Below are 55738 nucleotides of genomic sequence, written 5' to 3'. Positions count from 1 at the left end.
TCGGCACGCAGGGAGATCTGGTTGTAGTGGACCTCTTCGGCGTGTGCCGCAAGGCTGAGCAGGCCGGTGGCGCTGATGACCAGGGCACTGGCAAGACGGGACAATGGCTGCATGACGTTTCCTTGTGCGTGATGGGGACACAGAGTGTGCGGGGTGTTGCTAAGGGTAGACGTAGCGATTCGACGGTTCGGGTTAACGCCGGTTGATTGTCCGGCCTGGGCAGTCGCGTTGCGTTGCTGTGGGGCGGGGCGTTTGCCTTGGTTATGGTGTTTGCTGGGCTGAAATGGATCGCCGTCCGCCCGCCCTTGTAGCTGACTGCTGCCATGGCTGCGGCCAGTTGCCGCAGCTGACTAGGCGGAGCCTTGGTTATACTCGCCCAGCTCGGCAAACGAGACCTTTTTGGAGAGCCCATGCTCGCACCCGTACAGTTGCTGTCGGCCAGTCGGCAAAATCTCTGGCGCCTGACGCTGATTCGTATCCTGGTGTTGGCCGCCCAGGCGGGCTCGGTGGGCCTGGCCTACAACTCCGGATTGCTGCCGTTGCCCTGGCAGGAGCTGAGCATCACCCTGGGGGTCTCGCTGGTGTTGTGCCTGCTGACCGCCTTGCGCCTGCGCGGACCCTGGCCGGTCACCGAACTGGAGTACGCGGTGCAGCTGGGCTGCGACCTGGTCATCCACAGCGTGCTGCTGTATTACTCGGGTGGCTCGACCAACCCCTTTGTCTCCTATTTCCTGGTGCCATTGACCATCGCCGCGGCGACCTTGCCCTGGATGTTCACCATCACCTTGTCGGGCCTGGCACTGGCCGGCTACACGCTGCTGCTGGTGTGGTCGCACCCGCTGAACTTGCCGCCAGGCCCGCGCGAAAGCCTGTTGATCTACGGCATGTGGCTGAGTTTCGCCCTGGCCGCGGGGCTGATTACCTTCTTCGTCGCCAAGATGGCCGAGGAGCTGCGCGATCAGGAGGAACTGCGCGCCGAGCGCCGTGAGGAAGGCTTGCGCGACCAGCAGTTGCTGGCGGTTGCCACCCAGGCCGCCGGCGCCGCCCATGAGCTGGGCACGCCGTTGGCGACCATGAGCGTATTGATCAAGGAGCTGCGCCGCGAGCATCAGGATCCGCTGTTGCAGGAAGATCTGGCGGTGCTGCAGGAGCAGGTCAAGCTGTGCAAGGAAACCCTGCAGCACTTGGTGCGCGCCGCCGAGGCTGACCGGCGTCAGGCGGTGATCGAGCAGTCCGCGGTGGAGTGGCTGGAAACCGCCCTCAAACGCTGGCACCTGATGCGCCCGGAGGCCAGCTACCGCTATCAGTGCCTGGGGCTGGGTGCGCCGCCCCACCTGATGCCGCCGGCGGATCTGACCCAGGCGCTGCTCAACCTGTTGAACAACGCTGCCGATGCCTGTCCGGACAAGCTGGATATTCGCCTCGACTGGGATCACCAGTGGCTGCGCCTGAATATTCGCGACTTCGGTACCGGGGTGCCGCTGGCGATTGCCGAGCAGATTGGCCGGCCGTTTTTCACCACCAAGGGCAAGGGTTTCGGCCTGGGTCTGTTTCTCAGTCAGGCCAGCGTCACCCGTGCCGGCGGCACGGTAAAGCTGTATAACCACGAAGAGGGCGGCACGCTCACCGAGCTCAAGTTGCCGCGCGCCTATGGCCGAGCCTGAGGAAGTATTGAGTATGAGTGACGAAGTCTTATTCGAAGGCGAAGAGCAGCCCCATCTGCTGCTGGTCGACGATGACCCGACGTTTACCCGGGTGATGGCGCGGGCCATGAGCCGTCGCGGCTTGCGTGTGTCGACCGCCGGTTCCGCCGAAGAAGGCCTGGCTCTGGCCGAGCAGGACGTGCCGGAATACGCGGTGCTCGATTTGAAGATGGAAGGCGATTCCGGGCTGGTGCTGTTGCCCAAGTTGCTGGAGCTGGATGCCGAGATGCGCGTGGTGATTCTCACCGGCTATTCGAGCATCGCCACCGCGGTGGAGGCGATCAAACGCGGCGCCTGTAACTACCTGTGCAAGCCGGCCGATGCCGACGATGTGTTGGCCGCACTGCTGACCCAACACGCCGACCTGGACACCCTGGTGCCGGAAAACCCGATGTCGGTGGACCGCCTGCAGTGGGAGCATATCCAGCGCGTGCTCAGCGAGCACGAAGGCAATATCTCCGCCACCGCCCGCGCGCTCGGCATGCACCGGCGCACCTTGCAACGCAAATTGCAGAAGCGCCCGGTCAAGCGCTGAGAAAGGCGGCGCGACCGCACGTCCCCCTGGAGCGCATCCGGGGGACGTGCAGATAGTGTCGGGTTATCGTACCTCTTCTGTTGCTATGATTAGCCCCCTAAGTAAATCGTCTTCCAGGGGCTGCCATGCTCGCCGTCGTTCAGCAAACCCTCGCCATCACCGCGCCGGTCTTCTCGATGCTGTTTCTCGGAGTGGGGCTCAAGCGCCTGGGCTGGATCGACGACGCCTTTATCAATACCGCCTCGTCGCTGGTGTTTCGCGGCACCCTGCCGGCTCTGCTGTTTCTCGGTATCGTCAAGGCGGACCTGAGCGCGGCCCTGCAGCCGGCGCTGCTCGGCTACTTCGTGCTGGCGACCCTGGTGTGTTTCCTGATCGCCTGGGGCTGGGCGATCTGGCGCTGGCCGCAGGTGGATCGCGGGATCTACACCCAGGGCGCGTTTCGCGGCAACAACGGCATCGTCGGCCTGGCGCTGGCCACCAGCCTGTACGGTGATTACGGCCTGTCGGTCGGGGCGGTGTTGGGCGGGGTGGTGATCCTTTGTTACAACACCCTGTCGTCCATCGTCCTGGCGATCTACAGCCCGCACGTCAAGTCCGGTCCTTGGGCCATCGGCAAGAGCATCCTCAGTAATCCGCTGATCATCGGCGTGCTGGCGGCGATGCCGATCGCCTACTGGCAGCTGCCGCTACCGGATTGGCTGATGATCTCGACCCAGTACTTCGCGCAGATGACCCTGCCGCTGGCATTGATCTGCATCGGTGGCACCCTGACGCTGGCCTCGTTGCGCAACAGCAGCGGCATTGCCATCAGTGCAAGCCTGATGAAGATGGTCTGGCTGCCGTTGCTGGCCACCCTGGGCGCCTGGCTGTGGGGCTTCCGTGACGCGGATCTGGCGATCCTGTTCCTCTACTTCGCCAGCCCCACGGCCGCCGCCAGCTTCGTCATGGCGCGGGCGGTGAATGGCAATCATCAACTGGCGGCGGCGATCATCGTGATCACCACCCTGGCCGCGGTGGTGACCATCAATATCGGTTTGTTGCTGTTGCAGTGGGCCGGTTGGATCTAGGGGACTGCTGGGCAAGGCCAGGCGTTCATCCCGAGCGCAGCGATAGCCAGCGGCGGCCCGCGGAGCACCGCTCAATCGGCGACCTAGGCCACTGCTAAGCGTCAGCGCAATCCAGGAGCCCCGCCCTGCGAGGCTTGCTCATTGAGGGCGAGGAGGGCCTATCTGGTCTAACAGGCCTGGCGCTGCTTTTGCCAGGCGCGTCCGGCGATCACCGCCAGGGTCACCGCAGTCAGCGGCAGCACATAGCCGAGCATGGCGTCGCCGAAGGTCTGGGCGAACGGTCGGCCGGTGGCGAACAGCGCCAGGTAGAGGGTGTAGGCCAGGTAGTAGGCGAGGAACAGCAGACCCTCCCAGCGGTTGATGCGGTAGCCGGCAAAGAAGATCGGCAGGCAGGCCACGGCCACGGCGATCATCACCGGGAAGTCGAAGGCCAGGGCGTTCGGCGAGATCGAGATCGGCAGCGGCGAGACCAGCGAGGCCAGACCCAGTACGCAGAGCAGGTTGAAGATATTACTGCCGACGATATTGCCCACGGCGATATCCCGTTCGCCGCGGATGGCGGCGAGGATCGAGGTCGCCAGCTCCGGCAGCGACGTGCCGATGGCCACCACGGTCAGGCCGATGATCAACTCGGACAAGCCCAGGGCGCGGGCCAGGCTGACGGCGCCTTCGACCAGAAAGTGGGAGCCGCTCACCAGCAGGATCAGGCCGACCACGATCAGTGCCAGGTTGATCAACCAGGCGTAGGGTTTGGGCGCTGCGTGCAGGCTGAATTCCTTGGCGAACTCATCGTCCTCGCTCGTGCTCTTGTCGCGCAGGCTGCTGATGATCAGAAAGCCGGTGTAGGCCACTACGCCGCTGAACAGCAAGGCGCCGTCGAGCGTACTCAGGCTGCCGTCCCAGGCCAGGGCGTAAACCACCAGGCTGGCGCCGATCATGATCGGCACATCCAGGCGGATCAGCTGGCGGGAGACGATCAGCGGTGCGACCAGGGCCGTCATGCCGAGGATCAGCAGGACGTTGGCGATATTGCTGCCGATCACGTTGCCGATGGCCAGGTCGCCGCTGCCGTTCAATGCGGCTTGTACGCTGACGGCGGTTTCCGGCGCACTGGTGCCGAAGGCCACCACGGTCAGGCCGATTACCAGCGGCGGGATACCGAATTGCGCCGCCAGCTTGCCGGCGCCGCGGACCAGCACCTCGGCGCCGGCCACCAGCAATACCAGGCCGGCAATCAGGTAGACGAAGGTAATCGGGTCATTGCACGGGGCTCCAGAAAAGTGCCGCTAGTTTAATCATCGGCGTGCAGTACGCCAGAGGGCGATCAGGGCAATCGATTCTTCTTTGTAAACAGCTATGTTCATTCGGCCAGTTGCTGCACGCGCACCGGCACCACGCCGGCGCGCAGCATATCCAGCTGTTCGGCGGCTTTTTTCGAGAGATCGATGATGCGTTTCTTGGCATAGGGGCCGCGGTCGTTGATGCGCACCACCACGCTCTTGTCGTTGCGCAGGTTGGTGACCAGTACCTTGCTGCCGAAGGGCAGGCTGCGATGCGCGGCGGTCAGGGCGTGCTGGTCGAAGCGCTCACCACTGGCGGTTTTCTTGCCATGGTGGCGCGCGCCGTAATAGGACGCCTGACCTTCGGCGCGGTAACCGTGCGGGTCTAGCGGGCCCTGGCTGGCACACGCGCTGAGTAGCAGGCTGATGGTCATGATCAAGAACAGGCGCATGGCGACTCCTTGTCTGGATGGATAGCGCTTCGGGCATCCACCGGATTGTGGAGGAAAACCCTGCGCGGTTTTCCACCCTACGGATAAAGCAACGCCGGCGGGCCCGGCGTTGTGTGTAGCGAGACATCCGTATCCTGTTAGGAGGATCGGCCCGGCCATTCATGGCCGGTCGTTCGCTGGGCCAACGCAAGCGTTGGCGTATTCTTCAGAAATTTAAAGCAGGCTCAACCTTCGAGCTTGTTCTTCAGCAGTTGGTTCACCTGGCCGGGGTTGGCCTTGCCTTTGGAGGCTTTCATGGCCTGGCCGACGAAGAAGCCGAACATCTTGCCGCGCTTGGCTTCGTCGCTGGCACGGTACTGTTCGACCTGCTCGGCATTGGCCGCCAGCACTTCATCCAGCATGCTTTCGATGGCGCCCGAGTCGGTGACCTGCTTGAGGCCATGCAGCTCAATGATGCGATCAGCACTATTGAGATCATCACCTTGGATCTGGTCATCGCCACGAGCGATGAACTTGAAAACATCTTTGGCGAGTTTGCCGGAGATGGTGTTGTCCTGAATGCGCCGAATCATGCCGCCCAGCTGTGCGGCGGAAACGGTCGACTGCTCAATCTCAATGCCTAGTTCGTTGAGCAGGCTGGACAGCTCGCCCATCACCCAGTTGGCGGCCAGCTTGGCATCGCCACACACGGCATTGACCGCCTCGAAGTAGTCGGCCTGTTCGCGAGTGGCGGCCAGTACGTCGGCATCGTAGGCGGACAGGCCGAACTGCGCCTCGAAGCGCGCGCGTTTCTCCACCGGCAGCTCTGGCAGGCTGGCGCGAATTTCATCGAGGAAGCTCTGTTCGATCACCACTGGCAACAGGTCGGGGCAGGGGAAGTAACGGTAGTCGTTGGCTTCCTCCTTGCTGCGCATCGAGCGCGTTTCGTCCTTGTTCGGATCGTACAGGCGGGTTTCCTGGACGATCTTGCCGCCGTCTTCGATCCGCTCGATCTGCCGCTGTACTTCATGATTAATGGCTTTTTCGATGAAGCGGAAGGAGTTGACGTTCTTGATTTCGGCGCGGGTGCCGTATTCGGCCTGGCCGACCGGACGTACCGAGACGTTGCAGTCGCAGCGCAGAGAACCCTCGGCCATGTTGCCGTCGCAGATCCCCAGGTAACGCACCAGGGCGTGGATCGCCTTGACATAGGCCACCGCTTCCTTGGCCGAACGAATGTCCGGCTCGGAGACGATCTCCAGCAGCGGCGTACCGGCACGGTTGAGGTCGATGCCGCTCATGCCGTGGAAGTCTTCGTGCAGGCTCTTGCCGGCGTCTTCTTCCAGGTGTGCGCGGGTGATGCCGATGCGCTTGCTGCTGCCGTCTTCCAGGGTGATGTCGAGGAAGCCCTTGCCGACGATGGGGTGATCCATCTGGCTGGTCTGGTAGCCCTTGGGCAGGTCCGGGTAGAAGTAGTTCTTACGGGCGAACACGTTCTGCGGCGCGATGTGCGCGTCGATCGCCAGGCCGAACTTGCAGGCCATGCGCACCGCTTCGGCGTTGAGCACCGGCAGGGTGCCGGGCATGCCGAGGTCAACCAGGCTGGCCTGGGTGTTGGGTTCGGCACCGAAGGCGATGGCGCTGGCGGAGAAAATCTTCGATTGGGTGCTGAGCTGTGCGTGGATTTCCAGCCCGATCACGGTTTCCCATTGCATGTGAGTCGTCCTCAAAATCCGCTTGGCGCGCGAGTGTGCCAATCAGTGACTTGTTGATATTGGTGCGCCACGTTGAGTAGGCGTCCTTCCTGGAAGTACGGCGCGAGCAGTTGCACGCCGACCGGCAAACCGTCGACGAAGCCGGCGGGCATCGACAGGCCGGGAATACCGGCGAGGTTGGCGGTGATGGTGTAGATGTCTTCCAGATAGGCTGCGACCGGGTCGTTGTTCTTCTCGCCGAGCTTCCAGGCCAGGTTCGGCGTGGTCGGGCCGAGAATCACGTCCACCTCGTTGAAGGCACCGACGAAGTCGTTCTTGATCAATCGGCGAATCTTCTGCGCTTTCAGGTAATAGGCATCGTAGTAACCGGCCGACAGGGCATAGGTGCCGATCATGATCCGGCGCTTCACCTCGGTACCGAAGCCTTCGCCGCGCGAGCGCTTGTACAGGTCTTCGAGGTTGACCGGGTTTTCGCAGCGGTAGCCGAAGCGTACGCCATCGAAACGCGACAGGTTGGAGCTGGCTTCGGCCGGAGCGATCACGTAATAGGCCGGAATCGCATGCTGCATGGCCGGCAGGCTGATGTCCTTGACCGTGGCGCCGAGCTTTTTCAGCTCCTCGACCACGCTCAGCACCGCCTCGGCAATACGGCTGTCGAGGCCGGCACCGAAGTACTCCTTGGGCAAGCCGATGCGCAGGCCATTCAGCGGTTTGGCCAATGCCGCGAGGTAGTCATCGACCGGCTGGTCGACGCTGGTGGAATCTTTCGGGTCGAAACCGGCCATGGCCTGCAGCATCAGTGCGCAGTCTTCGGCGCTACGGGCCAGTGGGCCGCCCTGGTCGAGGCTGGAGGCGTAGGCGATCATGCCCCAGCGCGAGACGCGGCCGTAGGTCGGCTTGATCCCGGTGAGGTTGGTCAGCGCCGCCGGCTGGCGGATCGAGCCGCCGGTGTCGGTGCCGGTGGCGGCCGGCAACAGGCGTGCGGCCACCGCTGCGGCCGAGCCACCGGAGGAGCCGCCCGGTACGCGGGTCAGATCCCAAGGGTTTTTCACCGCGCCGTAGTGGCTGGATTCGTTGGCCGAGCCCATGGCGAACTCGTCCATGTTCAGCTTGCCCAGGGTCACGGTGCCGGCGGCGGCGAGTTTCTCCACCGCGGTGGCGTTATAGGGCGCCTTGAAACCTTGGAGGATTTTCGAGCCGCAGCTGGTCAGCACATCTTTGGTGCAGAACAGGTCCTTGTGGCCGATTGGCGCGCCGAGCAGGGCGCCGGTTTCACCCGCGGCGCGGCGGGCATCGGCGGCCTTGGCCTGGCCCAGAGCCAGCTCTTCGGTGACGCTGATGAAGCTGTTGAGCTGCGGGTCGAGTTGTGCAATGCGTTGCAGCAGGCCGCGGGTCAGTTCCTCGGCGGAAAATTGTTTGGCAGCCAGGGCGCGGGCGATTTCAGCCAGGGTCAGTCGATGCATCACTCAATCACCTTGGGAACCAGATACAGGCCGTTCTCGACGGCCGGGGCGATCGCCTGGTAGGCGTCGCGGTGGTTTTCTTCGGCCACTGCGTCGGCGCGCAGGCGCTGGGTCGCTTCCAGGGGGTGAGCCAGTGGCTCGATACCCGTGGTGTCGACCGCCTGCATCTGATCGATCAGGCCGAGAATGTTGTTGAGGGTCTCGGTGGTACGTGGAATTTCGCTTTCATTCAGGCCAAGTCGGGCCAGATGGGCGATTTTTTCCACCTCGGAGCGTTCAAGCGCCATTGAGGTTCTCCAGTAGAGGGCAGCCAATTGAAGTGTGCGTGGGTCGCCATGCCTAACAGGGTGTTTACAAATTACTGCGCTCGGCTAAGCGGCGTTGAAATCAGCCCGGGGCTCGGCGTCTCAAAATACTCATGTACTACTCGTACACGGCGCTTCTGACTCACTTCGCCTGCCCGGCGGGCTAGCCTACGGTTGTTACTGTGCTCCGTAGCGGCTGAATGCGCCTGGCTACGCGGCCCGGCTTAGCCGTCGCGCGTTATATTTTTCAATGGCCTACGGGGCTGGGCAGGGAACGGATTCAGTGATTGGGTGGTCAAAGGCCGCGATGATGAGCGGTAAAGCTCCGAAAACAGGCAATCTAACATATTGCCGCCTTGCTCAAAATCCCTGTCGTTGTTAGAGTTTGCCGCACTTTTTACCTGCGCGTTACTCGCGCGTGCTTCATGCACACAAATTACCTGCGCGTTACCCGCGCGTTGCTTTTACCCACGCGTTGCCTAGGGTCCCTCTCCCATGTTCAAAAAACTGCGTGGCATGTTTTCCAGCGATCTGTCGATCGATCTGGGCACTGCCAATACCCTGATTTATGTGCGCGAGCGCGGTATCGTCCTGAACGAGCCTTCGGTCGTAGCCATCCGTACCCACGGCAACCAGAAGAGCGTCGTTGCTGTCGGTACCGAAGCCAAGCGCATGCTCGGTCGCACCCCTGGCAACATCGCAGCTATCCGGCCGATGAAGGATGGCGTGATCGCCGACTTCAGCGTGTGCGAGAAAATGTTGCAGTACTTCATCAACAAGGTTCACGAGAACAGCTTTCTCCAGCCTTCGCCGCGCGTGCTGATCTGCGTGCCGTGCAAATCCACCCAGGTGGAGCGCCGCGCCATCCGTGAATCGGCCCTGGGTGCCGGTGCCCGCGAAGTATTCCTGATCGAAGAACCGATGGCCGCCGCTATCGGTGCCGGCTTGCCGGTGGAAGAGGCGCGTGGCTCGATGGTCGTCGATATCGGCGGCGGCACCACGGAAATCGCCCTGATTTCGCTGAATGGCGTGGTTTACGCCGAATCCGTTCGGGTCGGTGGCGACCGTTTCGACGAAGCCATCATCACCTACGTGCGGCGCAACTACGGTTCGCTGATCGGTGAATCCACCGCCGAGCGGATCAAGCAGGAAATCGGCACCGCCTACCCGGGCGGTGAAGTGCGCGAAGTCGACGTGCGTGGCCGCAACCTGGCTGAAGGCGTGCCGCGCGCCTTTACCCTCAACTCCAATGAAGTTCTGGAAGCCCTGCAGGAATCCCTGGCCACCATCGTGCAGGCGGTCAAGAGTGCGTTGGAGCAGTCGCCGCCGGAGCTGGCTTCGGATATCGCCGAGCGTGGCCTGGTGTTGACCGGTGGCGGTGCCTTGTTGCGTGATCTGGACAAGTTGCTGGCCCAGGAAACCGGTCTGCCGGTGATCGTTGCCGAAGACCCGCTGACCTGCGTCGCCCGTGGCGGCGGCAAGGCCCTGGATATGATGGATCGCCACACCATGGACCTGCTGTCCACGGAGTGAGCCGTCTGCGCCAAGTCTCGAGCTGCAAGCCGGGTTTCCACTCGCTTGCAGCTTTTTGTTTGCTGCTTGACGCTTGAGAGGAACTCGCCATAAAACCGCTATTTGCCAAAGGTCCTTCGCTCGGTGTACGCCTGCTGGTGTTCACAGTGCTATCGGCTGCGCTGATGGTGGTGGATGCGCGACTTACCGTGTTGCAGCCGTTGCGCAGCCAGTTGGGGCTTATTGTCGAGCCGGTCTACTGGTTTGGCCGTTTGCCGGTGACCCTGTGGGACAGCGCCACTCAGGAGCTCAGTTCGCGCAGCGACCTGGCGGCCGAGAATGAAAAACTCAAGGCCGAAAGCCTGATGATGCAGCGGCGGCTGCAGAAGCTGGCGGCCTTGACCGAGCAAAATGTGCGCTTGCGCGAGCTGCTCAACTCTTCGGCGCTGGTCGATGATGATGTGCTGGCCACCGAGCTGATCGGTATCGATCCCAACCCCTTCACCCACCGCATCCTGATCGACAAGGGCGCCAAAGACGGCGTGCTGCTCGGTCAGCCGGTACTCGATGCACGCGGCCTGATGGGCCAGGTGGTCGAGGTGATGCCCTACACCTCGCGGGTGCTGCTGCTCACCGACATCACCCATAGCATCCCGGTACAGGTCAACCGCAATGGCCTGCGCGCGATCGCCACTGGCACCGGCAATCCGGAGCGCCTGGAGTTGCGGCATGTGGCCGATACCGCGGATATCAAGGAAGGCGATCTGCTGCTCAGCTCCGGGCTGGGCCAGCGTTTTCCGGCCGGCTATCCGGTGGCGGTGGTCACCGAGGTGATTCACGACTCCGGTCAGCCGTTCGCGATTGTCCGCGCTATGCCGACCGCCAACCTCAATCGCAGCCGCTACATGCTGCTGGTGTTTACCGATCCGCGCACGCCGGAGCAGCGCGCCAGCGATTCGGCCGAGGCCCAGGAGGCGGTGGATCGGCAGGCCCTTGAGTCTCCGGCGAACGCGCCCTCGCAACCGTCTGACCCGCAAGGGACCGCGAGCGCTGCGCCAGCTACCTCATCCATCACTGCAGCGGAGCCTGGCCAATGATCGCTTTGCGTGCGCGCAATACCTGGGTGATCTGGCTCAGTCTGGCCCTGGCCCTGTTGCTCAGTGTGTCCAGCTTACCCAAGTTCATGGAGGTCGGCCGGCCGCTGTGGCTGGCGTTGTTCCTGACCTACTGGGTGCTGGCCTTGCCCCATCGGGTGGGCATGACCACGGCCTGGTGCACCGGCCTGTTGGCCGATGTGCTGAACGGTACGCTGCTGGGGCAGAATGCCCTGATTCTGACCCTGGTGATCTTCTTGGTATTGAACCTGCAGCAGCGCTTGCGCATGTTCCCCATGTGGCAGCAGAGCATGGTGCTGCTGGTGGTGTTCGGTCTAGCCCAACTGGTCCAGCTGTGGCTCAATGCCTTGACCGGCAACCGTCCGCCGACCCTGGCGTTCGTCTTGCCGGCACTGGTCAGCGCACTATTGTGGCCATGGGTCTGTGTCATCCTGCGCGGTGTGCACAAACGCCTCAGCGTCAATTGAGTGCGGCTGGCCCTGCACGAATTCGACAGGGAGAAGTCCGCATGACTACGCTTTACTTGGCGTCCGGGTCGCCGCGACGTAGCGAATTATTGGCCCAGATCGGTGTGCCCTTCATCACGCAAATCGTCCCCGTCGATGAAAATTCATTGCCAAACGAGTCACCCAGCGCCTATGTAGAGCGTCTGGCCCGCGCCAAAGCGCAGGCCGGACTGGCCGCCTTGGTTGATCCGGGTGATGCTGTAGTCCTCGGTGCCGATACCGCGGTGGTCCTCGATGGGCAGATTCTCGGCAAGCCACAGGATCGCGACGAAGCCGTGGCGACCCTGAGCGCGCTGTCCGGTCGCGAGCATCAGGTGCTGACGGCGGTGGCCCTGGCGTCGACTGCCAAGGTGGCTGCGCGGGTGGTCAGCAGTCGGGTGAGCTTTCGGCAGTTGAGCCGTGCAGAGATCGAGGCGTATTGGGCCACCGGCGAGCCCCGGGACAAGGCTGGCAGTTATGGTATTCAAGGGCTGGCGGCAGTGTTCGTCAGCCAGTTGCAGGGCAGTTACTCGGCCGTGGTGGGCTTGCCCCTGTGCGAAACCGCCGAGTTGCTCGCAGAATTCAGCATTCCGTGCTGGCAGACGCTGCCAGTCCATAGTCAAGAGAGCGCCGGCCGCGGGTGAGTGAATCCTTGCGCTGAAGGCTTGGGTTCCCCCGGTTTGCCGCTGCGCCGGAACAGAGATAGAGCCATGAGTGAAGAGATCCTGATCAATATCACGCCGATGGAGTCGCGCGTAGCGGTAGTGGAAAACGGTGTGCTGCAAGAGGTGCATGTCGAGCGCACGCAGAAGCGCGGTATCGTCGGCAACATTTACAAGGGCAAGGTGGTGCGGGTGTTGCCGGGCATGCAGGCGGCGTTCGTCGACATCGGCCTGGATCGCGCTGCCTTTATCCATGCCGCGGAAATTTCCAGCCGCGAAGGCAGTGCGGTGGAAAGCATCAGCGCCCTGGTGCATGAAGGCCAGGCCTTGGTAGTGCAGGTCACCAAGGATCCGATCGGCAGCAAGGGCGCACGGCTGACCACGCAGTTGTCGATCCCCTCGCGCTATCTGGTGTACATGCCGCGGACCAGTCATGTCGGCATCTCGCTGAGGATCGAGGACGAAGCCGAGCGCGAACGCCTCAAGCAAGTGGTGGCGGACTGCGTGGCGGCTGAAGGCATCGCCGAGGCTGGCGGCTTTATCCTGCGCACCGCCGCCGATGGTGTGGGCGCCGACGAAATTCTGGTCGATATCCGCTACCTGCGCCGCCTGTGGGATCAGATTGCGGCGCAGAAGCAGAGCGCACCGGCTCCTTCGGTGATCTACGAAGATCTCAGCCTGGCCTTGCGCACCCTGCGCGACCTGGTCGGCCTGCGCACCGAGAAGATCCGCATCGACTCGCGGGAAACCTTTCAGAAGATCAGCCTGTTCGTCGCCGAGCTGATGCCGGAAATCGCCGATCGTCTGGAGCACTACCCGGGCGAACGGCCGATTTTTGATTTGTACGGCGTCGAAGACGAGATCCAGCGGGCGCTGGAGCGCAAGGTATCGCTGAAATCCGGTGGTTACCTGATCATCGACCCGGCCGAGGCGATGAGCACCATCGACGTCAATACCGGTGCCTTCGTCGGTCACCGCACCCTCGAAGAGACTATCTTCAAGACCAATCTCGAAGCGGCCACTGCCATCGCTCGGCAACTGCGCCTGCGCAACCTCGGCGGCATCATCATCATCGACTTCATCGATATGGAAGATGAAGAGCACCAGCGCCAGGTGTTGCGGACCCTGGAAAAACAGCTGGAGCGCGATCACGCCAAGACCAACATCATCGGACTCACCGAGTTGGGCCTGGTGCAGATGACCCGCAAGCGCACGCGCGAGAGCCTCGAGCAGATACTCTGCGAGCCCTGCGGCTGCTGCCAGGGACGCGGCAAGATGAAAACCCCGGAAACCACCTGCTACGAGATCTTCCGCGAGATCCTGCGTGAGGCACGGGCCTACCAGGCCGAGGGCTATCGCGTGCTGGCCAACCAGAAAGTGGTGGATCGCCTGCTCGACGAAGAGTCGGGCAATGTTGCCGATCTCGAAGCCTTTATCGGCCGGACCATCAAATTTCAGGTCGAGACGATTTACTCCCAGGAGCAATACGATGTGGTGCTGCTGTGAATCCGTCGGCCGTGTTCAAGGAATGAACTGAATGGCGCTTCTGGCCCGTTTGTTGGTGCTGGCGTTGCGCTGGGGGCTGGGCTTGTGCGCACTGGGCCTGGTGCTGGCGGCGCTGTATGTCAGCCTCGGTCGCGAGTTGGTGCCGTGGGTCGCCGAATATCGCTTGGAGGCCGAGGACCAGGCCTCCGCGGCGCTCGGCATGCCGCTGCGTATCGGCCGGCTGGAGGGGCGCTGGCAGGGCTTCGTGCCGCTGCTGATCGCCCATGACGTGCAGCTGGGCGAAGGTGTCAGCGCGCTGCGTCTGGATCAGGTACGCCTGACGCTGGACCCGTTCGCCAGCCTGTTTGCGCGCGAGCCGCGGCTGGCCAATCTTGAATTGGATGGCTTGCAGTTCAGTCTGCACCAGGACGAGCAGGGCGCTTGGACGTTGAAGGGACTGCCACAGCGCAGTGAGCCCGCAGCCCTGGATGTCGCGCAGGTATTGCAGCAGTTGCAAGCGGTGAACCGGGTGTCGCTGCTGAACAGCCAGGTGACCCTGGAAGCCCATGAGCGGCCGGCCGTTACCCTGACGTACGTCAACCTGACCCTGCGCAATGGCGCGAGTCGCCAGCGTCTGGATGCGCGCCTACTGCTCCCCGATGGCCAGCCGGTTGCCGTGCAACTGCGCACGCGCATGCAAGTCGAGCGCTGGCGCGAGGCGCAGGCCGACCTGTACCTGAGTCTGCCGCAAAGCGATTGGGCGCGCTGGTTGCCGCCGAGCGTGACGCGCGAGTGGCGCCTTGAGCAGTTGCAGGCCGGCGGTGAAGTCTGGCTGGACTGGGCCGATGGTGCCTTGCAGCGTGCCGTCAGTCGCCTGCATGCGCCGCAAGTGGTCGCTGCCTATCGCGAGCGTGAGGCGGCGCAGGTGCAGAACCTCGCCCTCAACGCCTATTTCGAGCGTACCGAACAGGGCTTCGAGCTGCTGCTGGACGACCTGGCGCTGAGCCAGGGCGAGACCCGCTGGGGCGAGGTGCAGCTGGGTATCAGTCATCTTCAGGGCAGTACTGAAGCCGAAGAACAGTGGTCGCTTGGCGCCGATCGCCTCGACTTGGCGCCGCTGCTACCGCTGGTCAAGGCCCTGGCGCCCTTGCCGGACAAGAGTCTGGCGCTGCTCGAAAGCCTGCAGCCGCAGGGGGCCTTGCGCAACATCCAGGTGGACTACCGGCCGCAGGCCGAAGGCGACAAGCGGCTGCAGTTCGCCGCCAATCTCGAGCGCATCGGCTTTGCCGCCTATCTGGCTTCGCCCGCGGCAGAAAACATCAGCGGCAGTCTGGCCGGTGACCTGGGGCAGGGCGAGCTGCGCCTGGCAGCAGAGAATTTCTCCCTGCACCTGGACACGTTGTTCCCCACGCCCTGGCTGTATAGCCAGGCCAATGCCCGGCTGACCTGGCAACTGGATGAGCAGGCCTTCACCCTGCGCAGCCCCTATTTGCAAGTGGTCGGCGAGGAGGGGCCGGTTGCCGGTGACTTCCTGATCCGTCTGATGTTCGATCCCGAAGCCGAGGACTACATGGACCTGCGTGTGGGTCTGCGTAACGGCGACGCGCGTTATACCGAGAAATACCTGCCGACCCGTGCACCTGACTTTAGTCCGCAACTGGCAGACTGGTTGAAAACTGCGATTCGCGGCGGCAAGGTCAATGAAGGCTATTTTCAATTTCAGGGTTCGCTGAACAAGGGCGCCGCCGACGCTGCGCGCAGTCTCAGCCTGTTCTTCGCCGTGGAAGATGCCGAACTGGCCTTCCAGCCGGGGTGGCCGGCACTGCGCGAGGCGCGTGGCGATGTGTTCATCGAAGACAGCGGCGTGCGGGTACGGGTGGCCGAGGGGCGCATACTCGATAGCCGGGTGCGCAACGCCGCGGCTGACATCCCCCACGCAGCGCCGGGGCAGGCACTGCGGCTGCTGTTGACTAGCGAGCTGGAAAGCAGCGTCGCCGATGCCCTGAAGATTCTCCAGGATGCGCCCATGGGCACTGCCGAGACGTTCGCCGGCTGGCAGGGCGAGGGGCCGTTATCGGGCAGACTGAAACTCGATCTGCCGCTGCACAAGGGGCAAGCAGCGGACGCAGACGTGATAGTCGACTTCGCCACCGAAGGTGCGCGGCTGCAGTTGCGCAATCCCGAGTTGGAGCTCAGCCAGCTCAAGGGGGCTTTTCGCTATGACACGACCAGTGGCTTGAGTGCCCCGGACATTCGCGCGCAAGTCCTCGGCCATGCCGTGCGGGGCAAGGCAATCGCGGAGGGTACCCGCGGCCAGGCGCGCACCCAGATCGAGGCCGGCGGCCAGGTGCCGCTGAGCAACCTGACGGCTTGGCTGGGCGTGACCGCACCGCTGCCTCTGAGCGGTACCTTGCCCTATCGCCTGCGCCTGACTCTGGATGGGGTCGACAGCCAGCTGCGCGTGGATTCCAATCTCCAGGGGGTGGCCGTTGCGCTACCAGCGCCCTTCGGCAAAAGCGCCAGCGAGGAAGGTTATGCCGATTGGCGCATGACTTTGAATGGCGCCGAGCGGCGCTATTGGCTGGATTATGCCGATCTGGCGAGTCTGGCCTTTGCGGCACCGCCCGGCCAGTTAGCCGAGGGCCGCGGCGAACTGCGCCTGGGTGACGGCCCGGCGCTGTTGCCGGCGGCGAAGGGTGTGCGCTTGCGTGGGCAAGTCCGCGAACTGGATTGGCCGGCCTGGCAGGCGGCGCTCAAGCCGTATGTCGGTGTGGCGCGCGAGGATGCGCAGCAGGTGTTCAAGGATGCACAACTGCAGATCGGTCGATTCAGCGGCTTTGGCAGCACTGTCGACAACCTCGGGGTACAGCTCAAGCGTGCGCCTGCAGCTTGGTTGCTTCACCTGGATAGCCAGCTATTGAAAGGTCGGGTCGACTTGCCGGACGCCGACGCGACGCCTATCGCGGTCAACCTGGAGTACCTGCGTTTGCCGGCGGCCGCCGCCAAGGATGCCGCGGTCGAGGACAAGCCGGACCCGCTGCTTGGCGTCGACCCGCGGCAGATTCCGCTTCTCGATCTGCACATCGATCAGGTGCTGCAAGGTACCGAGGCGCTGGGCGCGTGGTCGCTGAAAGCGCGACCGAGCGCTAGGGGGGTGCAGTTCAACGATCTGGATCTGAATCTGAAAGGCTTGCAGCTGACCGGTCGCGCCGGTTGGCAGGGTACGGCAGACGCTAGCAGCAGTTGGTACAAGGGGCGCCTGCAGGGCAAGGACCTGGCCGATGTGCTGCTGGCCTGGGACTTTGCGCCGACGGCGAGCAGTGAAAGCTTTCATCTGGATGTCGATGGGCGTTGGCCGGGTTCGCCGGCGTGGATCAGTCTGAAGCGCTTTTCCGGCAGCCTGGATGCAACCTTGCGCAAGGGCCAGTTCACTGAAGTGCAAGGCCCTGCATCGGCGCTGCGGGTATTTGGCCTGCTCAATTTCAACTCTATTGGCCGCCGTCTGCGCCTGGACTTTTCCGACCTGCTCGGCAAGGGCTTGAGCTATGACCGGGTCAAAGGGCTACTGGTCGCCAGCGACGGGGTGTACGTCACTCGCAAACCCATTACCCTGACCGGGCCATCGAGCAATCTGGAGCTGGACGGTACCCTGAACCTGGCCGATGACCTGGTCGATGCCAAGCTGCTGGTGACCTTGCCGGTGACTAATAACTTGCCGCTGGCTGCGTTGATCGTCGGCGCACCGGCGATTGGCGGGGCGTTATTTCTGGTGGACAAGCTGCTGGGCGATCGCGTGGCACGTTTTGCCAGTGTGCAATACAGCGTCAAAGGCCGTTGGCAGGATCCGCAGATCACGTTCGACAAGCCTTTCGAGAAGTCGCGCTGACAGGTTGTTGAAAAAACCGCTGCGCCAGGCGATGCAGCCGATGGCCATGGCTTGTAAGCTGAAGACTCACCACTCACCGACCTGGAGCGCGCATGACCCTCGCGGTGATTCAAATGGTCAGCCGGGACGATGTACCGGCCAATCTGCTCCAGGCCCGGCGTCTGCTCGAGCAGGCCGCAGCGGGCGGAGCGCGCCTGGCGGTATTGCCGGAGAATTTCGCCGCCATGGGTCGCCGCGACCTGGCCGCGCTGGGCCGCAGCGAAGCGCGCGGTGAAGGGCCGATCCTGCCCTGGTTGAAACAGGCCGCCCGCGACCTCAAATTATGGATAGTGGCCGGTACCTTGCCCTTGCCGCCAGCGGGTCAGCCCGAGGCAAAGGCGCGGGCCTGTTGCCTGTTGCTCGACGAGCATGGCGAGCAGGTCGCGCGCTACGACAAGCTGCACCTGTTCGATGTGGAGGTCGGCGACAGCCAGGGCCGTTACCGCGAGTCCGATGATTTTGCCCACGGCAGCCAGGTCGTGGTGGCCGATACCCCCGTTGGGCGCCTGGGCTTGACGGTTTGCTACGACCTGCGTTTCCCTGAACTGTATGGCGCCCTGCGTGACGCCGGGGCTGAGTTGATCAGCGTGCCCGCGGCCTTCACTGCGCTGACCGGTGCGGCGCATTGGCAGATACTGGTGCGGGCCCGGGCCATCGAGACCCAGTGCTACCTGCTGGCCGCCGGCCAGGGCGGCACTCATCCCGGCGGGCGCGAGACCTTCGGCCATTCGGCCATCGTCGATCCCTGGGGTCGAGTGTTGGCCGAGCAGGCGCAAGGCGAGGCGGTCTTGCTGGCTAGCCGCGATGCCGTCGAGCAGGCGGCGATTCGCCAACGGATGCCGGTAAGCCGGCATAAACGATTTTTTGCAGCGGCCGAACCACGGCTGCCTGGTTTGGAGCAAACATGAACGAGATGAAACAGTTATGAGCGAGATGTTGTTATCCGTCAGTGAGCACCTGTTGGGCCCGGGCGGCTTGACCCTCGACCATCTGCCAGGGGTGCTGGGCGAGTTGTCCGGCCCCGGTATCGATGCTGCCGATCTGTATTTCCAGAGCCAGGTGTCCGAGACCTGGGTGCTGGAGGACGGCATCGTCAAGGAAGGCAGTTTCAACCTGGATCAGGGCGTCGGTGTGCGTGCCCAGTCTGGCGAGAAAACCGGGTTTGCCTACAGTAATGCCATCACCGCCGAGGCACTGACCCAGGCCGCCCGTGCGGCTCGCTCGATTGCCCGCGCCGGGCAGAACGCGCGGGTGCAGGCCTTCAGCAGCCCGCAGGTCACCGCCTTGTATGCAGCGGAAAATCCGCTGGACGTGATCGGTCGGGCGCAGAAGGTCGAGTTGCTCAAGCAGATCGATGTGGCCACGCGTGCTCTCGATGCGCGGATCAAGCAGGTCACGGTCAGCCTCGCCGGGGTCTGGGATCGCATTCTGGTGGCGGCGCAGGACGGCAGCCTGGCCGTCGATATTCGTCCGCTGGTGCGTTTCAATGTCAGCGTGATCGTCGAGCAGAACGGTCGCCGCGAGCGTGGCAGCCATGGTGGTGGTGGGCGCAGCGACTACCGCTACTTCATGAGCGAAGATCGCGCCATGGGCTATGCCCGCGAAGCGCTGCGCCAGGCCCTGGTCAATCTCGAGGCGATTCCCGCGCCAGCCGGCACCCTGCCGGTGGTGATGGGCGCCGGCTGGTCCGGCGTGCTGCTGCACGAGGCGGTCGGCCATGGCCTGGAAGGCGATTTCAATCGCAAGGGCAGTTCCGCCTACAGCGGGCGCATGGGTGAGAAGGTCGCCTCCAGCCTGTGCACCATCGTCGACGACGGCACCCTGGTCGGGCGTCGTGGCTCGCTCAGCGTGGATGACGAAGGCACGCCGACCCAGTGCACCACGTTGATCGAGAACGGCGTGCTCAAGGGCTATATGCAGGACAAGCTGAACGCCCGCCTGATGGGGCTGGCACGCACCGGCAACGGTCGCCGCGAATCCTACGCGCACCTGCCGATGCCGCGGATGACCAATACCTACATGCTGGCTGGGGAAAGCGACCCGGAAGAAATCATCCGCTCGGTGAAGAAAGGCATTTACTGCGCCAACCTCGGCGGCGGCCAGGTCGACATCACCAGCGGCAAGTTCGTCTTCTCCACCAGCGAGGCCTACCTGATCGAAGACGGCAAGATCACCGCGCCGGTCAAGGGCGCCACCCTGATTGGCAACGGCCCCGAGGCCATGAGCCGGGTATCGATGGTCGGCAACGACCTGGCCCTGGACAGCGGCGTCGGTACCTGCGGCAAGGACGGTCAGTCGGTGCCGGTCGGCGTCGGCCAGCCGACCCTGAAGATCGATGCGATTACCGTCGGCGGCACAGGCTCCTAGGACGTGGGTTAGCCGAGGGCGTCACCCACCTTTACGGCAGGATCAACGCAATCCGCGTTGGGCTTCGTCCAGTTCGCGGATGTACTTGAAGATTTTGCGCGAGGTCGCTGGCGCTTTGTTCTGCGCCAGTTCGTGCTGGGCCTGGCGAATCAACTGACGCAGGTGTTGCCGATCTGCTTCAGGATAGTCGCCAACAAAGGCTTCCAGGGTGTCGTCGGTACCGTTGATAAGACGGTCACGCCAGCGCTCCAGGCCATGAAAGCGTTCGTTGTACTGGCGAGTTGAAGCGTCCAGTTGGTCGAGCAGGGTAAGAATCGCTTCGATGTCCTGATCGCGCATCAGCCGGCCGATAAACTGCATATGGCGCTTTTTCGCGGAATTGGCCGTGTGCTTGGGCGCCTCTTCGAGGGCGCGGCGCATTTCGTCGGTCAACGGCAGTTTGTTGAGCAGGTCGGGCTTCAGGGTGGTCAGGCGTTGACCTAGGTCTTGCAAGGCGTGCAGCTCGCGCTTGACCTGGGTTTTACTCTTCTCGCCGGAGAAGTCATCAAGATATTCAGGCATGGGGGGGGTCCAATGGAAAACGCCGCCATGATAGCAAGTATCCAACTGCAAGCGTTCAGCCCGCAGCATCACGCGCGAAGCTCGCAGTAGATCCGGAACAGATTCTTAGGAGTGGTTATGAGTGCAGTAGATATAGTCGGCCCCGAAGCCGTGCCGCAGTTGCAGGCCCAGGTCGAGCAGATTATCGCCGAGGCGAAGAAGCAGGGCGCCAGTGGCTGTGAGGTGGCCGTGTCGGTGGAACAAGGCTTGTCCACTTCGGTTCGCCAGGGCGAAGTCGAAACGGTCGAATTCAATCGTGACCAGGGTTTCGGTATCACCCTGTATGTCGGCCAGCGCAAGGGCTCGGCCAGCACCTCGGCAAGTGGCGATGCCGCTATCCGGGAAACCGTCGCGGCGGCTCTGGCGATCGCCAAGCATGCGTCGGAAGATGAGGCGGCAGGCTTGGCCGATGCCGAGCTGATGGCGCGCGAGTTTCCGCAACTGGATTTGTATCACGCCTGGGCGGTCAGCCCGGAGCAGGCCATCGAGCAGGCGCTGCGCTGTGAAGCTGCAGCCTTTGCCGCGGACCCGCGGATCAAGAACGCCGACGGCACCACCCTCAATACCCACCAGGGCTGCAGGGTCTATGGCAATAGTCATGGTTTCATCGCGGGCTATGCCAGCACGCGGCACAGCTTGAGCTGTGTGATGATCGCCGAAGATGGCGGGCAGATGCAGCGCGATTACTGGTATGACGTCAATCGTCAGGGCGAGCTGCTGGCCGATGCCGCAGGGATTGGTCAGCGTGCCGCGCAGCGTGCGGTCAGTCGTCTGGGCGCGCGGCCGGTACCGACCTGCGAAGTGCCGGTGCTGTTTTCCGCCGAACTGGCGACGGGGCTGTTCGGGCATTTCCTCGCGGCTATTTCCGGCGGCAACCTGTACCGCAAGTCATCCTTTCTCGAAGGTGCCCTGGGCCAGCAGTTGTTCCCCGACTGGCTGACTCTCGACGAGCGTCCGCATATTCCGCGTGCCCTGGGCAGTGCGGCCTTCGACGGCGATGGGCTGGCGACCTATGCCAAGCCCTTTGTCGCGGGCGGCGAGCTGGTCTCCTACGTGCTGGGCACTTACTCGGGGCGCAAGCTGGGCATGCCGAGTACGGCCAACTCTGGAGGCGTGCATAATCTGTTCGTCAGCCATGGCGCGGAAGACCAGAACGCGTTGCTCAAGCGCATGGGCCGTGGCCTGTTGGTCACCGAGTTGATGGGCCAGGGCCTGAATATGGTCACCGGCGACTATTCGCGAGGGGCTGGTGGTTTTTGGGTGGAGAACGGCGAGATCCAGTTCCCGGTGCAGGAGGTGACCATCGCCGGCAACCTGCGCGACATGTTCAAACAGATAGTCGCGGTGGGTAACGATCTCGAGCTGCGCAGTAATATCCGCACCGGCTCGGTGTTGATCGAGAAGATGACGGTGGCGGGTAGCTGACGCCAGCCCTAAGCGGCAAGCTAGAAGTAAAAAACCAAGGGCGCCCATTGGCGCCCTTTCGTTTGGCTGTTGCTCAAGGTTCACTGTCCCTGGCAATCTAAAGCTGCAAGAAAAACAGGAGGTAAACTGAGTGAATTCGAGGGCACACTGCTTGGCGCTTGCGCGCTTGCGCGCTTATTCGCCTTCGTCGAAGTAGTTGTTGATCAGTTCGACCAGGGAGTTGAGTGCGTCATCGTCCTGCTCACCTTCGGTGTGCAGGTGAATCGGCGTGCCTTTGCCAGCCGCGAGCATCATTACCGCCATGATGCTTTTGCCGTCCACCAGGCTCTCCGGTGCGCGGCCGACCCTGACCTGGCAGGGGAAGCGCCCGGCGACACCGACGAACTTGGCGGCTGCGCGTGCATGCAGGCCCAGTTTGTTGATGATGGTGACTTGGCAGGAAGGCATCGCGGCAGGATCCTTAGCTAAGGTCGCGGTGGCGAACCTGGACGTTTTTCAGAATGGGTTTCAGGGCCTCGCCCAGGCGATTGGCCAGGTACACCGAGCGGTGATGACCGCCAGTGCAGCCTATTGCCACCGTGACGTAGGCACGGTTGCTGGCGGCGAAGCGGGGCAGCCATTTCTTCAAGTAGGCGAGGACGTCCTGGAACATTTCCTCGACATCGGCCTGGGCCGCCAGATAATCGGCCACCGGCTGGTCGAGCCCGGAGAAATCGCGCAGGTCCGGCTTCCAGTAGGGGTTGGGCAGGCAGCGCACATCGAACACCAGATCGGCATCCACCGGCATGCCGCGCTTGAAGCCGAACGACTCGACCAGAAAGGCCGTGCCTGGCTCCGGTTGATTGAGCAGGCGCAGCTTCAGGCTGTCGCGCAACTGGTAGAGGTTGAGGTGGGTGGTGTCGATTTGCAGGTCAGCGAGGTCGGTGATTGGCCCGAGCAGCAGACTTTCATCGGCAATGGCCTCGGCCAGCGAGCGGTTCGCGTTGGTCAGCGGATGGCGCCGGCGGGTCTCGGAAAAGCGCTTGAGCAGGGTTTCCTCATCGGCATCCAGGTAGACCACGTCGCACTTGATATGCCGCGCACGTACCTCCTCGAGGATTTCCGGGAAACGCTTGAGCTGGCTGGGCAGGTTGCGCGCGTCGATCGACACGGCGACTTGCGGGTGGAGCAGTTCGGTGTCCTGCAGGGTGCGCTCCGCCAGTTCGGGGAGCAGGCCGGCCGGCAGGTTGTCGATGCAGTAGAAGCCGTTGTCCTCAAGGACGTCGAGGGCGGTGCTTTTGCCGGAGCCGGAGCGACCGCTGACGATGATCAAGCGCATGGTCAGGCCCGGTTGAGTTGGCTTTGTATGTCCACAACGACCTGATACAGCGCGTCGCTGTTCTGGGCTTGGCGCAAACGCTCACGCACATCGCTGCGGTCGAGCATGCTGGCAATCTGGCGCAGCAGTTCCAGGTGTTCGTCGGTGGCCGCTTCCGGTACCAGCAGGACGAACAGCAGGTCGACCGGGGCGCCGTCGATGGCGTCGAAGTCCACCGCTGCATCCAGGCGCAGCAGCGCACTGATCGGTGCGTTGCAGCCCGGCAGGCGACAGTGCGGAATGGCAATGCCATTACCGAAACCGGTCGAGCCGAGTTTTTCGCGGGCGATCAGGCTTTCGAAGATGTCTTGGCCATCCAGGTCGGGCAGTTCGCGTGCCACCAGGTTGGCTATCTGTTCGAGTACGCGTTTCTTACTGCCTCCCGGCACGTTCACCAGGGAACGGCCGGGGGTCAGGATATTTTCGAGTCGGATCATAGGAGGGAGGCGATCTCAGCGGGCCATAGCGCCCTGCTGGCGGTCGATCTGCTTTTCCTTGTGCTTGATGAGTTGGCGGTCGAGTTTGTCGGTCAGTAGGTCGATGGCTGCGTACATGTCGTCGTGCTCGGCATTGGCGACCACTTCGCCGCCGGCAATATGCAGGGTCGCTTCGATTTTCTGCTTGAGCTTCTCGACCTCCATGGTGACTTGCACGTTGGTGATCTTGTCGAAGTGGCGCTCCAATCGGCCGAGCTTTTCGTCGATATAGTCGCGCAGGGCGTCGGTCACATCCAGCTGATGTCCACTGATGTTGACTTGCATACCGTTTCTCCTTGTTGCCGCGGATGAGAGGCAGGCTACCGGGCCTGCCGCCGGAATACTTTGGCGTGAAAGACGCTGGCATGTCACACCTGGCACTGTCGCTCGGGTCTTGGCAGTGTGGCTGCTATCGCGAGAGCGAGGCCGGGTATGACGTATGCCTTGTTTGTGGGTCTTTCGTCGAGTGCCACCTTACATCAATCGCTTGCGCTCGCTAGAAGGCGCTATACCAAGCGATTCACGGTATTTTGCGACTGTGCGGCGGGCTACTTGTATGCCCTGTGCCTCCAGTAAACCAGCGATCTTGCTGTCACTCAACGGCTTTTTTGCATTTTCCGCGGCGACCAGTTTTTTGATGATGGCGCGGATCGCCGTCGACGAGCATTCGCCGCCTTCGGAGGTGCTGACGTGGCTGGAGAAGAAATATTTCAGCTCATAAATGCCACGCGGGGTGTGCATGAATTTTTGCGTGGTGACCCGCGAAATGGTCGATTCATGCATGCCCACCGCCTCGGCGATATCGTGCAGGACCAGTGGCTTCATCGCCTCGTCGCCGTAGTCGAGAAAGCCACGCTGGTGTTCGACGATCTGGGTGGCGACCTTCATCAGGGTTTCGTTGCGACTCTGCAGGCTCTTAATGAACCAGCGGGCTTCCTGCAGTTGGTTGCGCATGAAGGTGTTGTCGGCACTGGAGTCGGCGCGTTTGACGAAACCGGCGTATTGCGCATTGACCCGCAGGCGCGGCATGGCTTCCTGGTTCAGCTCCACCAGCCAGCGTTCGTTGTGCTTGCGCACGATGACGTCAGGCACCACGTATTCTGGCTCGCTCGACTCGATCTGCGAGCCGGGGCGTGGATTGAGGCTCTGGATCAGTTCGATGACTTGGCGCAGCTCGTCTTCCTTGAGCTTCATGCGGCGCATCAGCTGGCTGTAGTCACGACTGCCGAGCAGGTCGAGGTAGTCGTTGGCCAGGCGTAGAGTCTCGCTCAGCCAGGGTGTCTTGGCTGGAAGCTGGCGCAGTTGCAGGAGCAGGCACTCGCGCAGGTCACGGGCGGCAATGCCAGCTGGCTCGAACTGCTGGATGCGGTGCAGTACGGCTTCCACTTCGTCGAGTTCGATGTCCAGGTCCGGGTCGAAGGCTGCGACGACTTCCTCGAGGCTTTCTTCCAGGTACCCCTGATAGTTGATGCAGTCGATCAGGGTGACCCCGATCAGCCGATCCTTGTCGGACATCGGCGCCAGATTGAGCTGCCAGAGCAGGTGACTCTGCAGGCTTTCGCCAGCCGAAGTGCGAGTAGTGAAGTCCCACTCGTCATCGTCGTTGCTCGGCAGGCTGCTGGCGCTGGTCTGATAGACGTCTTCCCACGCGGTGTCGACCGGCAGCTCGTTGGGGATCCGTTCGTTCCATTCGCCCTCTTCCAGGTTGTCCACGGTCTGTGGGGTTTCCTGGTGGCTGTTGTCCTGGTAGGACTCTTCCTGCTGGGGGGCGGGCGCCGGGTTTTCGGCGCCGTCGGCCAAGGGGTTCGCGTTGTCGAAGTCGTCACCGTCTTCTTCGCGCTCGAGCATCGGGTTGGACTCCAGGGCCTCCTGGATCTCTTGCTGCAGATCCAGGGTAGACAATTGGAGTAGGCGAATAGCCTGTTGCAGCTGCGGGGTCATCGTCAGCTGCTGGCCCATTCTCAGGACTAGCGATGGTTTCATTGCAGACCTTATTTGCCGGCGTCTGTGCGCAATCCACTACAGGGCGCCGTAGCGCCACAAGGAAGCAAATTATATGCCTGATCTGCAGTGGTTTGCCTAGCTCTGGCTGCTGTTCGGTTGAGGAAAACCGCTGTTACAGGCGGAACTCGTGCCCCAGGTAAACGTCTTTGACCAGCTGGTTGGCCAGAATAGCATCGGCATCGCCTTCGGCAATCAGTTGGCCGTCGCTGACGATGTAGGCTGTTTCACAGATATCCAGGGTCTCGCGGACATTGTGGTCGGTGATCAGTACGCCGATTCCCTTGGCCTTGAGGTGGTGGATAATCTGCTTGATGTCGCCGACCGAGATCGGATCGACTCCGGCGAAGGGTTCGTCGAGCAGGATGAATTTTGGTGCGCTGGCCAGGGCGCGGGCGATTTCCACGCGACGGCGTTCGCCGCCGGACAGACTCATGCCGAGGTTGTCGCGGATGTGGCTGATATGGAATTCCTGCAGCAGACTTTCCAATTCTTTGCGGCGACTGGCCCGATCCAGCTCCTTGCGGGTCTCGAGGATGGCCATGATGTTGTCGGCCACGCTGAGCTTGCGAAAAATCGAGGCTTCTTGCGGCAAGTAACCGATACCGGCGCGGGCGCGGCCGTGCATCGGCAGGTGGCTGACGTCGAGGTCGTCGATCAGTATGCGGCCCTGATCGGCCTGCACCAGGCCGACGACCATGTAGAAACAGGTGGTCTTGCCCGCGCCGTTGGGGCCGAGCAGGCCGACGATCTGCCCGCTGTCGATGCTCAGGCTGACGTCGCGCACGACTTGGCGGCCTTTGTAGCTCTTGGCCAGGTGCTGGGCTGTCAAAGTGGCCATTGCTACTGTGCCTGCTGTTCGGCTGGTGGGTTCTTCGGCTGGATCACCATGTCGATGCGTGGGCGCGGCGTAGTGATGTTGGTGCCGGTGGCACGCCCGGCATTGACGATCTGGCGGCGGGTGTCATAGATGATTTTCTCGCCCTCGAAGGTATTGCCTTCCTGGATCACCTTGGCCTGGTCGATCAGCACGATGCGTTCATTGGCGGCGAAATACTGGATGGTCAGGCCGTAGGCTTTGACGATCTGCTTGTCCGCAGATGGTTTCTGCTCGTAATAGGCGGGTTTGCCGACCGAGGTGAAAATTTCGATGTCGCCCTGGGCGTTCTGGGTGATGGTCACGGTGTCGCCCGTAATCTTCAGGGTGCCCTGGGTGATGATCACGTCGCCGCGATAGACCGCGATGCCTTGTCGGTCATCGAGTTCGGCGCTGTCGGCCTGTACGCGGATCGGCTGCTCACGGTCAGTGGGCAGCGCCCAAGCGCACGCGCTTCCGAGCGCGACGCTCAAGCTGAGCAAAAAGGGGAAGGTTTTAACGAACCTCATGCTGGCCTCTTACGTTGGACAGCAGGAGCATCCTGCCGTCATTCAAATACGCTTTCATTCCTTGTGCCGTGGTCACTCCATTGGCCGCGACGATTCTAACGGCTTGCTGGGTCTGCGCATATTCCTTATCCGGAAATACGGTCAGGCGGCTGGTGGTCAGGATGGTCGGGCGACCCTTGGCATCGGTGCGTTCGACGCGGACTTTGTCGATCAATTCCACTTCCTTGCCTTGCGGCGCCACTTCGGCGCGCTCGCTACTCACCTTCCAGGGTAGTTCGGTGCCGCGATACAGGTGCAGGAAGGGGTTGGTCAGCAGGGTAATGTCGCTGCTCTTGATGTGCTCCAGCTTGTCGCTGGTCATCTGGTAATGCAGCTTGCCGTCGGCCTGGTATTGCACGGTAGTGGCATTGACCACATAGAAATCGATGGCGTTTTCGTCGCGGGCTCGTACCGGTTGCTCGGAGAAACTGTCGGGGTTGATGTTCCAGTAGCCTACGGCGGCAAGCAGTGCGGCCGCGAAAGTGTAAAGGACGGGTGTCAGCAATTTGCGCAGCATAGTGGGCTCTACAGGTAGGCGGCTTGGGCGGCGTCGAGGCTGCCTTGGGCGCGCATGATCAGCTCGCAGAATTCGCGGGCTGCGCCTTCGCCGCCGCGGGCCTGGGTCACGCCCTGGGCATGCTCGCGCACAAACGCGTCTGCGCTGGCGACCGCCATGCCCAGGCCAACCCGACGGATCACCGGCAGGTCCGGCAGGTCGTCACCCAAATAGGCGACTTGCTCATAGCTTAGGCCGAGTTCGCCAAGAAGCTCGTCGAGTACCACAAGCTTGTCTTCGCGGCCCTGGTACAGGTGCTGGATGCCCAGATTTTTTGCCCGGCGTTCGACTACCGGAGTCGTGCGTCCGCTGATTATGGCGGTGCGCACGCCCGAAGCGATCAGCATCTTGATGCCGTGGCCGTCGAGGGTGTTGAACGTCTTGAACTCGCTACCGTCGACCAGGAAGTAGAGCTTGCCGTCGGTGAGCACGCCGTCGACATCGAAAATCGCCAGTTTGACTGCCTGGGCGCGTTGTTGCAGGTCAGGGTTGATCACATCAGGGGGCATCACATTACTCCGGCGCGTAGCAGGTCGTGCATATTCAGGGCGCCGACCGGGCGGTCGTCGCTGTCGACCACTACCAGTCCGCTGATCTTGTGGTCTTCCATGATTTTCAGTGCTTCGGCGGCGAGCATCTCCGCGCGGGCGGTTTTGCCGTGCACGGTCATCACGTCATCGATCCTCGACTGGCGCACATCGATGCCGCGATCCAGGGTGCGGCGCAGATCGCCATCGGTGAAGACGCCGGCCAGGCGTCCGTCGCCCTCGACTACTACGGTCATGCCCAGGCCTTTCTGCGTCATCTCCAGCAGGGCGTCACGCAGCGAGGTGCCACGCTGCACGCTAGGCAGGCTGGAACCGGCATGCATGACGTTCTCCACTTTCAGCAGCAGGCGTCGGCCAAGGGCGCCGCCGGGGTGGGAGAAGGCAAAATCTTCGGCGGTAAAGCCGCGGGCTTCCAGTAGGGCAATGGCCAGGGCGTCGCCGAGGACCAGGGAGGCGGTGGTGGAGGAGGTCGGCGCCAGGTTGAGTGGGCAGGCTTCCTGGGATACGCGGGCGTCCAGGTTGACTTCGGCGGCCTTGGCCAGCGGCGAGTCCGGGTTGCCGGTCATGCTGATCAGGGTGATGCCGAGGCGCTTGATCAGCGGCAGCAGGGTGATGATTTCCGCCGTCGAGCCCGAGTTGGACAGGGCCAGCACTACGTCGTCGCGGGTGATCATGCCCATGTCGCCATGGCTGGCTTCGGCCGGATGCACGAAAAATGCGGTGGTGCCGGTGCTGGCCAGGGTGGCGGCAATCTTGTGGCCGATATGCCCTGACTTGCCCATACCGACCACCACCACGCGGCCCTTGCTGGCCAGAATGAGTTCGCAGGCGCGAATAAAATTGCTGTCGATACGTGGCAGCAGTTCTTCAATCGCCTCGAGTTCCAGGCGAATGGTGCGTTGTGCGGACTTGATCAGCTCGTTGGACTGGCTCATGGCGTCTTTATAGGCATATCGAGTAAAAGGCGGCGATTATAGCGGGAAAGTTTCGCGCACTCACCTTTGAATCGTTCGGTGGCCGGGCTTGAGCGCTTTTCGCGGTCGCGTGCAGGCACGTGTTCGATCATGTGCTCGGCGGTTTGTAAACAAATGTTCGATCTTGGGCAGGCTAATTCGGCAATGTTATAGTGCCCGGCCATTTTCGGCCGGTCCGGCAACTGCAGTGTCTTCGCAGCGCTGGCGGGCGTCTGTCAGGGAGGCTGCATCCAAGGAGTCGAGATGAGTGCCGAGCAGCAATATGCGGTCGAGCTGAAAAACCTCAGTTTTCAGCGGGGCGACCGGGACATTTTCAAAGATATAGACATTCGCATCCCGCGTGGCAAGGTCACCGGCATCATGGGGCCTTCCGGCTGTGGCAAGACCACGCTGTTGCGCCTGATCGGTGCGCAGCTCAGGCCGAGCAAGGGGGAGGTGTGGGTCAATGGGCTGAACTTGCCGAACCTCTCGCGCAGCGAGCTGTTCGACATGCGCAAGCAGATGGGCGTGCTGTTCCAGAGCGGCGCGCTATTCACTGACCTGGATGTGTTCGAGAACGTCGCCTTTCCGCTGCGTGTGCACACCCAGCTGCCTGACGAAATGATCCGTGACATTGTCCTGATGAAGCTGCAGGCCGTGGGTCTGCGCGGTGCGCTGGAATTGATGCCGGATGAGCTGTCCGGTGGCATGAAGCGCCGCGTAGCGCTGGCGCGGGCGATTGCCCTCGATCCCCAGATACTGATGTACGACGAGCCTTTCGTTGGCCAGGATCCGATTGCCATGGGTGTGCTGGTGCGCTTGATTCGTTTGCTCAGCGATGCCTTGGGTATTACCAGCATCGTGGTGTCCCACGACCTGGCGGAAACCGCCAGCATTGCCGATTACATCTACCTGGTGGGCGACACCAGGGTGCTCGGTCAGGGCACGCCGGATGAGTTGATGAACTCGGATGACCCTCGCGTTCGCCAGTTCATGCAAGGCATTCCAGACGGGCCGGTGCCGTTCCACTTTCCGGCGGCAGACTACCGCGACGATTTATTGGGGGGGCACTGATGCACAAGACATCTACGCTCGAACGGATCCGTCTGTTTGGTCGCGCCGGCATCGATGTGGTTGCCACGCTTGGGCGTGCGACGGTGTTTCTGGTGCGTGCGCTGTTCGGTCGCAGTTCTGCCGGCAGTCCGCTGCAGTTGCTGATAAAGCAGTTGTACTCGGTCGGCGTGATGTCCCTGGCGATCATCGTCGTGTCGGGGGTTTTTATCGGCATGGTCTTGTCGTTGCAGGGTTTCAATATCCTGTCTGACTACGGTTCGGAACAGGCGGTTGGGCAGATGGTCGCCCTGACCTTGTTGCGCGAACTCGGTCCGGTGGTCACCGCCTTGTTGTTCGCTGGGCGCGCGGGATCCGCATTGACAGCGGAAATCGGCAACATGAAATCCACCGAGCAATTGTCCAGCCTGGAAATGATCGGTGTCGATCCGCTCAAGTACATTGTTGCGCCGCGTCTGTGGGCCGGTTTCATCTCGATGCCGTTGCTCGCGGTGATTTTCAGCGTGGTCGGTATCTGGGGGGGGCGATGGTCGCCGTCGACTGGCTCGGCGTTTATGAGGGTTCGTTCTGGGCCAACATGCAGAACAGTGTTTCGTTTCGTGAAGACGTGCTCAATGGTGTGATCAAAAGCATCGTTTTTGGCTTTGTCGTTACCTGGATTGCCGTTTTTCAGGGCTATGACTGTGAGCCGACCTCGGAAGGCATCAGTCGCGCCACCACAAAAACAGTGGTTTACGCCTCGCTCGCCGTGTTGGGGCTGGACTTTATTCTGACCACTTTGATGTTTGGAGACTTCTGATGCAAAACCGCACACTGGAGATTGGTGTCGGCCTGTTCCTGTTGGCCGGGTTATTGGCCCTGCTGCTGCTGGCGTTGCGCGTCAGTGGTCTGACGGTAGGTAGCAGCGATACTTACAAGGTCTATGCGCACTTTGAGAATATTGCCGGTCTAACGATACGGTCCAAGGTGACCATGGCCGGGGTGACCATCGGTAAAGTGACCGCAATCGATCTGGATCGCGACAGCTACACCGGGCGCGTCACCCTCTTGCTGGATGACAGCGTGGACAACCTGCCCACCGATTCGACTGCTTCGATCCTGACCGCCGGTTTGCTCGGTGAGAAGTACATCGGTATCAGCGTTGGCGGTGATGAGGAGGTGCTCGTCGATGGCGGTATCATCTACGACACCCAGTCGTCGTTGGTGCTGGAGGACCTGATCGGTAAATTCCTGCTCAACTCGGTCAATAAAGACGAGGCTAATTAATGAGGGCTCCCACTATGCTCAAGACCCTGCGTAACAGTCTGTTCGCTCTGCTGGCGGCCATGCCGCTGCTGGCTGTCGCCGCGCCGAGTGCCCATCAGGTGGTGGAGCAAACCACGACCACGCTGCTGGAAGACCTGAAGGTCAATAAAGACAAATACCGCAGCGATCCAGCGGCTTTTTATGCATCGCTGAACGATATTCTCGGTCCGGTGGTGGATGTTGACGGCATTTCCCGCGGGGTGATGACCGTGCGCTACTCGCGCCAAGCCACGCCTGAGCAGATGCAGCGCTTTCAGGAAAACTTCAAGCGCAGTCTGATGCAGTTTTATGGCAACGCCCTGCTCGAATACAACAATCAGGATATTCGCGTGCTGCCATCCAGCGGCAAGCAGAGTCCGCAGCGCGCTTCGGTGCACATGGAGATCAAGGACGGTAATGGCACCCTTTACCCGCTGTCCTACACCATGGTCAAGCAGGATGACGGCTGGAAGATGCGCAACCTGATCATCAATGGCATCAACGTCGGCAAGCTGTTCCGCGATCAGTTCGCCCAGTCCATGCAGAACCACGGTAATGACCTGGACAAGGTCATCGACAGCTGGGCCAATACCGTAGCCAAGGCCCGTCAGTCTGCGGGTGAGTCGTGAGCAAGGCTGCCATCGTCGAACAATCGTCCGGACTGTTTCAGCTCTCTGGCGTGCTCGATTATCTCGGTGGCCCGGCCTTGCGCGAGCAGGGCGGACGGCTGATTGCCGCCAGTCAGGCGGCCCGCTGCGTGATCGACTGCGCGTCTGTGGAGAAGTCCAGCAGCGTGGGTCTGTCGCTGTTGCTGGCGTTCATGCGTGATGCCCAGGTTGCAGGTAAAAGCCTGGTGGTGCGCAGTTTGCCCGAGGAGATGCGCGAGATCGCCAGTGTCTCCGGGCTGCTGGATGTGCTGCCGCTGGAAGCCTGAGCCCGGCTCGCGGTCGGGACAACCTCCGTGCGGGGTTCGCAGGCGCGTGGCTTTTTTTGTATGATGCGCGACCGCGAGCTTTGTAGTCTGTCGGGCTTGTCGCTGTGCTACTGCGGAAAAGCCCTCCAGCTCCCAAGACTCTGCTGTCGTTAATCAATGTGTTGATCGAGGTTGAGCATGCAGGCCTTAGAAGTGAAAAGCCTCCTGGAGGCCAAACTGCCGGACACCCAGGTGGAAGTTGAAGGCGAAGGCTGTAACTTCCAGCTGAACCTGATTAGTGATGAGTTGGCTGGCCTGGGCCCGGTCAAGCGTCAACAGCAGGTCTACGCTCACCTCAATCCGTGGATTGCCGATGGCAGTATCCATGCGGTGAGCATGAAATTCTTCAGCCGTGCCGATTGGGCCGCGCGCTCCTAAATCGAGAGAGTCATGGACAAACTGATTATTACCGGCGGTGTGCGCCTGAATGGCGAGATCCGCATTTCCGGGGCGAAGAACTCCGCCCTGCCGATTCTTGCCGCCACCCTGCTCGGCGATGCGCCGGTGACCATCTGCAACCTGCCGCACTTGCACGACATCACCACCATGATCGAGTTGTTCGGGCGCATGGGCATCGAGCCGATCATCGACGAGAAACTCAGTGTTGAAGTCGACGCGCGGGCGATCAAGACGCTGATCGCGCCCTACGAGCTGGTCAAGACCATGCGCGCCTCGATCCTGGTGCTCGGGCCGCTGGTGGCACGTTTCGGTGAGGCCGAAGTCGCCCTGCCTGGCGGTTGCGCCATTGGTTCGCGGCCGGTCGACCTGCACATCCGCGGCCTCGAAGCGATGGGCGCGATCATCAATGTGGAAGCTGGCTATATCAAGGCCAAGGCGCCCGAGGGCGGTCTGCGCGGTGCGCACTTCTTCTTCGATACCGTGAGCGTGACCGGTACTGAAAACATCATGATGGCCGCGACTCTGGCCAAAGGCCGCAGCGTGCTGGAAAACGCCGCGCGCGAGCCGGAAGTGGTGGATCTGGCTAACTGCCTGATCGCCATGGGGGCGAAGATTTCCGGTGCCGGCACCGACACCATCACCATCGATGGCGTCGAGCGTCTCGGCGGTGCCCGTTTCAGTGTAATGCCCGACCGTATCGAAACCGGCACCTACCTGGTGGCGGCAGCGGCGACTGGCGGCCGGGTCAAACTGAAAGATACCGATCCCACCGCCCTGGAAGCGGTACTGTCCAAGCTGCAGGAAGCCGGTGCGGAAGTCACCACCGGTGCCGACTGGATTGAACTGGACATGAAAGGCAAGCGGCCGAAAGCCGTCAACCTGCGTACCGCGCCCTATCCGGCGTTCCCCACCGACATGCAGGCGCAGTTCATTGCCCTCAACGCGATTGCCGAAGGTACCGGCACGGTGATCGAGACCGTGTTCGAGAACCGCTTCATGCACGTCTATGAAATGACCCGCATGGGTGCGCAGATCATGGTCGAGGGCAATACCGCCATCGTCACTGGCGTCGAGAAGCTCAAGGGCGCCCCGGTCATGGCCACCGACCTGCGTGCCTCGGCCAGCCTGGTCATCGCCGCACTGGTCGCCGACGGCGACACCCTGATCGACCGCATTTACCACATCGACCGTGGTTACGAGTGCATCGAGGAAAAACTACAGATGCTCGGCGCTAAAATTCGCCGTGTGCCGGGTTAGGTTGTTGCTGAGCGCGGCGATGTCCCATAGCCAGTCCGCAAGGGCTGGTCTGGTCCAGTTCCAAAGGAAATTTGCTTCATGCTGACGATTGCGCTGTCCAAAGGCCGCATCCTCGACGACACCCTGCCGCTGCTCGCCGCTGCAGGCATTGTGCCGACCGAGAATCCGGATAAAAGCCGCAAGCTGATCATCCCCACCACCCAGGCGGATGTGCGTCTGCTGATCGTGCGCGCCACCGATGTGCCGACCTATGTCGAGCATGGTGCCGCGGATCTCGGCGTGGCCGGCAAGGACGTGTTGCTCGAGTACGGCGGCCAGGGCCTGTATGAGCCGCTGGATCTGCGCATTGCGCTGTGCAAGCTGATGACCGCCGGTGCCGTTGGCGCGCCCGAGCCGAAAGGCCGGCTGCGGGTGGCCACCAAGTTCGTCAACGTGGCCAAGCGTTACTACGCCGAGCAGGGTCGTCAGGTCGATATCATCAAGCTTTACGGCTCGATGGAGTTGGCGCCGCTGGTGGGGCTGGCCGACAAGATCATCGACGTGGTCGATACCGGCAATACCCTGCGCGCTAACGGCCTGGAAGCCCAGGAGCTGATCGCCCACATCAGTTCGCGGCTGATCGTCAACAAGGCTTCGATGAGGATGCAGCACGCGCGCATCCAGGAACTGATCGATACCCTGCGCGAAGCCGTAGAGGCACGACACCCCAGCTAATACCTTTGCGGCATTGCGCCGCGTGACCGCCAAGGACGGCGGAAATGCCGAATATGCAGGAGCGATTTTCGGCCGCCTATCCATGTCATAGCCAATTATCTCGGGCGTCCATGCGGTGGGCTTGGTAGCCTGTCGACGCCCGAGCATTTGCCAATCATGAGGCCCGCTATGACTGCTGCTATCGCCATCCGCCGACTCAACGCTGCCGACCAGGACTTTGCTCGTCATCTGGATCATCTGCTCAGCTGGGAAAGTGTCTCGGATGATGCGGTCAACCAGCGTGTGCTGGAGATCATCAAGGCCGTGCGCGAGCGTGGCGACGCGGCATTGGTCGAGTTCACCCAGAAGTTCGACGGTCTCGAAGTCGCCTCGATGGCCGACCTGATCCTGCCGCGCGAGCGTCTGGAGTTGGCCCTGACCCGTATCACCCCGGCGCAGCGCCAGGCGCTGGAACTTGCCGCCGAGCGCGTGCGCAGCTACCACGAGAAGCAGGTGCAGGATTCCTGGAGCTACACCGAGGCCGACGGCACCGTGCTCGGCCAGAAAATCACCCCGCTGGATCGTGCTGGCCTCTATGTGCCGGGCGGCAAGGCCTCCTATCCGTCCTCGGTGCTGATGAACGCCATTCCGGCCAAGGTCGCCGGCGTGCCGGAAGTGGTGATGGTGGTACCGACCCCGCGTGGCGAGATCAACGAGCTGGTGCTGGCCGCGGCCTGCATCGCCGGGGTCGACCGGGTGTTCACCATCGGCGGTGCCCAGGCCGTGGCGGCATTGGCCTATGGCACCGAGAGCGTGCCGCCGGTGGACAAGATCGTCGGCCCTGGCAACATCTATGTGGCTACCGCCAAGCGCCACGTATTTGGCAAGGTCGGTATCGACATGATTGCCGGGCCGTCGGAAATTCTGGTGGTCTGTGACGGCCAGACCGACCCGGACTGGATCGCCATGGACCTGTTCTCCCAGGCCGAGCACGACGAGGACGCGCAATCGATCCTGGTCAGCCCGGATGCGGCCTTTCTCGATCGCGTGGCCGAGAGCATCGCCAGGCTGCTGCCGACCATGGAACGTGCCGAGATCATCCGCACCTCCCTCGAGGCCCGCGGCGCGTTGATCCAGGTGCTCGACATGGCCCAGGCCATCGAGGTGGCCAACCGCATTGCCCCGGAACACCTGGAGTTGTCCGTCGCCGAGCCCGAGCAGTATCTAGCGCAGATCCGTCATGCCGGCGCGATCTTCATGGGCCGCTACACCGCCGAGGCGCTGGGCGACTACTGCGCCGGGCCGAACCACGTGCTGCCGACCTCCGGCACCGCGCGCTTCTCCTCGCCGCTGGGGGTATACGACTTCCAGAAGCGTTCCTCGATCATCCAGTGTTCGGCTGCCGGTGCGTCGGAACTGGGCAAGACCGCTTCGGTGCTGGCCCGTGGCGAGTCGCTGACCGCCCACGCGCGCAGTGCCGAGTACCGCATCAAGGGCTAACGACGCCACCGTAGGATGGGTTGAGCGCAGCGATACCCATCGCCAACGCAACAAATTCGAGGAGAGAAGGGCAGATGAGCAAATTCTGGAGCCCCTTCGTCAAGGACCTGGTGCCCTATGTGCCGGGTGAACAGCCGAAACTGGCCAAGCTGGTCAAACTCAATACCAATGAAAACCCTTACGGCCCGTCGCCCAAGGCGATTGCCGCGATGCAGGCCGAACTCAACGACAACCTGCGTCTGTACCCGGACCCCAATGGCGAGCGCCTGAAGCAGGCCGTGGCCGACTATTACGCTGTGCGGCTCGATCAGGTGTTCGTCGGCAACGGTTCCGACGAGGTCCTGGCACATGCCTTCCATGGCCTGTTTCAGCACGACAAGCCGTTGCTGTTCCCGGATATCAGCTACAGCTTCTACCCGGTCTACTGCGGCCTCTATGGCATCACCCCGGAGGTGATCGCGCTGGACGAGCAGTTCCAGATTCGGCTCGAGGACTACGCTCGGCCCAATGGCGGCATCGTCTTCCCCAACCCCAATGCGCCGACCGGCTGCCTGTTGGCCCTGGAGGCCATCGAGCAAGTGCTCAAGGCCAATCCCGACAGCGTGGTGCTGGTCGACGAGGCCTATATCGATTTCGGCGGTGCCACAGCGATCAGTCTGGTCGACCAGTACCCGAACCTGCTGGTGACCCAGACCTTGTCCAAGTCGCGCTCTCTGGCTGGCCTGCGCGTCGGTCTGGCGGTGGGTCACCCGGATCTGATCGAGGCGCTGGAGCGGATCAAGAACAGCTTCAACTCCTATCCCCTGGATCGCATCGCGATTGCCGGCGCGGCGGCGGCCTTCGACGATCGCGAGTACTTCGAGGCGACCTGTCAGCAGGTCATCGAGAGTCGTGAAACTACGGTGGCCGGCCTGCAGGCACTGGGCTTCGAGGTGTTGCCCTCGGCGGCGAATTTCGTCTTCGCCCGTCACCCGCACAAGGATGCGGCGACCTTGGCGGCCGGCTTGCGTGAGCAGGGGGTGATCGTGCGCCACTTCAAACAGGCGCGAATCGCCCAGTTCCTGCGCATCAGCATTGGCGCGCCGGAGCAAAACCAAGCGTTGCTGGATGCGCTTGCAAGCCTGTAACCGACGGTAGGGAGGGCTGGGCGGCAATCCGCCTTCGCTCACCGGGGCGGCCAGCCTGGCTGGTGGGCTAAAGCCCGCCCTGCGCAGGAGGATCGGGCGGTCGGCCTATTCGCGTTGCATCTCAACGAGGCGAACAGGCTGCAGATTAGAGGTTGCCACGCCGCGGGATAAACTGCGCGGCAGGAGGACTGTCAACCTTCCTTCACGGGCGGGCGTACGCCTATTTCGGCGCTCAGTTCCTGTCGTTCGCCGTTGCGCAGGATCTCGATGCGGATCTTTCCGCCGGGCTTGGTGCGGGCTACCTGGTTCATCGAGCGGCGGCCGTCACTGGCTGCTTCGCCGTCGATATTGAGGATCAGGTCGCCGGGTTGCAGGCCGGCCTTCTGCGCCGGGCCATCACGGTAGATGCCGGCGACGACGATGCCCGGGCGACCTTCTAGGCCGAAGGACTCCGCCAGCTCCGGGGTCAGCGGTTGCACTTCAATGCCCAGCCAGCCGCGAATCACCTGGCCTTGCTCGATGATCGCCTGCATCACTTCCAGCGCCAGTTTCACCGGGATGGCGAAACCAATGCCTTGCGAGCCACCTGACTTGGAGAAGATCGCGGTGTTGATCCCGACCAGGTTGCCGTGGGCATCGACCAGCGCGCCGCCCGAGTTACCCGGGTTGATCGCCGCATCGGTCTGGATGAAGTCTTCGTAGGTGTTGAGGCCCAACTGGTTGCGCCCGGTGGCGCTGATGATGCCCATGGTCACGGTCTGGCCGACGCCGAAAGGGTTGCCGATGGCCAGGGTGACGTCGCCGATCCTGATATTGTCCGAGCGACCGAGGGTGATCGCTGGAAGGTCAGGCAAATCTATTTTCAGCACGGCGAGGTCGGTTTCCGGATCGCTGCCGATTATCCGCGCCAGGGTTTCGCGGCCATCGCGCAAGGCCACCACTATCTGGTCGGCGCCAGTCACCACGTGGTTATTGGTCAGCAGGTAGCCTTCGGTGCTCATGATCACCGCCGAGCCGAGGCTGGATTCCATACGCCGCTGCTTGGGCAGGTTGTCGCCAAAGAACTTGCGAAATTGCTCGTCCTCGAACATGGGGTGAGTCGGCTTGTTGACGAACTTAGCGGTGTAGAGGTTGGCTACGGCTGGCGAGGCGGTGCCCACCGCATCGGCATAGGACACCGGACCTTCCTGCGCGGAGCCATAGACAGGCGCCTGGCGTAGTTGCACATCCTGGGTGGGCAGGCCAACCCATTGTGGGAAGTACTGGATGATCAGCAGTGCCAATAGCACTCCGACCAGCAGGGGCCAGCCGAGAAAACGCAGGGCCTTGAACATCGATGAAATCCTGAAGGTTGCCGGGGACTGATATGCCCCTTAAGGTGCGCCATTATAGAGGGGCGATTGCCAATAAGGCAGCGGCCTGTAACAGCCGGTGAGGAATCCATATGGCTATTGCCTTGACCACCCTGGTGGAAGAAGCACAGCGCTACTTGAATGCCGCTCGGATCAGTGACTACTGCCCGAATGGTTTGCAAATCGAAGGGCGGCCCCAGGTGCGGCGTATCGTCAGCGGCGTAACCGCCAGTCAGGCCTTGGTCGATGCTGCGGTGGAGGCTGAGGCCGATGTGCTGCTGGTGCACCACGGCTATTTCTGGAAGGGCGAAAACCCGTGTATCACCGGAATGAAGCAGCGCCGCTTGAAAACCCTGCTGAGCAACGATATCAGCTTGCTGGCCTATCACCTGCCGCTTGACCTGCACCCGGAGGTCGGCAATAACGTGCAGCTGGCCGCCCAGCTCGATATTACCGTCGAGGGGCCGCTCGACCCGGATGATCCGCGCACGATTGGCTTGCTTGGCTCTTTGCGCGAGCCCATGAGTCCGCGCGATTTCGCCCGGCGGGTGCAGGAAGTGCTCGGCCGTGAGCCCTTGTTGATTGAAGGCGCGGCAGTGGTTCGCCGGATCGGTTGGTGCACCGGTGGCGGTCAGGGCTATATCGACCAGGCCATCGCGGCCGGCGTTGACCTCTACCTGACCGGCGAAGCCTCCGAGCAAACCTTTCACAGCGCGCGCGAGAACGGCATCAGCTTTATCGCCGCGGGCCACCATGCCACCGAGCGGTATGGCGTGCAGGCGCTGGGTGATTACCTGGCGCGTCGGTTTGCCATCGAACACCTGTTTATCGACTGTCCCAATCCAATCTGATGTCCGTGGATGGCCGAATCAGCGGGTATAAAGCTAGATCGTTTTGATCTAGTTAGCCTCCTGATTAGAAGCGGATGCTGTGCTAGAGTGCGCCATCGTCCACGGCCCTCCGGCCCAATCACACTGCAAATCGTGAGTAACCATGCTCGATAAACTGACCCACCTGAAACAGCTGGAGGCGGAAAGTATCCACATCATTCGTGAAGTGGCCGCCGAATTCGATAACCCGGTAATGCTCTATTCCATCGGTAAAGACTCCGCCGTGATGCTGCACCTGGCACGCAAGGCGTTCTTTCCCGGCAAGCTGCCGTTCCCGGTGATGCACATCGACACTCGCTGGAAATTTCAGGAGATGTACAGCTTCCGCGAGAAGATGGTCAGCGAGTATGGCCTGGACCTGATCACCCACACCAATCCGGATGGCGTGGCGCAGGACATGAACCCCTTCACCTACGGCAGTGCCAAGCACACCGACGTGATGAAGACCGAGGGCCTCAAGCAGGCACTGGATAAATACGGTTTCGATGCGGCCTTCGGTGGCGCGCGGCGTGACGAAGAAAAGTCCCGGGCCAAGGAACGCGTGTACTCCTTCCGTGACAGCAAGCACCGCTGGGACCCGAAAAATCAGCGCCCCGAGCTGTGGGATGTGTACAACGGCAACGTCAAAAAGGGCGAGTCGATCCGCGTGTTCCCGCTGTCCAACTGGACCGAACTGGACATCTGGCAGTACATCTACCTGGAACAGATCCCGATAGTGCCGCTGTACTTCGCCGCCGAGCGCGAAGTGATCGAGAAAGACGGTACGTTGATCATGATCGACGACGAACGCATCCTCGAGCACCTGAGCGATGAAGAGAAAGCCCGCATCACCAAGAAGATGGTGCGTTTCCGCACCCTCGGCTGCTATCCGCTGACCGGCGCGGTGGAGTCCACTGCGACTACCTTGACCGACATCATTCAGGAAATGCTCCTGGCCCGTACTTCCGAGCGCCAGGGCCGGGTCATCGACCACGATGGTGCAGGCTCCATGGAAGAGAAAAAACGTCAGGGGTACTTTTGATATGTCGCACCAATCCGATCTGATCAGCGAGGACATCCTCGCCTACCTGGCCCAGCACGAACGCAAGGATTTGCTGCGCTTTCTCACCTGCGGCAACGTCGACGACGGCAAAAGTACCCTGATCGGCCGTCTGCTCCATGATTCCAAGATGATCTACGAAGATCATATGGAAGCCATCACCCGTGACTCGAAGAAGTCCGGCACCACCGGTGAAGAAGTGGATCTGGCGCTGCTGGTCGACGGCCTGCAGGCCGAGCGCGAGCAAGGCATCACCATCGATGTGGCCTACCGCTATTTCAGTACCACCAGGCGCAAGTTCATCATTGCCGATACCCCCGGCCATGAGCAGTACACCCGTAACATGGCCACCGGCGCCTCCACCTGCGACTTGGCGATCATCTTGATCGATGCCCGTTATGGCGTGCAGACCCAGACCAAGCGGCACAGCTTCATCGCCTCGCTGCTGGGTATCAAGCACATAGTCGTGGCCATCAACAAGATGGACCTGAAGGACTTCGATCAGGGCGTATTCGAGCAGATCAAGGCCGATTACCTGAAGTTCGCCGAAGGTATCGCGCTCAAGCCGAGCTCGCTGCACTTCGTGCCGATGTCGGCGCTCAAGGGCGACAACGTAGTCAACAAGAGCGAGCGTTCGCCTTGGTATGACGGTCAGTCACTGATGGAAATCCTCGAAACCGTGGAAGTCGCCGGTGACCGCAATTTCACCGACCTGCGTTTCCCGGTGCAGTACGTCAATCGTCCCAATCTGAACTTCCGCGGCTTCGCCGGCACCCTGGCCAGCGGCATCGTGCGCAAGGGCGACGAGGTGGTGGTGTTGCCGTCCGGCAAGGGCAGCAAGGTCAAGTCCATCGTCACCTATGACGGCGAACTGGAGCATGCCGGTCCAGGCCAGGCGATTACCCTGACCCTGGAAGACGAGATCGACGTGTCGCGTGGCGACATGCTGGTGCATGCCGACAACCGCCCGCAGGTGGTCGACAGCTTCGACGCCATGCTGGTGTGGATGGCCGAAGAGCCGATGCTGCCGGGCAAGAAATACGACATCAAACGTGCCACCAGCTATGTGCCGGCCTCGATTGCCAGCATCACCCACCGGGTCGATGTGAACACCCTGGAGCATGGTCCGGCGAGCAGCTTGCACCTGAACGAGATCGGTCAGGTGCGAGTGGCCCTGGATGCGCCCATCGCCCTGGACGGCTATGCGCACAACCGCACCACCGGCTCTTTTATCATTATCGATCGATTGACCAACGGCACCGTGGGTGCCGGCATGATCATCGCCGAGCCGGTCGGTGTGCAACGTGCCGATGGTCATCACGGCAAGCTGGCTCACGTGTCGACCGAAGAGCGCGCCGCGCGCTTCGGCCAACAGCCGGCCACCGTGCTGTTCAGCGGCCTGTCCGGCGCCGGCAAGAGCACCCTGGCCTACGCCGTGGAGCGCAAGCTGTTCGACATAGGCCGCGCGGTCTATGTGCTCGATGGCCAGAACCTGCGGCATGACCTGAACAAGGGCTTGCCGCAGGATCGCACCGGACGTACTGAGAACTGGGGTCGTGCCGCCCATGTGGCGCGTCAGTTCAACGAGGCCGGCCTGCTGACCCTGGCGGCTTTCGTTGCGCCGGATGCCGAAGGCCGTGAACAGGCCAAGGCGCTGCTCGGTGCCGAGCGGTTGATTACCGTCTATGTGCAGGCTTCTCCGCAGGTCTGTGCCGAGCGTGACCCTCAGGGCTTGTACGCGGCGGCTGGCGACAATATCCCCGGTCTGTCATTCCCCTATGACGTGCCGCTGGATGCCGACCTGGTAATCGACACCCAGAGCCTGTCGCTGGAAGAGAGCGTCAGACAGGTGTTGGCGTTGTTGCGTGAGCGCGGCGCGATCTAACGGATCGTACGCCTAACAAAAAGCCCCGCTCTTGAGCGGGGCTTTTTGTTAGCTATGTGCCAATTAGCCGTTGTGAGCACTTATGGCGCCATAGTCTTTCTGTAGGGGTGGATTTCGCGGCTGAAGCGCAACGCCCCCCGGCCACTCGTGCAGGGCAACGCATGCCTATGCAGCAGGTAGCAACAGCGAGTTGCAGCTCAACCAGTACCGAGCTTTTTGTTGGGCCGGGTGAGTGTCAGCCGGCTCCGAGTGCGCTCAGCGTTTGTTCTTCAGGCCGTAGCTTTCGTCGAGCATGCCCGGTATATCGGCGCTTTTCGGCGCATAGTCCTTGGGCATTTCCTGGGACGCCGGAGGCTTCAAGCGCTCGCGTCGTTCGCTGCCGCCGTCTTCTGCGTGCAGGCTGGCGAGCAGGCGCTGGCGGGTCAGTTCGTCGAGTGCCAGGCGGTTGGCCCCTTCGGAGAGGTGTTGTTGCACGTCCTGATGGCTCTGGGTGAGCTTCTTCACCAGATTGGCAGTGGTGTTGAAGTGGGTTACCACTTCGCTTTGGTAGGTGTCGAAGCGTTCCTGGATCTCGTCCAACTGGCGTTGTGTGCGGCCGGGGGCTGCATTGGGCGCAAGGCGAGCAATCAGGAAGCCGATGGCGATGCCGGCTACCAGGGTGATGGCCGGTAGCAACCAGGCTGTGAGCGTCTGTTCCACGAGTCCTTCCTCTCTAAACGGCTTTGCTTTACGTTAACGGCTGGAACCTGCGCTGTATACCGCAATGCGATGCCGAAGTGTGTGCGGCGCAGGCTGTCAGCTAGACGAGTCGACCCTCTAAGAGGTCACGGAGTTCACCGTTGCTCACCCGCGAAACCCCTGTTTTTATCGATGGCCCCTGCGGCCAGCTGGAAGCCCTGTCTCTCGATGTGGCCGACGCGCGCGGCGTTGCGCTGATCTGCCACCCCAATCCGGCGCAGGGTGGAACCATGCTCAACAAGGTCGTCTCGACCCTGCAGCGCACTGCCCGTGATGCCGGTCTGGCTACCCTGCGTTTCAATTATCGGGGTGTCGGCGCCAGTGCCGGTAGCCATGACATGCACAGTGGCGAGGTGGATGACGCGGAGGCGGTGGCCCATTGGCTGCGCAAGCACTACCCGCAGCTGCCCCTGACCCTGCTGGGCTTTTCCTTCGGTGGCTTTGTCGCCGCCAGCCTCGGTGGGCGCCTGGAACATCAAGGCGTGGAGCTAGCGCATTTATGCATGGTGGCGCCAGCGGTCAGCCGGCTGACTGCCGAGAATCCGCTGGCGCAGCGCTGCCCGCTGACGCTGATCCAGCCTGAGGCCGATGAAGTGATCGATCCGCAGGCGGTTTATGCTTGGTCCGCCGGCTTGGGGCGTGCCCATGAGCTGCTGAAAGTGGCAGAATGCGGCCACTTTTTTCACGGCAAGCTGACCGATCTCAAGGATCTGCTGCTGCCGCGCCTTTCGAACTGATTGCAGCCTTATAAGCGATAGCCATGACCACTCGTATCCTTACCGGCATAACCACCACCGGCACCCCGCATCTCGGCAACTACGCCGGCGCCATCCGCCCGGCGATAGTCGCCAGTCGCGCAGCCGATGCGGACTCCTTCTATTTTCTCGCCGATTACCACGCACTGATCAAGTGTGATGATCCGGCGCGGATCCAGCGCTCGCGCCTGGAAATCGCGGCGACCTGGCTGGCCTGCGGTCTTGATGTGAGCCGGGCGACCTTCTACCGTCAGTCCGATATTCCGGAGATCCCCGAGCTGTGCTGGCTGCTCAGCTGTGTTGCGGGTAAAGGTCTGCTCAATCGCGCGCATGCCTACAAGGCGTCGGTGGACAAGAATGTCGAGCAGGGCGAGGACGCGGATGCCGGTGTCACCATGGGCTTGTTCAGCTACCCGGTGCTGATGGCTGCTGACATTCTGATGTTCAATGCGCACAAGGTGCCGGTCGGTCGCGACCAGATCCAGCACGTGGAAATGGCTCGCGATATCGCCCAGCGCTTCAACCACCTGTTCGGCCAGGGTAAGGAGCTGTTCACCCTGCCCGAGGCGGTGATCGAGGAAGATGTAGCGACTCTGCCGGGCCTGGACGGGCGCAAGATGAGCAAGAGCTATGACAACACCATTCCGCTGTTCGGCAATGCCAAACAGCTCAAGGATGCGATTGCGCGCATCGTGACCGACTCCAGGTTGCCCGGTGAACCCAAGGATCCGGATAGCTCCCATCTGTTCACCCTGTACCAGGCCTTCGCCGCACCGACCCAGCAGGCGGATTTTCGCGCCGAACTGATCAAGGGGCTGGCCTGGGGTGAAGCCAAGCAGCAATTGTTTCAGCTGCTCGAGGCCGAGTTGGGCGAGGCGCGTGAGCGTTATCACGCCCTGATCGAAAAGCCCGCCGAGCTGGAAGATATCCTGCTGGCCGGTGCGGCCAAGGCGCGCAAGATTGCCACGCCCTTCCTTGGCGAGTTGCGCGAGGCTGTTGGTCTGCGTTCCTTCCGCAGTCAGTCCGTCGGTGCCGAGAGCGGCAAGAAGAAGGCGAGCAAGAGCGCGCGGTTCGTCAGCTTTCGTGACGAAGACGGCAGCTTCCGCTTCCGTCTGCTGGACGCCGCTGGCGAGCAACTGCTGCTGTCCAAGCCGTTTGCCGACGGCAAGTCTGCAGGGCAGGTGAACAAACGCCTGCAGTCGGGCCAGCCGCTGGATCTACGTGAAGAGAGTGACGGCTTTACTGTGTGGTTAGACGGTGAGTGCGTGGCGCAAAGCCCGGCGTTTGCCGATGTCACCACCTGCCGGGCGGCTCTCCAGCGTTTGCGCGAGGCGCTGGCGCCGCAGGAATAAGGCCTTGTCGAGCGGGGCGGGCTTTGCCCGTTGAGGTGCGCTCCGACGCAGCTCACCATGGCTGCGCGGCTTTTCTCCGTGCTCGGCACCAGGCTAGCCGATTGCCAAGTTGCGGGGGCGTCGTTAAAGTTACGCCCCCGTTTTACTTGCCCGGCTAACGAATATGACTCCCCTTGCGCGCTACCAGGCCGATCTCGAACGGCCCGAATTTTTCCACGATGCGGCCCAGGAAACAGCGGTGCGTCACCTGCAGCGGCTGTACGACGACTTGGTCGCGGCTGAAAAGGGAACGTCCGGGGTATTCGGCAAGCTGTTCAGCAGAAAGCCGCAGGGGCCGGTCAAGGGCCTGTACTTCTGGGGCGGGGTGGGTCGCGGCAAGACCTACCTGGTCGATACATTCTTCGATTCGTTGCCGTTCGAGCGCAAGGTGCGCACGCACTTCCACCGCTTCATGAAGCGCGTGCATGAAGAAATGCGCACCCTCAAAGGCGAGAAGAATCCGCTGGTGATCATCGGCCAGCGTTTTGCCGACGAGGCGCGGGTGATCTGCTTCGACGAGTTCTTCGTCTCCGACATCACCGATGCGATGATCCTCGCCACGCTGCTCGAGGAATTGTTCAAGAACGGTGTGAGTCTGGTGGCGACCTCTAACATAGTGCCGGATGGCCTGTACAAGGATGGCTTGCAGCGTGCGCGCTTTCTGCCGGCCATCGCCTTGCTGAAAGCACACACCGAGATCGTCAACGTCGACAGCGGTATCGATTACCGTCTACGCGCGCTGGAGCAGGCCGAGCTGTTTCATTGGCCGCTGGATGCGGCGGCCGAAGCGAGCCTGGAAAAGAGCTTCAGAAGCCTGTTGCCCGAGCACTGTGTGGTGCAGGAGCACGAGGCTTTGATGATCGAGAACCGCAGCCTGACCGCGCGTAAGATCGGCGATGACGTAGGTTGGTTCGAGTTTCGCGAGCTGTGCGACGGTCCGCGCAGTCAGAACGATTACATCGAGCTGGGCAAGATATTCCACGCGGTGTTGCTGGCCAATGTCGAACAGATGGACGTGCATACGGACGATATGGCGCGGCGCTTCATCAATTTGGTGGACGAGTTCTACGATCGCAACGTCAAGCTGATCATTTCCGCCGAAGTCGAGTTGAAAGACCTCTATAAGGGCGGTCGCCTGAATTTCGAGTTCCAGCGCACCCTGAGCCGGTTGCTCGAAATGCAGTCCCATGAGTTTCTGTCGCGACCGCATAAGCCGTAAACCACAGATTTGCGCGGCAAGCGGCACGTCTTCAGGACCGGCAATGGGCTTGTCCGCGCCGCCGCGGTGCCCTGGTCCGCTTGTGGCGTACTTACACCTGAGCGTCCTTGTGCTGGAACTGTCGGCGATACAGGTTGGGTGACAGCTCTGTGTGTTGGCGGAACAGGCGGGCGAAGAAGCTGGCGTCGTCGTAGCCGACTTCGTAACTGATGGTCTTGATGCTCTTGCGCGTGGCGCTGAGCAGGCTTTTCGCCGTTTCGATGCGCAGTCGTTGCAGGTAATGCAGGGGTTTGTCGCCAGTGGCGGCCTGGAACCGGCGCATGAAGTTGCGGATACTCATGCCGTGCTCGCGGGCCACGTCCTCGAAGCGGAATTTGTCGGTGAAGTGCTCTTCCAGCCATTGCTGGATCTGCAGGATGGTCAGGTCGTGGTGCAGTTTCTGCCCGCCAAAGCCGATCCGGCCGGGGGTGTAGCTGCGCTGTACTTCGTAGAGGATGTCGCGGGCCACGCCCTGGGCCACGCTGGCGCCGCAATAACGCTCAATCAGGTAGATGTAAAGGTCGCAGGCCGAGGTCACGCCACCGGCGCAGTACAGATTGTCGGCGTCCGACAGGTGTTTCTCCTGGTTGAGCAATACCTTGGGGAAGCGCTCGGCGAACTCGCGGAAGAAGCGCCAGTAGGTGGTGGCTTCCTTGCCGTCGAGCAAGCCGGCCTGGGCCATCCAGAACACCCCTTTGGCTTCGCCGCAGATTGCGCTGCCGCCTGCGTGGCGCTCTTGTAGCCAGCGGAGTACCTGTGGGTGGTGCTGGCAGAGCGCGTCGAAATCGTCCCAGAAGGTGGGCAGGATAATCACATCGGTGGCGTCGAGGCCGCCGTCAACCGGGATCATGACGTTGCTGAAGCTGCGCACCGGCTGGCCGTCCGGGCTGACCAGGCGAATCTCGAAGGTCTCGGTCAGGCCGAGTCCTTGCTGTTTGCCGTAACGCAGACTGGCCATGTGGAAAAAGTCCTTGGCCTGCATCAGGGTCGAGGCAAATACCCCTTCGGTGGCGAGGATACTGACGCGCCGCAAGGGCGGCGACTGCTGAGTAAGCATAATTAGGGTTCTTATCAAGGCTAAGTGGTCATCGTCTGGCTGGATCGTCTTATTTTTTGGCGGTTGTGTCCAGTGCGACCAAGCGTTTGCTTGGTTAAAGTCGAGGCATCTTTCAGACGCTTCGCTATTAGGTGCCAGCATGATCCCCAGAACCCTATTCAGCTCCGACCATGAGCTCTTCCGCGACAGCGTGCGCAAGTTTCTCGAGCAGGAAGCCGTGCCCTTTCATGCGCAGTGGGAAAAGGATGGGCATATCGATCGCCAGCTGTGGAACAAGGCGGGCGAGGCGGGAATGCTCTGCTCGCATATCCCGGAAGAGTATGGCGGCATGGCTGCCGATTTTCTCTACAGTACGGTGGTGATCGAGGAGGTCGGCCGCCTGGGGCTGACCGGGATCGGTTTCTCCCTGCATTCCGACATCGTGGCGCCTTACATCCTGCATTACGGCTCAGAGGCGCTGAAGCACAAATACCTGCCCAGGCTGGTGTCCGGCGAAATGGTCACGGCCATCGCCATGACCGAGCCAGGCGCCGGCTCCGACCTGCAGGGGGTGAAAACCACGGCGGTGCTGGATGGTGACGACTATGTGATCAACGGCTCCAAGACCTTTATCACCAACGGCTACCTGGCCGATCTGGTCATCGTGGTGGCCAAGACCGATCCGAAAGCCGGGGCCAAGGGCACCAGCCTGTTTCTGGTCGAGGCGACCACGCCGGGCTTCTCCAGGGGCAAGCGCCTGGAAAAGGTCGGCATGAAGGCCCAGGATACCTCCGAGTTGTTCTTCCAGGATGTGCGTGTGCCCAGGGAAAACCTGCTGGGTCAGGCAGGTATGGGCTTCGCCTATCTGATGCAGGAACTGCCTCAGGAGCGCCTGACCGTCGGTATCGGTGCCCTGGCCTCGGCCGAGGCGGCGTTGCAGTGGACCCTGGACTACACCCGTGAGCGCAAGGCGTTCGGCAAGGCCATCGCGGATTTCCAGAACACCCGCTTCAAGCTGGCGGAAATGGCCACGGAAATTCAGATTGGTCGGGTCTTTCTCGATCGTTGTCTCGAATTACACCTGCAGGGCAAGCTGGATGTGCCGACCGCCGCGATGCTCAAGTACTGGGGCACCGACCTGCAGTGCAAGGTGCTCGACGAGTGTGTGCAGTTGCATGGCGGTTACGGCTATATGTGGGAATACCCGGTGGCGCGCGCCTGGGCCGATGCCCGGGTGCAGCGCATCTACGCTGGAACCAACGAGATCATGAAGGAAATCATTGCGCGTTCGTTGTAGATGCGGGCCTGGGCGTAGGGCGTGTGTAAGACGCCCTACGCCTGGCTCCGGCAGTGCTCAGGGGGCTGGGTTGGGTTGCGCCTGGTGAATAGCCTCTATGCTGGCCAACAGTTCATCGTCGAGAGTCAGTTCGCTGCTCATCAGGTTGGCCTCCAGCTGCTCCATCGTAGTGGCGCCGATGATATTGCTGGTCACGAACGGCTGGGCGGTGACGAAGGCCAGGGCCATTTGCGCCGGATCCAGGCCGTGTTCGCGGGCCAGGGCGACATAGCGCGAGCAGGCCGTCTCGGATTGCGAGTTGGTGTAGCGGGTAAAGCGGCTGAACAGGCTGAGCCGTGCGTTGGCCGGACGGGCGCCACCCTCGTATTTTCCGGAAAGCATGCCGAACGCCAGCGGTGAGTATGCCAGCAGGCCGCACTGTTCGCGCATGGCGACTTCCGCCAGGCCGACCTCGAAGCTGCGGTTGAGCAGGTTGTAGGGATTCTGGATCGAGGCCACGCGCGGCTTGCCGTGGCTTTCGGCCAGCTGGAGGAATTTCATGGTGCCCCAGGGCGTTTCGTTGGACAGGCCGATGTGGCGGATCTTGCCGGCTCTTACCTGTTCGTCGAGCACCGCCAGGGTTTCTTCCAGGGCGGTGAACTCGTTGTTCTGGTGGCGATAGCCGAGCTGGCCGAAGAAGTTGCTCGGGCGCTCTGGCCAGTGCAGTTGGTAGAGGTCGATCCAGTCGGTCTGCAGGCGTTTCAGGCTAGCGTCCAGTGCGGCGACCAGGTGTTTGCGGTTGAATTTCAGGTTGCCGCCACGGATGTAGTCGATACCGTTGCCGGGGCCGGCGATCTTGCTCGCTAGCACCCAGTCGGCGCGATCACCGTGTCGTTTGAAGTACTCGCCGATGATCTGCTCGGTCTTGCTGTAGGTATCGGCGCGCGGCGGCACCGGGTACATCTCGGCAGTGTCGATGAAATTGACGCCGTGGGCCTTGCTGCGCTCGATCTGGGCGAATGCCTCGTCAGCGCTGTTCTGTTCACCCCAGGTCATGCTGCCGAGGCAGAGGGTGCTGACGCGCAAATCGGTGCGGCCTAACTGGCGATAATCCATTTGCTGCTCCTTTTCGTAAAACAACCATACAAGCAGGTTGAATTTTTTTTCGCAATCGGCATAATTGCGCACCTCTTTCTGCGGTGGAAGTGATGCGCCGCCTGCCGAAGAATCTTGCCGTATTACGGACGCGCTGACCCGAGCCCCCGATAGCGCCCGTTTTCGGCTGCCTTTGACTTGTCAAAGTAAGCACTATTCAGTAAGATCCGCCGTCTTATTTATCAGGGCGGCCCCTGAGGCTATAAAGAATGAAAACTTTTACTGCTAAACCGGAAACAGTAAAGCGCGACTGGTTCGTCGTCGACGCTGCGGGTCAGACACTGGGTCGTCTGGCTACCGAAATTGCCAGCCGTCTGCGTGGCAAGCATAAGCCTGAGTACACTCCGCACGTAGATACCGGCGACTACATCGTCGTGATCAATGCAGAGCAGGTACGTGTGACTGGTGCCAAGACCACCGACAAGATGTACTACTCTCACTCCGGTTTTCCGGGCGGCATCAAGTCGATCAGCTTCGAAAAGTTGATCGCCAAGGCGCCAGAACGTGTGATCGAGACCGCGGTCAAAGGCATGCTGCCGAAGAATCCGCTGGGTCGCGACATGTACCGTAAGCTGAAAGTGTATGCGGGCGCTGCTCACCCTCACACTGCTCAGCAGCCCCAAGAACTGAAGTTTTAACGGAATAGTTCATTATGTCGGCGACTCAAAATTACGGCACTGGCCGTCGCAAGACTGCAACCGCTCGCGTGTTCATGCGTGCTGGTACTGGCAAAATCTCTATCAATAACCGTACTCTCGACGGTTTCTTCGGTCGCGAAACTGCCCGCATGGTAGTTCGTCAGCCGCTGGAATTGGTTGAAATGACCGAGAAGTTCGATATCTACGTCACCGTTCTCGGTGGCGGCGTGAGTGGTCAGGCTGGCGCAATCCGCCACGGCATCACTCGTGCGCTGATGGACTACGACGAATCGCTGCGTCCTGCTCTGCGCAAGGCTGGCTTCGTGACTCGTGATGCTCGTGAAGTTGAGCGTAAGAAGGTTGGTCTGCGTAAAGCGCGTAAGCGTCCGCAGTACTCCAAGCGTTAATTCGCTACTTGCGTTCAAAAGCGCCCGGTTTCCTTTTGGAACTGGGCGTTTTTTTTGGGCGACTGGTTCTCTGCGGCATCATGCCGCAGCCGTGCGCGCCGTGCGCTGTAAGGGATTGAGCTGTTTTCTGTAAGGTAATTGCCTTGTCAGATTAGGGGCTTTTCTTTACCATTTGGCGGATTTTTTGCGCGACTCGATTTTTACCTAGTAGAGGCCTGACAACAGGCCACAACGCTGATGGGAGACGACTGAATGAGCAATGACGGCGTGAATGCAGGCCGGCGTCGCTTCTTGGTGGCGGCCACCTCTGTGGTGGGTGCTGCTGGAGCGGTGGGTGCCGCGGTCCCGTTCGTGGGGTCATGGTTCCCGAGCGCTAAGGCTAAAGCTGCCGGTGCACCTGTGAAGGTGAATGTTGGCAAGATCGAGCCTGGCCAGCAAATGGTTGCCGAGTGGCGGGGGCAACCGGTTTTTATCGTGCGCCGTACCGAGGAAATTCTCAGCAATCTGATCAAGCTTGAGCCGCGACTGGCCGATATCGAATCTCAGGCGTCTGATCAGCCGAGCTATGTCGATCCGAAAACCCGTTCAATCAAGCCGGAGCTGCTGCTGCTGGTCGGGTTGTGCACTCACTTGGGCTGTGCTCCGTCCTTCCGTCCGGAAGTGGCGCCTGCCGATCTCGGCGCCGAGTGGGTCGGGGGATATTTTTGCCCTTGCCACGGTTCTCGCTACGACCTCGCTGGCCGGGTCTACAAAGCGCAGCCTGCGCCCTTGAACCTGCCGGTGCCACCGCACATGTACGAGTCGGATGATGTGATCATCATCGGTGTGGACCAGGAGCAAGCATGATGAGTAAGTTCATGGAATGGGTGGATGCGCGCTTCCCGGCCACCAAGATGTTTGAAGACCATCTGAGCAAGTATTACGCACCGAAGAACTTCAACTTCTTCTACTTCTTCGGCTCCCTGGCACTGCTGGTGCTGGTCAATCAGATCGTCACCGGCGTCTGGCTGACCATGAGCTACACGCCGTCGGCTGAAGAGGCGTTTGCTTCGGTCGAATACATCATGCGTGACGTCGAGTACGGCTGGATTCTGCGCTACCTGCACTCCACCGGTGCTTCGGCATTCTTCGTGGTGGTCTATCTGCACATGTTCCGCGGTCTGCTCTATGGCTCCTACCAGAAGCCACGCGAGCTGGTGTGGATCTTCGGTATGCTGATCTACCTGATGCTGATGGCTGAAGCATTCATGGGCTATCTGCTGCCATGGGGGCAGATGTCCTACTGGGGGCGCAGGTGATCATCTCGCTGTTCGGTGCCATTCCGGTCATTGGTGCGGATCTGACGCAGTGGATTCGCGGTGACTATCTGATCTCCGGGATCACCCTGAACCGCTTCTTCGCCCTGCACGTGGTTGCGCTGCCAATCGTGATCCTCGGTCTGGTTGTCCTGCACATCCTGGCGTTGCACGAAGTCGGTTCGAACAACCCCGACGGCGTCGAAATCAAGAAGAAGAAAGACGCGAACGGCATACCGCTCGATGGCATTCCTTTCCATCCCTACTACACCGTGAAAGACATCGTCGGCGTGGTGGTGTTCCTGTTCATCTTCTGCTTCATCGTGTTCTTCTTCCCGGAAATGGGCGGCTACTTCCTCGAGAAGCCCAACTTCGAAGAGGCCAACGCGCTGAAGACGCCAGCGCATATTGCTCCCGTCTGGTACTTCACCCCGTTCTACGCGATCTTGCGTGCTATCCCCGACAAGCTGATGGGGGTCATCGCCATGGGTGGCGCCATTGCCGTGCTGTTCGTGCTGCCGTGGCTGGATCGTAGTCCGGTCAAGTCGATGCGTTACAAGGGCTGGCTGAGCAAGATCTGGCTGCTGGTGTTCTGCGTGTCCTTCGTGATTCTGGGCGTGCTGGGCGTACTTGCGCCGACCCCGGGCCGCACCCTGCTGGCGCAGGTGTGTACCTTCCTGTACTTCGCGTACTTCATCCTGATGCCGTTCTATACCAGGATGGAGAAGACCAAACCGGTTCCGGAAAGGGTGACTGGCTGATGAAAAAGCTATTTGCTGCGTTTGTTATTGCTGCGCTGCCAGTCTTCGCTTTCGCTAGTGAAGCCGGCGTGCATTTGGATGAAGTCGAAATTGACCTGACCGACAAGGCCGGCATGCAGGATGGTGCGCGTACCTTCGCCAACTACTGCATGGGTTGTCATGGCGCCAAGTTCCAGCGCTATGAGCGTGTGGCCGATGACCTGGGTATCCCGCATGAGTTGATGCTGGACAACCTGATCTTCAGTGGCGCCAAGATTGGCGAGCACATGAAGATTGGCATGCAGGTCGAGGATGCCAAGGTCTGGTTCGGGGCAGCGCCTCCGGATCTGACTCTGGTCGCTCGTGTGCGTGGCACCGACTGGCTGTATACCTACCTGCGTACGTTCTACGATGATCCGAGCCGTCCGCTGGGCGCCAATAACAAGGTGTTCCCGAACGTCGGTATGCCGAACGTGCTGGCCTCCCTGCAAGGGCGTCAGTACATAGGTTGCAAGCAGGTTCAGGTCGTCGAGGATGGCAAGAAGCAGTTCGATCCGTTGTCGGGCACGCCAATAACGCATGAGGCCTGCGATCAGTTGGTCATCGAGCCGAAAAGCGGTGCCCTGAGCGAAGAAGAGTTCGACACCAAGATCAAGAATCTGGTGACCTTCCTGGCTTACTCGGCTAATCCGGTGAAGCTGAAAAGTCAGCGTGTCGGCGCTTACGTGCTGCTGTATCTGGCCTTCTTCTTCGTCTTCGCCTACCTGCTCAAGCGTGAGTACTGGAAGGACGTGCATTAATCGTTTGTTGCTGCAATGTTGTCCTGCGCGCCCCTTTGGGCGCGCAGTCTTTTCTGCTTCCAATAACCTATATAAGCGAGGAGGACCGCCATGAGCGTGACCAACCGGTTAGCCTGCTACTCCGACCCCGCCGACCACTATTCCCACCGCGTACGCATCGTGCTCGCCGAGAAGGGTGTCAGCGCCGAGATCATCAGTGTCGAAAAGGGCCGTTACCCGGCAAGGCTGCTGGAGGTCAACCCCTATGCCAGCCTGCCGACCCTGGTCGACCGTGATTTGGCGTTGTACGAGTCGACCGTGGTGATGGAATATCTGGATGAGCGCTATCCACATCCACCGTTGTTGCCGGTTTATCCGGTGGCGCGGGCCAATAGCCGCCTGCTGATTCATCGTATTCAGCGAGATTGGTGTGCTCAGGTCGACCTTATCCTCGATCCGCGCAGCAAGGAGCCGGCTCGCGTGCAGGCCCGCAAAGAACTCCGCGAGAGCCTCACCGGCGTTTCGCCGCTGTTCGCCGACAAGGCGTACTTTCTCAGTGATGAGATGAGCTTGGTGGATTGTTGCCTGCTGCCGCTGCTCTGGCGCCTGCCGGTGCTGGGTATCGAGTTAGGCAAGCCAGCCAAGCCGTTGCTCGACTATATGGACCGCCAGTTTGCCCGCGAGGCCTTTCAGGCCAGTCTTTCCCCCGTTGAGCGCGATATGCGCTGAAGCTGAGGAGGCTTTGATGAATTCCAGTCGTCCTTACCTGGTTCGTGCACTTTACGAGTGGATCGTCGACAACGATTGCACTCCGCATTTGTTGGTCAACGCCGAGTTTTCCGGTGTGCAAGTGCCGCCAGGCTTCGCCAGTGATGGGCAGATAGTGCTTAACGTCTCGCCCAGCGCGGTGCGTCATCTGCATATGGATAACGAGGCGGTGAGCTTCGAGGGGCGCTTCGGTGGGGCGCCGCACAGCCTGTACGTCCCGGCTGCAGCCATACTGGCAATTTATGCGCGGGAGAATGGTCAGGGCATGGTCTTCGATCTGGAGCCGCCGGTGCCGGATGATGAAGAGGGCGATAGCCCGGATGATCAGGGACCGCCGGACGGCGAGCCGCCGCGTCCCAGCGGGCGGCCCAGCCTGAAGGTGGTCAAGTAAACAAAAAAGGCGATCCACTGGATCGCCTTTTTTGTGTTCGTGCAAAGATCAGTCAGTGTATTGGAACAGTTTGACGATCTTCTGCACGCCGGAGGTGCCCTGTACCACGTTGGTCGCCCGATTGGCTTCCTGGCGTGAAACCAGGCCCAGCAGGTAGACGATGCCGTTCTCGGTGATCACCTTGATCCGCGAGCTCGGTACGCTGGCGTCGGTGACCATCTGGGTCTTGATCTTGGTGGTCAGTAGCGTG

56 protein-coding genes and 2 pseudogenes (2 of these 58 cut by a window edge) are annotated in these 55738 nt (G+C 61.5%); 36 read left to right on the top strand and 22 right to left on the bottom strand.

All coding sequences use genetic code 11. The annotated features are described in order from the left end of the window. Positions 1-113 carry the start of an SIMPL domain-containing protein gene (locus B2D37_RS13420; protein WP_079203161.1) on the bottom strand. 601 nt of this gene lie to the left of the window's left edge, so 113 of the gene's 714 nt are visible here — the first part of the coding sequence; its start codon is at positions 111-113; its stop codon lies off the left edge, out of view. Positions 114-410: 297 nt separating this feature from the next. Between B2D37_RS13420 and B2D37_RS13415 the strand changes: the two genes are divergently transcribed. From B2D37_RS13415 to B2D37_RS13405, 3 genes are all read left to right on the top strand, one after another. Beyond that, positions 411-1664: an ATP-binding protein gene (locus B2D37_RS13415; RefSeq protein WP_079203160.1), complete on the top strand. Its 1254-nt coding sequence runs from the start codon at positions 411-413 to the stop codon at positions 1662-1664. Positions 1665-1677: 13 nt separating this feature from the next. Beyond that, positions 1678-2238, top strand: a complete 561-nt coding sequence (locus B2D37_RS13410; protein WP_079203159.1) for a response regulator transcription factor — start codon at positions 1678-1680, stop codon at positions 2236-2238. Positions 2239-2363: 125 nt separating this feature from the next. Next, on the top strand, positions 2364-3305 hold the full coding sequence (locus B2D37_RS13405) for an AEC family transporter (RefSeq protein ID WP_079203158.1): 942 nt from the start codon (positions 2364-2366) through the stop codon (positions 3303-3305). 167 nt (positions 3306-3472) lie between these two features. On the opposite strand, the gene B2D37_RS13400 is transcribed toward B2D37_RS13405, so the two are convergent. The 5 genes from B2D37_RS13400 to gatC form a co-directional block, all read right to left on the bottom strand. After that, entirely contained in the window at positions 3473-4558 is a 1086-nt protein-coding gene (locus tag B2D37_RS13400; protein WP_079203157.1) for a calcium/sodium antiporter, read from the bottom strand. A gap of 107 nt (positions 4559-4665) precedes the next feature. Next, positions 4666-5037 (bottom strand): septal ring lytic transglycosylase RlpA family protein, encoded by a 372-nt coding sequence (locus B2D37_RS13395; RefSeq protein WP_079203156.1) that lies wholly within the window; start codon positions 5035-5037, stop codon positions 4666-4668. Positions 5038-5261: 224 nt separating this feature from the next. Continuing rightward, the gene (gene gatB, locus B2D37_RS13390) at positions 5262-6731 is read right to left on the bottom strand and encodes an Asp-tRNA(Asn)/Glu-tRNA(Gln) amidotransferase subunit GatB (protein ID WP_079203155.1); all 1470 of its coding nucleotides are present in this window, start codon (positions 6729-6731) and stop codon (positions 5262-5264) included. A gap of 11 nt (positions 6732-6742) precedes the next feature. After that, positions 6743-8197, bottom strand: a complete 1455-nt coding sequence (gatA, locus tag B2D37_RS13385; protein ID WP_177345224.1) for an Asp-tRNA(Asn)/Glu-tRNA(Gln) amidotransferase subunit GatA — start codon at positions 8195-8197, stop codon at positions 6743-6745. Further along, positions 8194-8481 (bottom strand): Asp-tRNA(Asn)/Glu-tRNA(Gln) amidotransferase subunit GatC, encoded by a 288-nt coding sequence (gatC, locus tag B2D37_RS13380; protein WP_079203153.1) that lies wholly within the window; start codon positions 8479-8481, stop codon positions 8194-8196. Before gatC ends, gatA begins: the two co-directional genes overlap by 4 nt. A 513-nt stretch (positions 8482-8994) precedes the next feature. Between gatC and mreB the strand changes: the two genes are divergently transcribed. The 8 genes from mreB to tldD all read left to right on the top strand — a co-directional run bounded on the left by mreB (position 8995) and on the right by tldD (position 20050). Next, positions 8995-10032 (top strand): rod shape-determining protein MreB, encoded by a 1038-nt coding sequence (gene mreB / locus B2D37_RS13375; RefSeq protein WP_079203152.1) that lies wholly within the window; start codon positions 8995-8997, stop codon positions 10030-10032. A 137-nt stretch (positions 10033-10169) separates the two neighbouring features. Further along, positions 10170-11108: a rod shape-determining protein MreC gene (gene mreC / locus B2D37_RS13370; protein ID WP_371915402.1), complete on the top strand. Its 939-nt coding sequence runs from the start codon at positions 10170-10172 to the stop codon at positions 11106-11108. Continuing rightward, positions 11105-11593, top strand: a complete 489-nt coding sequence (mreD, locus tag B2D37_RS13365; protein ID WP_079203150.1) for a rod shape-determining protein MreD — start codon at positions 11105-11107, stop codon at positions 11591-11593. The genes mreC and mreD overlap by 4 nt, the downstream gene beginning before the upstream one ends. 41 nt (positions 11594-11634) lie before the next feature. Continuing rightward, positions 11635-12255 carry a nucleoside triphosphate pyrophosphatase gene (locus B2D37_RS13360; RefSeq protein ID WP_079203149.1) on the top strand — a complete coding sequence of 207 codons (621 nt, stop codon included), beginning with the start codon at positions 11635-11637 and terminating at the stop codon, positions 12253-12255. 66 nt (positions 12256-12321) lie between these two features. Then, positions 12322-13779: a ribonuclease G gene (gene rng / locus B2D37_RS13355; protein ID WP_079203148.1), complete on the top strand. Its 1458-nt coding sequence runs from the start codon at positions 12322-12324 to the stop codon at positions 13777-13779. A 31-nt stretch (positions 13780-13810) separates the two neighbouring features. After that, a complete protein-coding gene (locus tag B2D37_RS13350) occupies positions 13811-17644 on the top strand; it encodes a YhdP family protein (protein ID WP_079203147.1) in 3834 nt (1277 codons plus the stop codon). 92 nt (positions 17645-17736) lie between these two features. After that, complete coding sequence (locus B2D37_RS13345) at positions 17737-18591, top strand: carbon-nitrogen hydrolase family protein (RefSeq protein WP_079203146.1); 855 nt, start codon at positions 17737-17739, stop codon at positions 18589-18591. Between the two features lie 16 nt (positions 18592-18607). Beyond that, complete coding sequence (tldD, locus tag B2D37_RS13340) at positions 18608-20050, top strand: metalloprotease TldD (RefSeq protein WP_079203145.1); 1443 nt, start codon at positions 18608-18610, stop codon at positions 20048-20050. A gap of 42 nt (positions 20051-20092) precedes the next feature. Here the strand turns inward: tldD and yjgA are convergent, their stop codons facing one another. Further along, complete coding sequence (yjgA, locus tag B2D37_RS13335) at positions 20093-20611, bottom strand: ribosome biogenesis factor YjgA (RefSeq protein ID WP_079203144.1); 519 nt, start codon at positions 20609-20611, stop codon at positions 20093-20095. Positions 20612-20728: 117 nt separating this feature from the next. On the opposite strand from yjgA, the gene pmbA reads away from it, so the two are divergent. After that, positions 20729-22075, top strand: coding sequence for a metalloprotease PmbA (gene pmbA / locus B2D37_RS13330; protein ID WP_079203143.1), 1347 nt, complete (start codon positions 20729-20731; stop codon positions 22073-22075). Between the two features lie 174 nt (positions 22076-22249). Here pmbA and B2D37_RS13325 read toward each other — a convergent pair whose 3' ends face one another. The 10 genes from B2D37_RS13325 to B2D37_RS13280 all read right to left on the bottom strand — a co-directional run bounded on the left by B2D37_RS13325 (position 22250) and on the right by B2D37_RS13280 (position 29373). Beyond that, entirely contained in the window at positions 22250-22522 is a 273-nt protein-coding gene (locus B2D37_RS13325; RefSeq protein WP_079203142.1) for an HPr family phosphocarrier protein, read from the bottom strand. A 13-nt stretch (positions 22523-22535) separates the two neighbouring features. Beyond that, positions 22536-23393: an RNase adapter RapZ gene (gene rapZ, locus B2D37_RS13320; RefSeq protein ID WP_079203141.1), complete on the bottom strand. Its 858-nt coding sequence runs from the start codon at positions 23391-23393 to the stop codon at positions 22536-22538. Between the two features lie 2 nt (positions 23394-23395). Continuing rightward, on the bottom strand, positions 23396-23869 hold the full coding sequence (gene ptsN / locus B2D37_RS13315; RefSeq protein ID WP_079203140.1) for a PTS IIA-like nitrogen regulatory protein PtsN: 474 nt from the start codon (positions 23867-23869) through the stop codon (positions 23396-23398). Positions 23870-23884: 15 nt separating this feature from the next. Next, positions 23885-24193 (bottom strand): ribosome hibernation-promoting factor, HPF/YfiA family, encoded by a 309-nt coding sequence (gene hpf, locus B2D37_RS13310; protein WP_079203139.1) that lies wholly within the window; start codon positions 24191-24193, stop codon positions 23885-23887. Between the two features lie 189 nt (positions 24194-24382). Continuing rightward, positions 24383-25891 carry an RNA polymerase factor sigma-54 gene (locus tag B2D37_RS13305; RefSeq protein WP_079203138.1) on the bottom strand — a complete coding sequence of 503 codons (1509 nt, stop codon included), beginning with the start codon at positions 25889-25891 and terminating at the stop codon, positions 24383-24385. 133 nt (positions 25892-26024) lie between these two features. Further along, complete coding sequence (lptB, locus tag B2D37_RS13300; RefSeq protein WP_079203137.1) at positions 26025-26750, bottom strand: LPS export ABC transporter ATP-binding protein; 726 nt, start codon at positions 26748-26750, stop codon at positions 26025-26027. 2 nt (positions 26751-26752) lie between these two features. After that, positions 26753-27295 (bottom strand): lipopolysaccharide transport periplasmic protein LptA, encoded by a 543-nt coding sequence (gene lptA, locus B2D37_RS13295; RefSeq protein WP_079203136.1) that lies wholly within the window; start codon positions 27293-27295, stop codon positions 26753-26755. Beyond that, on the bottom strand, positions 27282-27851 hold the full coding sequence (lptC, locus tag B2D37_RS13290; protein WP_079203135.1) for an LPS export ABC transporter periplasmic protein LptC: 570 nt from the start codon (positions 27849-27851) through the stop codon (positions 27282-27284). Before lptC ends, lptA begins: the two co-directional genes overlap by 14 nt. An 8-nt stretch (positions 27852-27859) precedes the next feature. Then, entirely contained in the window at positions 27860-28399 is a 540-nt protein-coding gene (locus B2D37_RS13285) for an HAD family hydrolase (protein WP_079203134.1), read from the bottom strand. Next, entirely contained in the window at positions 28399-29373 is a 975-nt protein-coding gene (locus tag B2D37_RS13280; RefSeq protein WP_079203133.1) for a KpsF/GutQ family sugar-phosphate isomerase, read from the bottom strand. The genes B2D37_RS13285 and B2D37_RS13280 overlap by 1 nt, the downstream gene beginning before the upstream one ends. A gap of 282 nt (positions 29374-29655) precedes the next feature. Here B2D37_RS13280 and B2D37_RS13275 point away from each other — a divergent pair, with 282 nt between their 5' ends. From B2D37_RS13275 to hisC, 10 genes and pseudogenes are all read left to right on the top strand, one after another. After that, complete coding sequence (locus B2D37_RS13275) at positions 29656-30465, top strand: ATP-binding cassette domain-containing protein (RefSeq protein WP_079203132.1); 810 nt, start codon at positions 29656-29658, stop codon at positions 30463-30465. Continuing rightward, positions 30465-31261, top strand: a pseudogene (gene mlaE, locus B2D37_RS13270) (lipid asymmetry maintenance ABC transporter permease subunit MlaE). The gene B2D37_RS13275 and the pseudogene mlaE overlap by 1 nt, the downstream one beginning before the upstream one ends. Further along, positions 31261-31728 carry an outer membrane lipid asymmetry maintenance protein MlaD gene (gene mlaD, locus B2D37_RS13265; protein ID WP_079203131.1) on the top strand — a complete coding sequence of 156 codons (468 nt, stop codon included), beginning with the start codon at positions 31261-31263 and terminating at the stop codon, positions 31726-31728. Before mlaE ends, mlaD begins: the two are co-directional and overlap by 1 nt. A gap of 14 nt (positions 31729-31742) precedes the next feature. Further along, on the top strand, positions 31743-32375 hold the full coding sequence (locus B2D37_RS13260; protein ID WP_079203130.1) for a phospholipid-binding protein MlaC: 633 nt from the start codon (positions 31743-31745) through the stop codon (positions 32373-32375). Next, positions 32372-32680, top strand: a complete 309-nt coding sequence (locus tag B2D37_RS13255) for a lipid asymmetry maintenance protein MlaB (RefSeq protein ID WP_079203129.1) — start codon at positions 32372-32374, stop codon at positions 32678-32680. The genes B2D37_RS13260 and B2D37_RS13255 overlap by 4 nt, the downstream gene beginning before the upstream one ends. Before the next feature lie 177 nt (positions 32681-32857). Then, positions 32858-33097, top strand: a complete 240-nt coding sequence (locus B2D37_RS13250) for a BolA family protein (RefSeq protein WP_079203128.1) — start codon at positions 32858-32860, stop codon at positions 33095-33097. A 12-nt stretch (positions 33098-33109) separates the two neighbouring features. Next, positions 33110-34375 (top strand): UDP-N-acetylglucosamine 1-carboxyvinyltransferase, encoded by a 1266-nt coding sequence (gene murA, locus B2D37_RS13245; protein ID WP_079203127.1) that lies wholly within the window; start codon positions 33110-33112, stop codon positions 34373-34375. A gap of 78 nt (positions 34376-34453) precedes the next feature. Further along, complete coding sequence (gene hisG / locus B2D37_RS13240) at positions 34454-35089, top strand: ATP phosphoribosyltransferase (protein ID WP_079203126.1); 636 nt, start codon at positions 34454-34456, stop codon at positions 35087-35089. A gap of 168 nt (positions 35090-35257) precedes the next feature. Next, the gene (hisD, locus tag B2D37_RS13235) at positions 35258-36568 is read left to right on the top strand and encodes a histidinol dehydrogenase (RefSeq protein ID WP_079203125.1); all 1311 of its coding nucleotides are present in this window, start codon (positions 35258-35260) and stop codon (positions 36566-36568) included. Positions 36569-36642: 74 nt separating this feature from the next. Further along, positions 36643-37695, top strand: coding sequence for a histidinol-phosphate transaminase (gene hisC / locus B2D37_RS13230; RefSeq protein WP_079203124.1), 1053 nt, complete (start codon positions 36643-36645; stop codon positions 37693-37695). Positions 37696-37886: 191 nt separating this feature from the next. Here hisC and algW read toward each other — a convergent pair whose 3' ends face one another. Further along, on the bottom strand, positions 37887-39029 hold the full coding sequence (algW, locus tag B2D37_RS13225) for a Do family serine endopeptidase AlgW (protein WP_079203123.1): 1143 nt from the start codon (positions 39027-39029) through the stop codon (positions 37887-37889). A 110-nt stretch (positions 39030-39139) separates the two neighbouring features. Here algW and B2D37_RS13220 point away from each other — a divergent pair, with 110 nt between their 5' ends. The 3 genes from B2D37_RS13220 to cysN all read left to right on the top strand — a co-directional run bounded on the left by B2D37_RS13220 (position 39140) and on the right by cysN (position 42861). Continuing rightward, positions 39140-39898, top strand: coding sequence for a Nif3-like dinuclear metal center hexameric protein (locus B2D37_RS13220; protein ID WP_079203122.1), 759 nt, complete (start codon positions 39140-39142; stop codon positions 39896-39898). Positions 39899-40040: 142 nt separating this feature from the next. Continuing rightward, positions 40041-40958: a sulfate adenylyltransferase subunit CysD gene (gene cysD, locus B2D37_RS13215; RefSeq protein WP_079203121.1), complete on the top strand. Its 918-nt coding sequence runs from the start codon at positions 40041-40043 to the stop codon at positions 40956-40958. A gap of 1 nt (position 40959) precedes the next feature. Then, a complete protein-coding gene (cysN, locus tag B2D37_RS13210) occupies positions 40960-42861 on the top strand; it encodes a sulfate adenylyltransferase subunit CysN (protein WP_079203120.1) in 1902 nt (633 codons plus the stop codon). 255 nt (positions 42862-43116) lie between these two features. Here cysN and B2D37_RS13205 read toward each other — a convergent pair whose 3' ends face one another. Beyond that, entirely contained in the window at positions 43117-43560 is a 444-nt protein-coding gene (locus tag B2D37_RS13205; RefSeq protein WP_079203119.1) for a YhcB family protein, read from the bottom strand. A gap of 140 nt (positions 43561-43700) precedes the next feature. On the opposite strand from B2D37_RS13205, the gene B2D37_RS13200 reads away from it, so the two are divergent. The 3 genes from B2D37_RS13200 to zapE all read left to right on the top strand — a co-directional run bounded on the left by B2D37_RS13200 (position 43701) and on the right by zapE (position 46964). Continuing rightward, positions 43701-44336 (top strand): alpha/beta hydrolase, encoded by a 636-nt coding sequence (locus B2D37_RS13200; RefSeq protein WP_079203118.1) that lies wholly within the window; start codon positions 43701-43703, stop codon positions 44334-44336. Positions 44337-44359: 23 nt separating this feature from the next. Beyond that, complete coding sequence (locus B2D37_RS13195; RefSeq protein ID WP_079203117.1) at positions 44360-45706, top strand: tryptophan--tRNA ligase; 1347 nt, start codon at positions 44360-44362, stop codon at positions 45704-45706. A 163-nt stretch (positions 45707-45869) separates the two neighbouring features. Next, the gene (zapE, locus tag B2D37_RS13190) at positions 45870-46964 is read left to right on the top strand and encodes a cell division protein ZapE (protein WP_079203116.1); all 1095 of its coding nucleotides are present in this window, start codon (positions 45870-45872) and stop codon (positions 46962-46964) included. 91 nt (positions 46965-47055) lie between these two features. Here the strand turns inward: zapE and B2D37_RS13185 are convergent, their stop codons facing one another. Then, positions 47056-47961, bottom strand: a complete 906-nt coding sequence (locus tag B2D37_RS13185) for a GlxA family transcriptional regulator (protein WP_177345286.1) — start codon at positions 47959-47961, stop codon at positions 47056-47058. Between the two features lie 238 nt (positions 47962-48199). Here B2D37_RS13185 and B2D37_RS13180 point away from each other — a divergent pair, with 238 nt between their 5' ends. Continuing rightward, the gene (locus B2D37_RS13180; RefSeq protein ID WP_079203114.1) at positions 48200-49336 is read left to right on the top strand and encodes an acyl-CoA dehydrogenase family protein; all 1137 of its coding nucleotides are present in this window, start codon (positions 48200-48202) and stop codon (positions 49334-49336) included. 57 nt (positions 49337-49393) lie between these two features. Here B2D37_RS13180 and B2D37_RS13175 read toward each other — a convergent pair whose 3' ends face one another. Continuing rightward, the gene (locus B2D37_RS13175) at positions 49394-50431 is read right to left on the bottom strand and encodes an NADP(H)-dependent aldo-keto reductase (protein WP_079204979.1); all 1038 of its coding nucleotides are present in this window, start codon (positions 50429-50431) and stop codon (positions 49394-49396) included. Between the two features lie 248 nt (positions 50432-50679). Here B2D37_RS13175 and rplM point away from each other — a divergent pair, with 248 nt between their 5' ends. The 7 genes and pseudogenes from rplM (at position 50680) to B2D37_RS13140 (ending at position 55488) form a co-directional block, all read left to right on the top strand. Further along, positions 50680-51108 (top strand): 50S ribosomal protein L13, encoded by a 429-nt coding sequence (gene rplM, locus B2D37_RS13170; RefSeq protein ID WP_079203113.1) that lies wholly within the window; start codon positions 50680-50682, stop codon positions 51106-51108. Positions 51109-51122: 14 nt separating this feature from the next. Beyond that, positions 51123-51515 (top strand): 30S ribosomal protein S9, encoded by a 393-nt coding sequence (gene rpsI, locus B2D37_RS13165; RefSeq protein ID WP_079203112.1) that lies wholly within the window; start codon positions 51123-51125, stop codon positions 51513-51515. A gap of 252 nt (positions 51516-51767) precedes the next feature. Next, positions 51768-52361 carry a ubiquinol-cytochrome c reductase iron-sulfur subunit gene (gene petA, locus B2D37_RS13160; protein WP_079203111.1) on the top strand — a complete coding sequence of 198 codons (594 nt, stop codon included), beginning with the start codon at positions 51768-51770 and terminating at the stop codon, positions 52359-52361. After that, positions 52361-53571, top strand: a pseudogene (locus B2D37_RS13155) (cytochrome bc complex cytochrome b subunit). The gene petA and the pseudogene B2D37_RS13155 overlap by 1 nt, the downstream one beginning before the upstream one ends. After that, positions 53571-54350 (top strand): cytochrome c1, encoded by a 780-nt coding sequence (locus B2D37_RS13150; RefSeq protein WP_079203110.1) that lies wholly within the window; start codon positions 53571-53573, stop codon positions 54348-54350. Before B2D37_RS13155 ends, B2D37_RS13150 begins: the two are co-directional and overlap by 1 nt. Positions 54351-54440: 90 nt before the next feature. Continuing rightward, positions 54441-55058, top strand: coding sequence for a glutathione S-transferase N-terminal domain-containing protein (locus tag B2D37_RS13145; protein WP_079203109.1), 618 nt, complete (start codon positions 54441-54443; stop codon positions 55056-55058). Between the two features lie 16 nt (positions 55059-55074). After that, entirely contained in the window at positions 55075-55488 is a 414-nt protein-coding gene (locus B2D37_RS13140; RefSeq protein WP_079203108.1) for a ClpXP protease specificity-enhancing factor, read from the top strand. Positions 55489-55536: 48 nt separating this feature from the next. Here the strand turns inward: B2D37_RS13140 and B2D37_RS13135 are convergent, their stop codons facing one another. Beyond that, positions 55537-55738, bottom strand: the 3' portion of a protein-coding gene (locus B2D37_RS13135; protein ID WP_079203107.1) for a BON domain-containing protein. Its footprint extends 332 nt past the window's final position; the window shows 202 of its 534 coding nt (coding positions 333-534); its start codon lies off the right edge, out of view; it ends in the stop codon at positions 55537-55539.

Source organism: Pseudomonas sp. CC6-YY-74, assembly GCF_002025205.1.
In the GTDB taxonomy this organism is placed as follows: domain Bacteria; phylum Pseudomonadota; class Gammaproteobacteria; order Pseudomonadales; family Pseudomonadaceae; genus Aquipseudomonas; species Aquipseudomonas paeninsulae.
This window is presented reverse-complemented; position numbering and strand designations above follow the sequence as displayed.

What these genes read in the sequence shown, in the direction of transcription:
- B2D37_RS13415 (WP_079203160.1), top strand. Translation starts at nt 411, where the DNA reads ATGCTCGCACCCGTACAGTTGCTGTCGGCCAGTCGGCAAAATCTCTGG.
- B2D37_RS13410 (WP_079203159.1), top strand. Translation starts at nt 1,678, where the DNA reads ATGAGTGACGAAGTCTTATTCGAAGGCGAAGAGCAGCCCCATCTGCTG.
- B2D37_RS13405 (WP_079203158.1), top strand. Translation starts at nt 2,364, where the DNA reads ATGCTCGCCGTCGTTCAGCAAACCCTCGCCATCACCGCGCCGGTCTTC.
- B2D37_RS13395 (WP_079203156.1), bottom strand. Translation starts at nt 5,037, where the DNA reads ATGCGCCTGTTCTTGATCATGACCATCAGCCTGCTACTCAGCGCGTGT.
- gatB (WP_079203155.1), bottom strand. Translation starts at nt 6,731, where the DNA reads ATGCAATGGGAAACCGTGATCGGGCTGGAAATCCACGCACAGCTCAGC.
- gatC (WP_079203153.1), bottom strand. Translation starts at nt 8,481, where the DNA reads ATGGCGCTTGAACGCTCCGAGGTGGAAAAAATCGCCCATCTGGCCCGA.
- mreB (WP_079203152.1), top strand. Translation starts at nt 8,995, where the DNA reads ATGTTCAAAAAACTGCGTGGCATGTTTTCCAGCGATCTGTCGATCGAT.
- mreD (WP_079203150.1), top strand. Translation starts at nt 11,105, where the DNA reads ATGATCGCTTTGCGTGCGCGCAATACCTGGGTGATCTGGCTCAGTCTG.
- B2D37_RS13360 (WP_079203149.1), top strand. Translation starts at nt 11,635, where the DNA reads ATGACTACGCTTTACTTGGCGTCCGGGTCGCCGCGACGTAGCGAATTA.
- rng (WP_079203148.1), top strand. Translation starts at nt 12,322, where the DNA reads ATGAGTGAAGAGATCCTGATCAATATCACGCCGATGGAGTCGCGCGTA.
- B2D37_RS13350 (WP_079203147.1), top strand. Translation starts at nt 13,811, where the DNA reads ATGGCGCTTCTGGCCCGTTTGTTGGTGCTGGCGTTGCGCTGGGGGCTG.
- B2D37_RS13345 (WP_079203146.1), top strand. Translation starts at nt 17,737, where the DNA reads ATGACCCTCGCGGTGATTCAAATGGTCAGCCGGGACGATGTACCGGCC.
- tldD (WP_079203145.1), top strand. Translation starts at nt 18,608, where the DNA reads ATGAGCGAGATGTTGTTATCCGTCAGTGAGCACCTGTTGGGCCCGGGC.
- yjgA (WP_079203144.1), bottom strand. Translation starts at nt 20,611, where the DNA reads ATGCCTGAATATCTTGATGACTTCTCCGGCGAGAAGAGTAAAACCCAG.
- pmbA (WP_079203143.1), top strand. Translation starts at nt 20,729, where the DNA reads ATGAGTGCAGTAGATATAGTCGGCCCCGAAGCCGTGCCGCAGTTGCAG.
- B2D37_RS13325 (WP_079203142.1), bottom strand. Translation starts at nt 22,522, where the DNA reads ATGCCTTCCTGCCAAGTCACCATCATCAACAAACTGGGCCTGCATGCA.
- rapZ (WP_079203141.1), bottom strand. Translation starts at nt 23,393, where the DNA reads ATGCGCTTGATCATCGTCAGCGGTCGCTCCGGCTCCGGCAAAAGCACC.
- ptsN (WP_079203140.1), bottom strand. Translation starts at nt 23,869, where the DNA reads ATGATCCGACTCGAAAATATCCTGACCCCCGGCCGTTCCCTGGTGAAC.
- hpf (WP_079203139.1), bottom strand. Translation starts at nt 24,193, where the DNA reads ATGCAAGTCAACATCAGTGGACATCAGCTGGATGTGACCGACGCCCTG.
- B2D37_RS13305 (WP_079203138.1), bottom strand. Translation starts at nt 25,891, where the DNA reads ATGAAACCATCGCTAGTCCTGAGAATGGGCCAGCAGCTGACGATGACC.
- lptB (WP_079203137.1), bottom strand. Translation starts at nt 26,750, where the DNA reads ATGGCCACTTTGACAGCCCAGCACCTGGCCAAGAGCTACAAAGGCCGC.
- lptA (WP_079203136.1), bottom strand. Translation starts at nt 27,295, where the DNA reads ATGAGGTTCGTTAAAACCTTCCCCTTTTTGCTCAGCTTGAGCGTCGCG.
- lptC (WP_079203135.1), bottom strand. Translation starts at nt 27,851, where the DNA reads ATGCTGCGCAAATTGCTGACACCCGTCCTTTACACTTTCGCGGCCGCA.
- B2D37_RS13285 (WP_079203134.1), bottom strand. Translation starts at nt 28,399, where the DNA reads ATGCCCCCTGATGTGATCAACCCTGACCTGCAACAACGCGCCCAGGCA.
- B2D37_RS13280 (WP_079203133.1), bottom strand. Translation starts at nt 29,373, where the DNA reads ATGAGCCAGTCCAACGAGCTGATCAAGTCCGCACAACGCACCATTCGC.
- B2D37_RS13275 (WP_079203132.1), top strand. Translation starts at nt 29,656, where the DNA reads ATGAGTGCCGAGCAGCAATATGCGGTCGAGCTGAAAAACCTCAGTTTT.
- mlaD (WP_079203131.1), top strand. Translation starts at nt 31,261, where the DNA reads ATGCAAAACCGCACACTGGAGATTGGTGTCGGCCTGTTCCTGTTGGCC.
- B2D37_RS13260 (WP_079203130.1), top strand. Translation starts at nt 31,743, where the DNA reads ATGCTCAAGACCCTGCGTAACAGTCTGTTCGCTCTGCTGGCGGCCATG.
- B2D37_RS13250 (WP_079203128.1), top strand. Translation starts at nt 32,858, where the DNA reads ATGCAGGCCTTAGAAGTGAAAAGCCTCCTGGAGGCCAAACTGCCGGAC.
- murA (WP_079203127.1), top strand. Translation starts at nt 33,110, where the DNA reads ATGGACAAACTGATTATTACCGGCGGTGTGCGCCTGAATGGCGAGATC.
- hisG (WP_079203126.1), top strand. Translation starts at nt 34,454, where the DNA reads ATGCTGACGATTGCGCTGTCCAAAGGCCGCATCCTCGACGACACCCTG.
- hisD (WP_079203125.1), top strand. Translation starts at nt 35,258, where the DNA reads ATGACTGCTGCTATCGCCATCCGCCGACTCAACGCTGCCGACCAGGAC.
- hisC (WP_079203124.1), top strand. Translation starts at nt 36,643, where the DNA reads ATGAGCAAATTCTGGAGCCCCTTCGTCAAGGACCTGGTGCCCTATGTG.
- algW (WP_079203123.1), bottom strand. Translation starts at nt 39,029, where the DNA reads ATGTTCAAGGCCCTGCGTTTTCTCGGCTGGCCCCTGCTGGTCGGAGTG.
- B2D37_RS13220 (WP_079203122.1), top strand. Translation starts at nt 39,140, where the DNA reads ATGGCTATTGCCTTGACCACCCTGGTGGAAGAAGCACAGCGCTACTTG.
- cysD (WP_079203121.1), top strand. Translation starts at nt 40,041, where the DNA reads ATGCTCGATAAACTGACCCACCTGAAACAGCTGGAGGCGGAAAGTATC.
- cysN (WP_079203120.1), top strand. Translation starts at nt 40,960, where the DNA reads ATGTCGCACCAATCCGATCTGATCAGCGAGGACATCCTCGCCTACCTG.
- B2D37_RS13195 (WP_079203117.1), top strand. Translation starts at nt 44,360, where the DNA reads ATGACCACTCGTATCCTTACCGGCATAACCACCACCGGCACCCCGCAT.
- zapE (WP_079203116.1), top strand. Translation starts at nt 45,870, where the DNA reads ATGACTCCCCTTGCGCGCTACCAGGCCGATCTCGAACGGCCCGAATTT.
- B2D37_RS13185 (WP_177345286.1), bottom strand. Translation starts at nt 47,961, where the DNA reads ATGGCCAGTCTGCGTTACGGCAAACAGCAAGGACTCGGCCTGACCGAG.
- B2D37_RS13180 (WP_079203114.1), top strand. Translation starts at nt 48,200, where the DNA reads ATGATCCCCAGAACCCTATTCAGCTCCGACCATGAGCTCTTCCGCGAC.
- B2D37_RS13175 (WP_079204979.1), bottom strand. Translation starts at nt 50,431, where the DNA reads ATGGATTATCGCCAGTTAGGCCGCACCGATTTGCGCGTCAGCACCCTC.
- rplM (WP_079203113.1), top strand. Translation starts at nt 50,680, where the DNA reads ATGAAAACTTTTACTGCTAAACCGGAAACAGTAAAGCGCGACTGGTTC.
- rpsI (WP_079203112.1), top strand. Translation starts at nt 51,123, where the DNA reads ATGTCGGCGACTCAAAATTACGGCACTGGCCGTCGCAAGACTGCAACC.
- petA (WP_079203111.1), top strand. Translation starts at nt 51,768, where the DNA reads ATGAGCAATGACGGCGTGAATGCAGGCCGGCGTCGCTTCTTGGTGGCG.
- B2D37_RS13150 (WP_079203110.1), top strand. Translation starts at nt 53,571, where the DNA reads ATGAAAAAGCTATTTGCTGCGTTTGTTATTGCTGCGCTGCCAGTCTTC.
- B2D37_RS13145 (WP_079203109.1), top strand. Translation starts at nt 54,441, where the DNA reads ATGAGCGTGACCAACCGGTTAGCCTGCTACTCCGACCCCGCCGACCAC.
- B2D37_RS13140 (WP_079203108.1), top strand. Translation starts at nt 55,075, where the DNA reads ATGAATTCCAGTCGTCCTTACCTGGTTCGTGCACTTTACGAGTGGATC.